This is a genomic window from Rhizobium sp. BR 317, from assembly GCF_047445835.1.
In the GTDB taxonomy this organism is placed as follows: domain Bacteria; phylum Pseudomonadota; class Alphaproteobacteria; order Rhizobiales; family Rhizobiaceae; genus Rhizobium; species Rhizobium paranaense.
In genome coordinates this window covers 168873-222347 of the sequence record NZ_JARWLB010000009.1, presented here as the reverse complement: position 1 = coordinate 222347, position 53475 = coordinate 168873, and the positions used below count along the sequence as shown (strand labels likewise).

Sequence of the window (53475 nt, the reverse complement as noted above, 5' to 3'; positions counted from 1 at the left end):
CGTCAGCCGGTCGCGAGCCACGACGACGGCGGCAAGGCCGATGACGGCGATCAGGAAAATCGCCGCCTCATGCCACTGCATGTCTGGCCATGAGGGCATAACTGGCAGCTCGCCATAGAGCACCAGCGGCATCAGCAGCATGGCGGCAAGGCAGAGGAAGGTGACGGTGACGTAGATCTCCAACCGGCCGGGCTGCAGAAAACGGGAGACGGCATACGATAGGCGCACCAGCCCCGAGATGAGGCCATCGAAACCGCGATCCGGTCCCGGCCCGAGCTTGTGCAGCACCGCCGTCATCAGAAGGCGGGCGCGACCGAACTTCCAATAGACGAAGGTGCCGATCAATATCGTCAAGGTGGACAGCGCCAAAGGTAGGCCAAGGTGCGGAACGACCGAGATCGATATCTCCATGGCCTTGCCGCCGACCGCACTTGCCATAGGCGAGGATATGTAAGCGTGCCAAAAACTCGAGGCTATCGCGGCGGCTATACCCAGAATAGCGAGCAGAACCGGGCCGAGCCAGAGCAGCGGCGGCGCCTCATGGGGATGTTTCGGCGTCTCGACACGCGCGCCGATGAATGGTGTCAGCGCCACGGCGAAGGCGATGGCGAACATCAGGGCGTTACCGGCAATCGTAACAATTGTCAGGGCGATCGGCCAAGAAGAGGATTGGGCCAGTGCATCATAGATCTCCTCTTTCGCGAGGAAGCCGATGGCGGGCGGCAAGCCGCCCATCGAAATTGCTGAGGCCAGCGCCGCTACAAAGGTCAAGGGCATGGCGTGGCGCAGGCCGCCAAGATGAGTGATGTCGCGCGTGCCAGTCTCATGATCGACGATGCCGGCGACCATGAACAGCGCGCCTTTGAACAGTGAATGCGCCACCAGATAGAGCACAGCCGCCTCGACCGCATGATCGGAGTCGAAGCCTATAAGCAACACAAGCAGTCCGAGCGAGGAGACGGTGGTATAGGCAAGCTTCAGCTTCAGATCGGTCTGGCGAATGGCAAGCAGCGTCCCGGCCATCAATGTCATGCCACCGAAGACCGGCAGGATCGTCTCCCAGGCCGCGGTGCCGCCCATTGCCGGGTTGAGCCGCATCAAGAGATAGACGCCGGCCTTCACCATCGTCGCAGAATGCAGATAGGCCGACACGGGCGTCGGCGCCTCCATGGCGTTCGGCAGCCAGAAATGGAAGGGAAATTGCGCGGACTTGGTGAAGGCGCCGCCGAGCACCAGGATCAATACGGCGATATAAAACGGACTTTCGCGCAGCGCGCCGCCGGTCCTCAACAGACCGGACATGTCAGCAGCGCCGGTGATCTGCCAGATCAACAACAGGCCCGCGAGCAGCAGCAGCCCTCCCCCGCCGGTAACGACCAGTGCCTGCAAGGCACCGCGCCGTGCCGCCTCACGCTGATGATCGAACCCGATCAACAGGAAGGAGGTGATAGAGGTCAGCTCCCAAAAGACGAACAGCGTCAGGAAACTGTCCGACACGACGAGCCCGAGCATCGACCCCATGAACAGGAAGATGAAGGAGAAGAAGCGGCCTTGGTCTACATGCCCCTTCAGATAGCCGCCGGCATAAAGCACGATCAGCGCTCCAATGCCGGTGATCAGCAGCGCGAATGTCAGCGACAGCCCGTCGAGCAGCCAGGAGAAGCGCAAACCGAGGCTTGGCACCCAATCCAAGCCTTCCTGGACATTATGACCAGCCGCGATGTCGGGAAGAAAGCTCGCGAAATACAGAAAGGCGAGTGCGGGAAAAACCGCCAGCGGCCAGGCTGCATTATGGCCGAGATAGCGGACAGCGGCGGGCGCGATGATCGCGCCGAGAAAGGGCAGACACAAAGCCAGGAATGTCAGGCCGGTGACACTGGCCATGTCTTCTCCCTGCTGAACAATCGCGGAATCCGGTAAAGCCGAAAGTCTTCATTGGGATAGGCTAAAGGCCGAATTGCCTCAAGCCCCGCGCGAGAAAACCGCGCGGTAAACCACCGGAATCATCTTTGGCAGCACGGCCGGAGAGTTGAAGAAGCGGCGGGGCTGCGCCACATTGCGCCGACGGGGCTCGCCCAATAGATTGGGCGATGGGAAAGGGATGTCACTCATGTCTGCTACGATGACAGGGCCTAAAATCGAGAAGACCGATGCCGAATGGCGGGAACAATTGACGCCGGAGCAATATCGCATCACGCGGCAGCACGGCACGGAACGCGCCTTTACAGGCCCCTATTGGGACTCGTTCGAAACCGGCCTTTATCGCTGCGTTTGTTGCAACACACCGCTTTTCCGCTCCGACACGAAATTCGATGCAGGCTGCGGCTGGCCAAGCTATTTCGAACCGGCTTCACCCACGGCAGTCAAGGAATATCGCGACGAATCTCACGGTATGGTGCGCACCGAAATCCGCTGCGGCGCCTGCGACGCCCATCTCGGCCACGTCTTCCCCGACGGCCCGCCGCCAACCGGACTGCGCTATTGCATCAACGGTCACGCCATGGTGTTCGAGGCGGGGAACTACGCAGCACGTTAGCTGCCGTGAAAAACGCCTACGCTAAATCCCGGCACAAGCGTCGATTGCTGTCGTTCGATGATCTCTTCCATGGCGAGGCGGCCGAGCAACGGCGCCAAGATGACGCCGGGATGAGCGACGGCAATATAGACGCCGTCAACGCCAGGCAAAAAACCAAGTCTCGGAAACCCATCGGCGAAGACCGGGCGATAGCCGACAACCGCCTGCTTCAGCCGGGTCCGGCAACCCTTTTACTCTCCGACTATGGACGCCGGCGGGCGGGCTGAGGTGATCGGATCGGCGTGACGAAGGACGATCCTCCACGCGCCTTCTTCCCGCCGGAATATGGTGGTGACCCGAAGCGCGATCGGCACCAGTTTGTCGCCACCACCGACCTTGGATCGGAACCGCTCGACCTCAATGATGTACCCCAAGTCCGCCGTCGCGTACTCGGAGAGGCGCTCAAAGCCGGTGGCCTCGCCGTCCCGGTAATTGGTTGCAGCCCGTTCCATGGTCGCGGCGGCCTTTTCCCACCCCTTCGCCGGCGGCCCGAACGGATTGGCGATAATGACGTCATCCCGTCGCGAGTAGAGATCTTTCAGAGGTTCAGGATCGCCCTTCACGAAAGCATCTAAAGCCAGATGATCCTGCTCGATAAAATTCGTTAAGTCAGAGGCCAACATCTTAGTGCCCTCAGATGATCGGAAACAGAACTTTATCCGAAAAGTCGGCCCTCCGCTCGCGCTGTCTCACTTCCCAGTCGGCCAACCGTTAATGAGTTCACGCCTTAGACCGTTATGCGCAGTTCCATGCAGGTCAGATCCAGCCAGCGACCGAACTTGGTGCCGACTTCTGAAAACTGACCAACGATGCGGAAGCCAAGCTTTTCATGCAGGCGGATGGAGGTGGCGTTGCCGGTCTCGATGGCGGCGATCATGACGTGGACATTGCCGGTAGCCGCACGGGCGACGAGTTCGCGCAGCAGGCCTTCACCGATCCCGAGGCCGCGATGATCCTTGTCCACATAGATGGAATTTTCGACCGTGTGGCGATAACCGTCAAAGGCACGCCAATCACCATAGGAGGCATAGCCGGCGACCTTGCCGTCCTTCTCCGCAACGACGACCGGAAAGCCCTTCGCCTTGCGCGCCTTGAGCCATTCAATCCGATTGTCGACGTCGACCAGCGTGTCATTCCAGATCGCCGTCGTGTGCAAGACCGCGTCGTTGTAGATCTCACAAATCGCAGGCAGATCAGCCTCGGTGGCATCGCGAAGCAGCACGGCTTGGTCCATAATCACATCGTCCAATTGTTCTAAGATACCGATGCGGCATACTCCGCGATATTGACGAAGTAAATCTGCCATTCCTGCATGGCTCGCAATGAAACCGTAACGAATTGAAGCTATTTTCTAATCATTCCTAGAATCACTATGGAATTTCTGCTGAAAAATGCGCTATTCATAGCTGGTTTGCAGATCCCGCCTCCCGGAAACCGCAATGCTCGCGCGCCTGATCGCCCTCCTGCTCTTTTCCGCCGCGCCGGCGTTGGCCACCGACTGGTGGTCCTACGACAATGCGCGGTTCGGCTATACGATTGAACTGCCGCCGGAATTCCGCCTTTCGGCCCGTTCGGACAATGGCGATGGCATGACCTTGGCGCCGACCGATCAGTCGGCGCGGCTGCTTGTTTTCGGCACCAATATCCTCGATGGCGACTTCTCGACCGAAGCGAATACCCGCATCGCACTCGCCAAGAATGATGGCTGGCAGATCTCCTATACGAAATCGACCTCGCACGGCATCAGCTTCTCAGGCACCAAACAGGGCCGCATCGTCTATGTACGCGGCGTCGCTCTCTGCAATGGCGCCGCGGCCTTCTTCCAGATGGATTATCCCAAGACGGACATGCAGCGCTTTGACGCCGTCGTCATGCGCCTGGTGCGCAGCCTGCATTCGACGATAAAGTGCGCGACAACGACACAGATCGTCAAAAATTTTCCGGTGACAGGCTGAAACAGGTCAGCACCGCCGAATAATGCACGGCGGCGGCGGCAAGCACGAAGCCGTGCCAGATGGCGTTCTGGAAACGCAACTTCTCCCAGACGTGGAAAATCACGCCCAGCGAATAGATGACGCCGCCGATGATGATCAGCAGCATCGACGCGAATGGTATGTGCAGGGCAACGGGTCTCGCCACCAGCACGCCGCTCCAGCCCATGGCGAGATAGAGCAGGATAGCCAGCCGGTCATACCGCCCCGGAAAAACACATTTCAGCATGATGCCGAGTCCGGCGAAAACCCAGATGGCAATCAGCATGGCAAACAGCAAAGGATCGTCGGCGCCACGCTGCAGGAACGGCGTATAGGTGGCGGCGATCAGGACGAAGATGGCGGAATGATCGAAACGTCGCAGGACCCACTTCGTCTGCGACACCGGCCACACATTGTAGGCGAAGGACATCGCCAGGGTCAGAACGAGGCCGACGCCATAGATCCAGGCCGCGGCAATCTCGCCGTAGGAACTCCATACCGTCGCATAGAAGATCAACACGGTCGAGCCGATCAAAGCCAAGACCACGCCGATCCCGTTGACGATGCTGTCAACGATCACTTCATATCGGTCATAGGCCCAACGGATCCCTCTGAATTCGGGCATGCGTGCTCCCATTGGTCGCGCTAACGTTGATCGTCTCACCTCGGGCGGATGGAGACAACTGGGTGGAATGCGCATATAGGTAAATCTTCGTGAATGGCGAGAGGACCATCACGCGGCTGTCAACGGACAGCGAACGCTCAATCCGCAATTTCTGATCTTCTGTGAACAATCAGAATCCGCCATATCTAGCTCAAGTACAGCGGGCCAGAGATTCTGAAGAGGCACATCAACCGGCGAAAGCTCTGAGGCCTGCCATTGGCGGCGTTTTCGTCGCCGCACCGGTTGCTCTCCTGCAAAACATTGAGGTTGGAATACCCGCATGACCGAAACCGCTCCCTCCTATGCACTGACGCGCCCCGCCTATGTCGGCCAGTCGCATCTTGTCGTCACCGACCTGGCGCTGGTGTCGCGCTTTTATCAGAACATGCTGGGCCTGAAGGTCATTGAAAAGACAGCCAGCGGCGAGGTGCTGGGCGTTGCCGGTCAGCCGCTTTTGACTCTGACGACCGATCGCGCGGCTAAACGAGCGCCGCAAACGGCCGCAGGCCTTTTCCATACCGCCTTCCTGATGCCCGATCGCGTCGAGCTTGCCCGTTGGCTGCGCCACGCGGCGCATAATGGCGTCGCCCTCGAAGGCGCCTCCGACCATATCGTCAGCGAGGCAATCTACCTTTCCGATCCCGAGGGCAACGGCATCGAGATCTATGCAGACCGGCCGCACGAGCAGTGGAAATTCCACAGCGACGGCACAGTCGAAATGGCAACGCTGCGCCTCGATTTGCAGAAACTTTACGAAAGCGCACCGCAGGATCGCTGGGACGGGATGGCCGAGGGTTCGGCGATCGGCCATATCCATTTGCAGGTCGGCGACGTCGCGGAAGCGAATGCCTTCTATCGCGATGTGCTGGGAATGCAGGTAATGGCGGCGCGCTATCCCGGCGCGACCTTCCTCGCAACCGGCGGCTATCACCATCATCTCGGCGCCAATACCTGGAACAGCCGCGGCGCCGGCGTCCGGTCCGAAGATATGACCGGCCTTTCCGACTACACGTTGCGTTTCAACGACAAGGACGCGCTCGACAAGGCCGTCGCCGCACTCGATCTGCATCAGATCAAGACGGAAAAGCGTGACGGCGGCGTTTCGCTGCGTGATCCCTGGGGCATCGGGCTGAATTTGATCGCCTGACCCCCTGTCCCGAAGCCTACCGAAAGGCCCGTTCTGGAACCAGGACGGGCCTTTCGCGTTTGCGTATCGAGGCAATGGGTTTCGCGCGACGGGTTCGGGGATGGATATCGCCAACGGCATACGCAAACAGGCGCGCAGACTTGCGGCGGCAAGCGAAGGGCGTTCCAGCGCCTGGGTGGATGCGTTACGGGCGGACACCGAACAGTTGGACAAAGCCTCATCAGAAAGACCCGTTCAGAAGGATGGGCTCGATGTCGCCGCGGCCTGGGCGGTTATCGGCATCTTCCTCGTCTTGGCGCTTGCCGGCGTCTATATGATGTCGATCATCCTCATTCCTGTGACGCTGGCCGTGGTCGTCGGCATGATCCTGGGGCTGGCTGCGGAAAGACTGAGCAAGCTTGGCGTGCCGCGCATCCTTAACGCCGTTCTGCTGTCATCGGCGGTGGCGCTGGTCATCTTCCTGATCATCAATTCGCTCGCCGGGCCTATGGCGACGCTTGCCCAGGAAGGGCCTGACTTTTTCCAACGCACCGTCGATCGGCTGATGCCCTATCTCGAACGGATCAAGTGGTTACACATCACGCCGCAGACCTTTGAAAGCGGGCCGATGTCGATCAATGTGCTGCTCGAAAACAGCGCCAACGTCCTGCACATCCTCGCCAATAGCCTGACGCCCGCCATCGTCCAGGGCCTGCTGTTTTTTGCGGCGCTGCTGCTGTTCCTTGCCGGCCGCATCAGCCTGCGCAAGACGATCATCTTGACCTTCTCCACCAGAACATCGCGGCTGGCGGCAATCCGCATCATCAATGCGGTCGAGCAAGTGCTCGGCTTCTACTTTGCGACGGCCGCGCTGATCTATGCCGGCCTCGGCGTCGTGATGACGATCATTGCCTATGTCGGCGGCATGAGCGCGCCGGTTCTCTGGGGCATCTTCGCCTTTCTCTCCAGCTTCGTCCCGTTCGTCGGCATCACGACGGTAACGATCGCGCTGGCGATCGCCGGCATCATCACCCATGACGATATCATCTTCGGTCTCGCCCCGGCCGTCGCCTTCTTCTCCGTCCATCTCACCGTGGAAAATCTGGTTTTCCCGGCAGTCATGGGTCGGCAATGGGAACTCAATCCATTCATCGTTTTCCTGGCGATTATCTTCTGGACCTGGATGTGGGGTGCTGTCGGCGCGATGCTCGCGCTGCCGCTGTCGCTGATCGTCATGACCGTGGTCAACGAGTTGTTCTTGGACGAAAAGGTGCAGCCGCAATTACCGGAGTGACCGCGTCAGCGATCGGCGCTGAGACCGAACCGCCTCAGTTCGTCGTATCGTCATCCCCCTGCTCGGGAATATCCTGTAGGCGAACGAACTGCACGCCCTTGGCCTTCAGCGCCAGGATGCTCGCGGCGACACCTTCACCGGCGGCATGGGTCGGCTGGTTGATATGCGAGATTATGACGTCGCCGTCCTTGGCAGAGGCATATTGTTTTTCCACCATCTTGGCCGGCAGCAGCGAGCCGCTGTCGCCATTCACGGAATAGCCGGCAATGCGATAGCCCATGCCGCGAATCTGAGCGATGGCCGAGAGGCTATATTTTGCCGTCGCGCCTCGGAACCAATGCGGCTGAGGAATGCCGGCGGCGATCATGGCATCGGCACCGCCTTTGACCTCCTGCGCGACCGCCTGCGGCGAACCGGCAGCGGGAATGCCATAGACCGCCATTGGGATATCGACCGCGGGAATGTGGTTCTGGCCGTGATCTTCAAGTTCGAAAATGTCGGGATGAGCGAGGAAGACGGCAAGCGTTTCGGGGTTGCTGCGCAGCCAGCGAGCGGTAACGAAGATCGTCGCCGGGATATGGTGATCGACCAATGTGCTGAGAATGCGCGGATCGGTCTTGCCCATGCAGGCGTCGAAGGTCAGGGCTATGCGCGGTGCGCCCTTACCGGCGCGATTGACGTGCAGATGGGGCTCGACCAACTTGACGTTCGAAGCCGCTGCCTTCGGCGGAAGTTGCGGCCAGACGACCGGCTTCGCCGTGGGCTCGGCGGCAAAAGCGGCCGGAACAGCGGCGAGCAGGAATGCAGACGTCAGCAGAAAACGGTTCATCAGGCAGCCACCGGTCGGATCGAATGAAATGAAGTCTGTTCGGAAAAGGTGCATGATTGCCACAAGCTCCTTGACGCTGTGCCCGCCATCGTCCGGCAAGGCGACGGAAATATGGCGGCTTGCCCATAACACCGCCCATTCCCCATCACAAATGCGGCAACGGCCATTCTGCCGCAATCGCCGGCACGACATGCCATCATTTATGCTACGATTGATACCACGCCTGCCTATCACTATCTGCGTATTTTCCTGTGCTCCCAAAGGGAAACATTCATGAGCCGTGATCCCTACGATATTCTGGGCGTAAAGCGGGACGCCCCGCAAAAAGACATTCAAAGCGCCTATCGCAAGCTTGCGAAAAAGCTGCATCCCGATCTGAACCCCGGCGACAAACAGGCCGAGGATAAATTCAAGGAAGTCTCCGCGGCCTACGGCATCCTCGGCGACGAGGAGAAGCGCGTGCGCTTCGACCGCGGCGAGATCGACAACACCGGCGCGGAGAAGCCGCCACGCAGCTATTATCGCGACTACGCGGCGAACGAAGGCCAGCGCGGCCCCTATCGCAACACGGGTGGTTTCGCCGATTTCGGGGATACCGACGATATACTTTCCAGCTTCTTCTCACGTCGCAGCCGAGGCCAATCCGGAATGCAGGGTCAGGATCGCCACTATTCCATGGAGGTCGACTTTCTCGACGCCATCAACGGCACGAAAAAGCAGATCAATCTGCCGGACGGACCGGCGCTCGACGTGCAGATACCGGCGGGAACCCGCGACGGGCAGACGCTGCGCCTCCGCGGCAAGGGCGACCCCGGTTTCGGCGGCGGCGCCTCCGGGGATGCGCTGATAGAGGTGCATGTGCGCCCGCACCGCTTCTTCGTTCGGGACGGCAACGATATTAGATTTGAACTGCCGATTTCGCTTGCGGAGGCGGTGCTCGGCGGCAAAGTCCGCGTGCCCACGCCGTCCGGTCCGGTCACTATTACCCTTCAACCGAACTCCAACACCGGCAAGGTTTTGCGGCTGAAGGGCAAAGGCGTGCCGGTGCATGGCAAGGACAACGGCGATGCCTATGTTTCGTTGAAGATCGTCTTGCCGGACGCGCCGGATGCGGAGCTGACGGCTTTTGTTTCCGAATGGCAGGGCGGCAAGACGCATGATCCCAGAAAGACCATGGGAGGCTGAGCTATGAACGAGAGCGAGTTTCGTTTGCGCCTCGAAATAGACAATACGGTGCTGGAGGTCTGGATTGAACAGGGCTGGCTCGTCCCCGAAACGACCGGTGAAGGCCGGCATTTTCGCGAAGCCGATCTGGCGCGGGGGCAGTTGATCCTAGATCTGGTCAACGCGATGGGCGTCAACGAGCCCGGTGTCGATCTGGTCATGGATCTGGTGGATCAGCTCCATGGGCTCAGGGGGACGCTACGCGACCTGACGGACGCCGTCTGTCATCAGAGTCCCGATGTGCAGGAGCATGTTCTCTCCGAACTCTACCGGCTGGAACGCCAAAGACGGCGCTGACGGCATCAATTGTAGAGATAGTATTTTGGCCAGCTCTCGCGCGGCACTTTCTCGCCGATTTCGTAGCTCAGGCCCCGCACATCGATATGCTGCGGGCCGGTCGTGCACTTATAGGAGAGATGATACCAGTCTCCCTTGCTGCGAAAGACCGCGCCAGGAGCATTCATCGAGTCCGGAGACATATCAGGGTCGCTGAACGTATAGGCGATGACCTTGTCGGGCTTGAAGCCGGCCTTCTCTGTGCTGATTCGTTTCATTGCCTCAGCATCGCAGGTCTGCTCCATCCGCTCGGAAGGATCGAGCTTCTCCAATTCCTTCTTCATGGTCGCATCCACGGCAAAAGCGGACGTCGCGATGGCTGCCAACGGGATGAGAATGGCGATGAATTTCAGCATGAAGACCGATCCCTTGCTTAACTGCGGGCTGGGAAGCGTCTGTTCGACCAGAAAAGCGATAAGGCCGCCTTATTATCGACGCAACATACGCGGACTTCGTTAAAGAATGTGGTCACATCAAGGCAGTCTGGGCGAGCTCTTCTGACTCCATCAGCTAGATCCAAGCTTATTGTCATCCGCTTGCTCGAGGCTTGAGCGGGCAATTGCCGCTTGAACCCCGGCCAAGCGCCCTCTATCTCTTCTTCACCTCATATCCGACTTTGATCCCGGAGAAAGCCTGCTCGTGTCTGCATTCAAGAACCTCCCCACCCCGCCCGCCGCTGCAAAAAAACCAGTCACGGATACGCGCCACGGCATCAGCCGCAGCGACGATTACGCCTGGCTGCGCGCCGACAATTGGCAGGCGATGTTCAAGGACACCAAGATTCTCGATCCGGAAATACGCGCGTATCTGGAGGCCGAGAACGCCTATATGAATGCGGCCATGGCGGATACGAAAGAGCTGCAGAAAGCGCTCTTTGCCGAAATGAAAGGCCGTATCAAGGAAGATGACAGCTCCGTGCCGGTCAAGGACGGGCCTTTTGCCTACGGCACGCTCTATGTCACCGGCGGCGAGCAGCCGCATTACTTCCGCGAGGCGCGCAATGGCGGCGAGCGCAAGCTCCTTTTGAACGGCGATAAGGAAAACGAGGGAAAATCCTATTTCCGCCTCTCCGGCATCGACCATTCCACGGATCATAGCCACGGCATCTGGGGCTATGACGACAAGGGCTCGGAATATTTCACGCTGAAGGTCCGCAATCTGGAAACCGGCGAAGATCTCGCCGACGTGATCGAAAACACCGGCGGCGGCGGTGTCTGGGCGCCCGACGGCAAGAGCTTTTTCTATACACTGCAGGACGAGAACCATCGTCCTTCGAAAATCTTCCATCACGTCGTCGGCACACCGCAATCGGAAGACCGGCTGGTCTATGAAGAGGAGGATTCCGGCTTCTTCATGGGTGTCGGTGGCTCGCTGCTGGATGACTATATTTTCATCGACATCCACGATCACGAGACCAGTGAATACCGCATCATTCCGACCTCGGATCTTATGGCCGAGCCGAAGCTGGTGGCCGCGCGCGACACCGGAATCGAGTATGAAATGGCGGAAGGCGGCGATGTCTTCTACATCCTCACCAATGACGGCGATGCCAAGGATTTCAAGATCATGGAAACGCCGGTCGACAAGCCGGCTAAAGAAAACTGGCGCGATGTCGTGGTCCACAAGCCGGGCACGCTGATCCTCAATCACATGGCCTATGCCCGTCATCTCATCTGGCTGGAACGCAAGGATGGCCTGCCGCGGATCATCGTCCGCGATCGCCGCAGCGGCGAAGAACATGCCATCGCCTTCGATGAGGAAGCCTATTCGCTCGGCCTGCAGGGTGCGGCCGAGTACGACACCGACGTCATTCGCTTCTCCTATTCCTCGATGACGACGCCGAGCCAGCTCTACGACTACAACATGGTGACGCGCGAGCGCACCCTGCTGAAGACGCAGGAAGTTCCGTCAGGCCACAATCCGGACGATTACGTCACCCGCCGCGTTTTCGCCCCCGCCTGGGACGGCGAACATGTGCCGGTGACCCTGCTCTATCGCAAGGATACACCGCTCGACGGCTCCGCGCCTTGCCTGCTCTATGGTTATGGCGCCTACGGCATCACCATTCCCGCCGGCTTCAACACCAATTGCCTATCGCTCGCCGACCGCGGTTTCGTCTATGCCATCGCCCATATCCGCGGCGGCAAGGACAAGGGCTTTGCCTGGTACGAAGACGGCAAGATGGACAAGAAGACCAATACCTTCAAGGACTTCATTGCCGCAGCCGACTATTTGAATCAGGAGAAGTTCACCTCCTACGCTAAGATCATCGCCGAGGGCGGCTCGGCCGGTGGCATGCTGATGGGCGCCATCGCCAACATGGCGCCGGAGAAATTCGCTGGCATTATCGCCGCCGTGCCCTTCGTCGATGTGCTCAACACCATGCTGGACGATACGCTGCCGCTGACGCCGCCGGAATGGCCGGAATGGGGCAATCCGATCGACAGCAAGGAAGAATACGAGCAGATCGCCGCCTACAGCCCCTATGACAATGTCGGCGAGAAGCCCTACCCGCCGATTCTGGCGCTCGGCGGCCTGACCGATCCGCGCGTCACCTATTGGGAGCCGGCGAAGTGGGTTGCCAAGCTGCGTGACAAAACCACTGGCGATGCGCCGATCCTTCTGAAAACCAACATGGATGCCGGCCATGGCGGCGCTTCGGGCCGCTTCCAGCGCCTGGAAGAAATCGCCTTCGAATATGGCTTCGCCATCAAGGTCGCCGGTAAGATCTAGCAAAAACCGCGGGAGGAGGAGCCGATGCCGGTCTATGTTGCCCTGCTGCGTGCCGTCAATGTCGGCGGCACCGGCGCACTGCCGATGGCGGAGCTGAAAGCCGTCTGCGAGGAGATCGGCTTTACCGACGTGAAGACCTATATCCAAAGCGGCAATGTGCTCTTCCGCTCGGACAGAGACGAGGCGGCCGTGCAGAAGGATCTGGAAGCGGCGCTGGCGCGGAAAATGGGTACATCGCCGGGCGTGCTCCTGCGCAGCCGTCAGGAGCTACAGGCCATCGCGGATGGCTCGCCCTTCCCGCATGCCAAACCGAACTATCTGCTCGTCAACTTCCTCCCAGAACCTGCACCGGCCGATGCCCTGGAAAAGCTGGTAGCACCCGGCGGAGAAGAGGTGCATGTCGCGGGTAGAGAAATCTACGTCCATTATCCCGATGGCTCCGGTCGCTCGAAACTGAGGCTGCCAGCACTGAAGGCGGGGACGTCCCGGAATCTCAATACGGTGAGGAAATTGGCGGAGATGGCGCGGGAGATGGAGGCGGGTTAACGATCCGACAAAAGCGTTTCGTAGTCCCGGCTACCGGAAAAGATATTGGTGATCCTCACCCGCTCGCCTTCAACCAAATAAAGAATAACGATACTGCGCTCAAAGACGACCATTCGCAGACTCGCGCCTAGATCCGAGCGAGCAACGCCGCCAAGTGGTACATCACCGATTTTTCCACATTTGTCCCGGATACGCTTGATATAAGCGAGCGCTATCTGCTTGTTTTTGCTTTGGTCCAATACGTATTCATATATCGACCGGAGATCAGCTTTAGCCGTTTCACGAAATACGACAGAATATCGCTTCATGCGTTTACTGCTGTTCCGCAGCCAGTGACTCGATCCAATCGTCTATATCTTGCAAACTCAGATCGGGCCTCGGATCATCCAGAGATGCCTTGACCTTCTGCCGGATCGCCGCGATCCGTTCCTGGTATTCCTCTTCCTCCCGCAACCACACGCGGACAGCAGCACGCAGCACCTCGCTGGTCGAGGCGTAAGCTCCGGCATCGACGCGGCTCTTGATGGCGGCGACCATTTCACTGGGGAGCGAGATGCTCAGTTTCTCGTTCATGGCGAACTCCTCGTGCTCGGTAGGATAAAGTAGGATCATTTCCTACTTCAAGCAAGCGCCTTGCGCCGCCTCCCCACCAGCCCTACCTTAGGTGCATGAGCTCTTCTCCCCATGACAATTCGGTGCTTCAGGCACCGTCGGCCCTGTTTGACAACAGCTATGCGCGCCTGCCGCCGCAATTTTTCGCGGAGCAGGCACCGACGCCGGTCGCAGGACCGCGGTTGATCAAGTTCAACGTGGCGCTAGCCGGCGAACTCGGGCTCGATGCCGAGGCGCTGGAACGGGACGGCGCGGCGATCTTCTCGGGCAACAGGCTCCTGCCGGGGTCCGAGCCGATCGCGATGGCCTATGCCGGTCACCAGTTCGGCGGTTTCGTGCCGCAGCTCGGGGATGGCCGGGCGATCCTGCTTGGTGAAGTCATCGACCGTTACGGCAGGCGCCGCGATATCCAGCTCAAGGGCGCGGGACCGACGCGCTTCTCACGGCGCGGCGACGGGCGGGCGGCAATCGGGCCGGTTCTGCGCGAATATATCGTCAGCGAAGCCATGCATGCGCTCGGCATTCCGACGACACGGGCACTGGCGGCGGTTGCCACCGGCGAACCCGTCTATCGTGAGAGAGTGCTGCCCGGTGCGGTCTTCACCCGCGTCGCGGCAAGCCATATCCGCGTCGGCACCTTCCAGTTCTTCGCCGCCCGCGGCGATACCGACAGTGTGCGCATCCTCGCCGACTATGTCATCGACCGGCATTATCCGGAGATCAAGGACCGGCAAAATCGCTATCTGGCGCTGTTGGAGGCCGTTTCCGAACGGCAGGCTGCGTTGATTGCGCGCTGGCTGCATGTCGGCTTCATCCATGGCGTGATGAATACCGACAATATGACCATTTCCGGCGAGACGATCGACTATGGTCCTTGCGCCTTCATGGACAGCTATAATCCGGCAACCGTCTTTTCTTCGATCGATCAGCAGGGCCGTTACGCCTATGCCAACCAGCCCGGCATCGGCCAATGGAACATTGCCCGGCTCGGTGAAACGCTGCTGTCGTTGATCGATCCGTCGGTGGACGCGGCCGTCGATCTGGCAAATGCGGTGCTCAAGGCCTATGGCGAGCGCTTCCAAACCCCTTGGCTTGCTGGGATGTGCGCCAAGATCGGCCTTGCAGCCGAGGAAGAAGGCGATCTCGACCTGATCCAGGCGCTGCTGGCGCTGATGCAACAGCAGGAGGCGGATTTCACCCTGACGTTCCGGCGGCTTGCAGCGCTTGCCGAGAGCGAGGACAACGAAACGGCTTTTGCCGCCAGCTTCAAGGACCCGGAATCGACCCAACCGTGGCTGACGCGCTGGCGCGAGCGGCTGAGCCGCGATCCGCAAGCACCGAACGAACGAGCACGGGCGATGCGGACCGTGAACCCGGCATTCATTCCACGCAACCATCGAATCGAACAGGCGATCGAAGCTGCGATCGAGGACGGGGATTTTTCACTGTTCGAGGCGCTGCTGACGGTGCTTGCAAGGCCCTATGAGGACCAACCGGCCTTCGCGCCCTATGCCGAACCGCCGCAACCGGCAGAGCGGGTGCTGCAAACCTTCTGCGGAACGTAAGAGAGCCTTAGTACACAAGCCCCGGACACGTTTGCCGAGTCATCGTCGCGCCAACCCACAGGGAGACATGACGATGAAAGTTCATCATAGCACCCAGAGCCTTTTCAGCAGCCCGATAAAGAGCCAGCAGGATACGGATTCTGACGACAGCACGCCGTTCATGCTGCCCGACGACAGCGACGAGCAGCAGACGCAGACACCTTCGGTCACATCCAGCGGCGTCCCCTCCTCCATCTCCTCCGGCTTCTGGCTCAACCAAACCGGTCAGACAGCCCCGTCGACATCGGATGTCGACGCCGATAAGAGCGACGGCGCGGCTCCGAGCATCAACGGTTCGGATTCGTCGAGCGATTCTTCCAGTCAGGATATTGCGGACGAGTTCTCCAAGTGGGCCCACATGACGCCTGCGGAAAAGATCCGCGCTCGATATCTGGAACAGCACCATTTGACGGAGGAGTCCCTCCGCGCGTTGCCAGCCGACCAGCAGAAGGCAATCAACGATGAGATCGCCAAACAAGTGAAGCAGCAACTCGGCATCGATAATAAGTCCGGCGGCGACAGCGATGAAACGGATAGTGCCGCTGCAGCCTTATCCATCGCTTGAGCTTCCTCGAAACGACATCAAGGCGATGCGATCCTGATTCACGTCGAGATCGTATCGCCTTGATTTTATTAATCACATTTCAAGATGCGACTATTTTAACCCCACCATGCCCGCAATGATCTTTCCGACTTCGGCGAAGACGGCCTCGATGTCCTTTGCGGGTGCGGTTGCCTCGCCGACATAGGTGGTGACGAGGATCGGACCGCGATCGGTGGGCCAGATGACGGCGACGTCGGCGTAGGAGCCGTTCTGACCGGTACCGGTCTTGTCGCCAACCTTCCATTCCTTCGGCAGGCCGGCGCGCAGGCGGGCATTGCCGGTGGTGTTATTGACCAGCCAATTCGACAATTGATCGCGCGAGGTTTCGGACAGCGTATTGCCGAGCGTCAGAAGTCCGATCGTATCCAGCATGGAATCCGGCGTCGTCGTGTCGCGCGGGTCGTCCTTGATCGCCTGGTTGACGTCAGGCTCCTTGCGGTCGAGTCGGGTTTCCGTGTCGCCGGTCGTACGCAGCCATGCGGTCAGCGCCGCTGGACCGCCGAAACTGTCGAGCAGCAGATTGCCGGCGGTGTTGTCGCTCAACATGATTGCCGCACCGCAGAGTTCGGCGATCGTCATGCCGTCGGTGCCGGCATGCTTTTCTGTCTCGGGCGAATAGGTAACGACAACATCCTTGCCATAAGTGACGCGGCGGTCGAGCTTCTCTACGCCCTGATCGACACGGGCAAGCACGAAACCGACCGCAAGCGCCTTATAGGTGCTGCACAAGGCAAACCGCTCCGCTTCGCGATAGCCGAGCGAAATATTGGTTTCCGTATCCAGCACGGAAACACCGAGGCGACCGCCCGTCTTCTTTTCCAGATCCGCCAACTGCTTGTCGGCATCGTCGGTGAACTGAGAATTGTCGGGACCTTGGTTGTCTTCCATGTCCTGATCGTCGGGTGCCGTGGAATTATCCTGGGTATCGGACGGCGCAGGAGCAGTCGCGTTGGGGCTCTTGTTGGCGCTGGCATCCTGCGCAAACAGGGTTTCAGGCCCCAATGTCAGAACGGGGAAAAGCAGCACCGAGCCTGCCAAGAGGCGGCGACGAGTAAGCGGTGTGGGCATACGGAAGCCTCCAGCGGAATCAGCCGAATTCTGAGCTAAGCGAGGAATATGGCAAGCCTCTGACGCGCCGAGCTTCCATCAGACGTTATGCTGCTTTTTTGACCTTGACTTCAACGGTGACGTGCGACAGTTCGTGGATAGCGGCCAGCCGTGCCTTGTAGAAGGCAGGATCGCGCGGCTCCGGCGTTACCACAGCGACGATCGCCGCATGATGGCCGGGGCCGACCTGCCACACATGCAGATCGGTGATGCGGTCGGCGTCCGTTTCGATGACCTCCCGGATCTCCTCCGGCAGGTCTTCACCCTGCGGGATGAAGTCGAGCAGGACTGCGCCCGAGGAACGCAATAGGCTCAAGGACCATTGCAGGATCACCAGTCCGCCGACAATGCCCATCAGCGGATCGAGGAAAGTCCAGCCGAAGCGGCTGCCGAGCAGGAGGGCGACAATGGCCAGAACCGAGGTCATGGCGTCGGCGATGACGTGGACATAGGCAGAGCGGAGATTGTTGTCCTTGCCGCCATGATCGTGGTCGTGATGATGATCATGGCCATGCGTGTGGGAATGCCCGTGATGGTGGTCGTGATCGTCGCGTAGCAGCCAGGCGCTGACGAGATTGACGAGCAGGCCGACGATGGCAATGGCGATCGCCTCGCGAAAATTGATCGCCACCGGATTCTGCAATCGCACGAGGCTTTCCCAAGCCATCAACAACGCGATCATGGCGAGGACGATGGCGCTGGCGAAGCCGGCGAGATCGCCGAGCTTGCCGGTGCCGAAGGTGAAGCGCGCATTGTGGGCATGGCGACGGGCATAGAGATAGGCCAATGCGGAAATCAGCATGGACTGGCATGCGTCGACATGTGCCAGCCATCGGCAACCAATGCCATCGAGCCGTATAGCGTGCCGGCACCGATTTCGACCACCATCATCACCGTCGTCAGCGCAATGACCAGCCAGATGCGGCGTTCGTTGCGGCGGTGGTCGGAGCCCAGGAATACGTGGCTATGCGTCAACGCATCCGAAGAAGTACTCATGACATCAGTCTCCTGTTGGATTGCCCAAAGCCTCTGATCAGCGCAGATAGGTCTTCAGCACATCGGATATTTCATCGACCGCCTGGCGGCGGGCCGACTCGCTTTCGGCGTGGAGCACATGTTCCTGCAGATGGTCTTCCAATATCTCGCCGGTCAGCCCCGTCAGGGCGCCGCGAATGGATGCCAGGAGCTGCAAAATCTCTCCACAAGGCCGCTCAGCCTCCAACGCCCTCTCCACCGCTTCCAACTGCCCTTTGAGGCGGCGGACGCGGGAAAGAAGTTTGGCTTGCTCTTGGATGGTATGGGACATGACGGCCTCATTTATAGTATAGGGGGGTATACTATATTTATTGCCAGAAGAAAACCCGCCCTCGGCGATGCCCGGGTGCGATAGGCTGACGTGTGCCCATGGTGATCTTGTCGGATAATGCTCCGCAGGAGGGAGAGCATCGACTCACCCCATTGACAAATCCGACATTCCAGCTCATCTATGCGCCCATGATCACGCACGCGCTCCACAATCGCTCGTATTTTTGGCTGTACCTGTAAGGGGCGGCCGGGACAGATCATATTGTCAACAAGCCGCCGTCAGGCGGCTTTGTTGTATCGGCAGCGTCCTGACGGCACATTCAAAAAAGGACGCAGAACCTCATGCTGGACGATAGCGAAATCTCACTTCTCCGCCCGCCTGTCATTACCATCCGCAATGCGCATCCGCGCGATTTGCCGGAATTGAACGATATGATCCGGTTGCTCGCCGCTCATCATGGCGATCCCTCAGCCGCGACCCCGGAACAGCTCGAACGCGATCTCTTCGGTCCGGTGCCATGGATCACGGCGCTGGTGGCGGAAGGCCAGAACGGGCTGATCGGCTACGCCATCCTCGTGCCGCTCTACCGGGCGCAGGAAGGTCAGCGCGGCATGGACCTGCATCATCTCTTCGTGCGCGACGGCCATCGCGGCCATGGCATCGGCCAGCATCTCGTCGATCGCGCTCGCGACATCGCCCGCAAGGCTGGCTGCGGCTATCTCTCCGTCAGCGCCGCGACCGGCAATGTCCAGGCGCACCGCTTCTACGAACAAATGGATTTCAAGCCACGTCCGGTCACCGGCATGCGCTATCTGCAGGCGCTTGCATGAGAACGGTCCGTCGGGATCGCCGTTGACCTTCCTATCGTCAGCGATCGATGGCGATCCCGCGCCCGGCGAAAAACCGGTCGAATGTTTCCAGCGGCATTTCCACGTTTTCCCGGGTTGCAGCCTCGTGACCGGAAGGATTGTGGAAACGGATCGTGTTTGAGTTAGCCACCGTCACCAAGACAAGATGTCCGCCCTTCGATGGCGGCTCGGTGTCCGGCCAGCGGATGGAATGGTGGACGGACGCGATGAAGAATTCGGATTGCTGGAGAATATCGCCGATATCTCCGACAGAAATGCCGGTGACGACCCTGGTGTTCAGGCCGAACCGATCTTTGACAAATGGAATGAAGGGCGCATAGATCAGGCCCTTGATCTTACCATCAGGCTCTTCGACATAGCCGCCATATTCCTTGCATGCCAATGCGAGATCCACGGTTGGCACGATTTTGCCCGTACGCGCGGCAAGAACCATTTTCAGGCAGGCCATACCGCAGAGATTGCCGGCCCAGCGGGCGTAATCCTCGACATTCCCCGCTCCCGAGCCTGCCCAAAGCGGGTCCCTCAGCAATGCCGCCTGCGCCCCTTCCGCCAGCACCGCCAGAGTCATGTCGGGGGTTTCCCATTGGCTGAAATAAGGAATCCTCTGTTCTGCCATTCCATCCATGATCGCCCGCTCCTGCCCTGCAACCGAAATTGGTTGCGCTGTAAAATTCAACTGAAATGCGCTAGAAAGATGGCCTCTCATACTGGATCTCAGAGGGAGATGGACCTTGGAACAGCGGTTCACTTTTGACGGGATGGCAGGCCTCTATGGCGATGCTCGCCCGACCTATCCCGAGTCGATGTTTGATGACATCGCCGCGTTTGCTGGTTTGGGCAGCAAGGATGCGATCCTTGAGATCGGCTGCGGTACAGGACAAGCAACACAGACCTTTGCACGCCGTGGCTTTTCCATCCTTGCGCTTGAACCCGGCAAGGAATTGATGGGCATCGCGCAGCAAAATCTAATGAAATTTCCCCATATACGCTTCGCGGAAACCACCTTTGAGGCGTGGCCGGGTAAGCCTGAAACGTTCAAGCTTGTGATGGCGGCCCAGTCCTTTCACTGGGTTGCACCAGACGTCCGATTTGCCAAGACTGCCGAGCAGCTCGCGCCGGGCGGCACGCTTGCCGTCTTTTGGAAATGTACCCATGCCGCCGGCACCACCGCTCGCCGCGGAATTCGCCCGCCTCTATTCGCGATACGCGCCATCGCTTTCAGGTCCACCCGCGGAAGCGTGGTATCTGCCAGACGGGCCTTTCGTGAAGTTGCTCGGTGAATCCGAACATTTCGAACCGGCAACGCACCGATCCTATCCCTGGAGCCGGATGCATAGTCCTGAAAGCTATACCGACCTGCTGCGCACGTTATCAAGCTACCGGCTTCTGGCGGATGACCGGAGGGAGGCGCTGCTCGCTGCGATTGCGGAGGTTATCGCGGCATACGGCGGAGAGTTCGAGCTTCGCTATGAAACTCACCTCTATATGGCAAAGCGGCTACGGGAGAAGTAGCCAGCCGCCTGCTTCTTACCGCGCCGGCACCGCCTTCAGGTAGGCCGCGATCGCCTCGCGGTCCGAGGCTGGCAGGCGGGCGATGTTTTGCTGGACTTCGGCCATCGAGCCGCCGACGGAGTCGAAGTCGGGGGTGAAACCGGTCTCCAGGTAGCTGGCGATGTCGCCGTCGCTCCAGCTAGCCATTGATTTCGAGCCGGGGGTGATGTCGGGAATGCGGCCCTTGCCTTCCGGGTTCGGGGCGCCGGCCAGCCACTGGTCCCTGACGAAGCCGCCGAGCCCGTCGCGCGGGGTGTGGCACTCGCCGCAATGGCCGGGGCCTTCTACCAGATATTGGCCGCGCTTGATCTTGTCGTCGGCATTGGCGATGACAACGCGTGGCTGATCGTTGAAATAGAGGAATTTCCAGCCACCGAGCGCCAGCCTGATATCGAAGGGGAACGGCAGCTCATGCGGCGGCGCGACGTTGCTGCTCTTCGGCAAGGTCTTCAGGAAACCCCAGAGGTCGTTGATGTCCTTGTCACTCATGCGGGCGTAGGAGCCGTAGGGGAACGCCGGATAAAGGTGCTCGCCGTTCTTGCCGACGCCGCGCTTCATCGCATTGCCGAATTCCGCAAGCGTCCAACCACCAAGGCCGGCCTTTTCATCCGGCGAGATATTGGGGACATGGAAAGTGCCGAAGGGACTGTTCAGCGCCAAGCCACCTGACAGAACCAGTTTGGCATCGCCCTTGGCGCCCGGCGCGGCATGACAACTCGTGCAGCCGCCAGCCCAGAACACCTGTTCGCCATTCTTGATATCGGGATCGCCGAGATTTGCCCAATGGCTCACCGGCAAGGGCGACGGCGCGGTGACGACATAGAACGTGCCGGAGCCGAAGATGGCGAGGCCGATAAGACAGAGCAGCCACCGGACAAATCGCGCAACCATGCCTCGCACTCCCTGTATTCAGCGTGCATCGAGAAATACTAAAATCCGCACCGGCGACCAAGCCGATGCGGATGCTTCAATTAATTTTCGGACAATGCCGGCCGACCGCTTAGTCCTTCTTGATGCGGTAGGCCTGATGACAGGCGCCGCAATCGCTGCCCAAAGTCTTCAGCGTAGCGCCGACGCCAGCCTGGTCGGCCGGGAGCTGCGCAAGTGCGACTTCGGCATTGTCGGAAAGTTTGGCAGCCTTGGCCTTGAAGTCATCGAAGTTATCCCAGATCTTCGGATTGACCTCAGCATCGGTCTTGTCGCTGTTCGGGCCAAAATGCTCTGGGAAAGCCTTGGCATTCTCGGCGATCGTCTGCAGCGCTGCCTTGACGACCTCGGCGTCATAAGGCTTGCTGCCCTTGGCGATGGCACCGAGAGCACCGGCAGCACCGCCGACCTTCTTCATCACGGCTATACGGGAATCATGCGTGCCATCGGCCGCAATAACGGAACCAAAGGCGACGCCGGCAAAAACCGTCGCAGCCACAATCGCTTTCCATTTCATACAATCTCTCCTACGTGATCAGGACCGCAAAAGCGGCCGGCGCGTTGTCACGGCCCACATGTTTGCCGGTTTCTGCGCCGGCAATGAAGTCACAAAGTGGTGAGAGCTGAGCAAAATCAGCGTCATATTTAAGACATGTACCAGATTTTGCGCCAAAAATCACGTCACCTTCCACCCTTCCCAGACGGTAAAGACCGAGACCGCGAACAGCAGCAGCCCGGCGACGCGACCGGCAAAGGCGGTCGCCCCCGGATTGGCGACCAGCAGATCGCGGCTGCGGCCGGCGGTGACTGCAAGCCCGCCATAGACGGCAAACTGCGTGACAATGGTCATCAGCCCCATGATAACAGCCTGTATCCAGATCGGACCGTAATCCGGCTTTAGAAACTGCGGATAGACGGCGAACACGAAGAGGTAGGCCTTGGGATTCATCATGCAGGTCACCGCTCCCTGACGAAAGGCCCGCCAGGTGGAACGGCTGCCGGCCGGTCCGTCGTGGCCGACGGTGATCGAGCTGCGCATCAGCGTGATGCCGATGAAGGCCATATAAGCGGCGCCGGCAACGAGCAGCGGATTGAAGAGGATCGGTACAAAATGCATCAGCAGGCCGACGCCAAGCGCGCCGTTCAGCGAATGCACCACGCCGCCGAGCATGATGCCGCCGGTGGCTGCCAATCCCCTGTTGCGGCCGCCGGTCAGCGCATTGGCGAGTACGAAGAGCATATCCATGCCCGGCACGATGATGATGCCGAAGAGGAGGAGAAAGAAGAGCCAGAGGTTTTCGCTGTAATCCATGTCAGTTGCCCATCGTCGCCTGCGAGCGCATCGCAGACGAACTTGTTGATTTTCAATTCGATAGGCAGTTTTATAGATCGGCCCAACTGACAGGGTGTTGTCAGGAGCCTTCAAATCACGAGGATGAAATGCGCAAGGCGTCGCGCCTGTTCGAGATCATCCAGATCCTGCGGCTGGCGAAAAAGCCGGTGACGGCGGCTGTCATCGCCGAGCGGCTGGAGGTGACGGTGCGCTCCGTCTATCGCGACATCGTGGCGCTGCAGGCGATGCGTGTTCCGATCGAAGGCGGACGCGGCATCGGCTATATCCTGCGCCCCGGCTTCGACCTGCCGCCGCTGATGTTTTCGATCGAGGAGATGGAGGCGATCGTGCTATCGCTGGCGCTGCTGGAGCGCACGGGGGACAACGAGCTGAAGCTCGCGGCCAAGCGCGTCAGTGCCAAGATCGCAGGCGCAGTGCCGCCGCCGCTTCGTCAGACACTCGATGCCAATGCCCTGCACGCCTGGGGCTTTGCCGCTCCTTCGGCCGCTGCCATCGATCTCGCTCTGGTGCGCCGTGCTATCCGCGACGAGGAAAAACTCGACCTCGCCTATCGCGACGAACTCGGCCGCGCCACCGAGCGCGTCATCCGCCCCATCGCCCTCATCTATTATTCCGAGACAGCCAATATCGTCGCCTGGTGCGAGCTGCGCCAAGCCATCCGCAATTTCCGCAGCGACCGCATCGAAGGCTGCGAGGCGACGGGATTGTGGTTCAAGGGCGAAGGCGATGGGCTGAGGCAGATCTGGGTGAACGGGTGGGAAATGAATGCCCAAGTTGCCGGCGGATGATCGCCGGACGGCCTAGCCAGCCCGGCGATCCGAGAATTAGACCATCATGCCCCCAGACACTTCGATGCGCTGGCCATTGACCCAGCGATTGTCGTCCGACAGCAGCGAGGCGATCATCGGGCCGATATCGTCGGGCAGACCGGCGCGGCCGAGCGCGGTCATGGAGGCAACCATCCTGTTGACCTCCGGATTGTCGCGAACGATGCCGCCGCTGAAATCCGTCTGGATCGCGCCTGGCGCCACCGTATTAACGGCGATGCCGCGAGGGCCGAGCTCCTTGGCGAGATACCGCGTCAGAACTTCGACCGCACCCTTCATGACGGCATAGGCCGACGAGCCCGGATTGCTGAAGCGGGCAAGGCCGGAAGAAATGTTGACGATGCGGCCACCGTCCTGAATGAGAGGAAGCAGCTTCTGCGTCAGGAAGTACACGCCCTTGAGATGAACGTTGTAGAGCTTGTCGAACTCGGCTTCGGTCGTTTCCGCGAAGGACGCGTGGTGGGACGTGCCGGCATTGTTGACGAGAAAATCGAAGCGATCGCGGCCCCATTTCTGTCGCAGCGCTTGGCCGACTTCGGAGATGAAAGCGTCGAAAGAACCAACGCCGCCGGCATCGAGTTGCAGCGCTACAGCCTTCGCTCCGAGAGCCTCGATCTCGGCAACCGCGCTTTCCGCTTCTGCCCGATTTGAGTGATAGGTCAGAATAGTATCGACGCCGCGCTGGGCGAGATGGACGGCCGTATTTCGGCCGAGACCGCGGCTGCCGCCGGTAATGATTGCGATCTTTGTCTTTGATCTATCTATATTTTCAGTCGTCATTGCCGTTCTCCAAGGAATGATTGATGACTGAAATTTACGCCCGCTAGGCCATCTCCTTGAATGCCGGAACTCTCGAATTTCTTGCCTATTCCTCCAACCGCCTTGTCGGCCCTTATCCCGCTGCTATGATGATGGAATGGCACTTGTCCGGGAGAATGCCGATGTCGTCAGCCCTTAAAGATGCGATCACGCAATTCATCGAAGCCAATGATAGCGGCGGCGACACCGTATTTTCGACAGGCATCGATGGCCTGCACATCATGCGCTCGACCGAGCCGAAGATGCCGCATGCGATGATCTATCGGCCGGCGCTTTGCGTCATTCTTCAAGGTGCAAAGCAATTGATGCTGAATGACCGAGTGATCGATTATGGCGAGCTACAGGCCCTCATCATCAGCATCGAGCTGCCCGCCGCCGGCAGGGTGCTCCAGGCCAGTGTTGAGAAGCCTTATATTGCCATCTCCCTCGAATTCGATGTCGGCATGATGCGCGAGGTGATGGAGCAGCTCGATAGGCCACCGAAACCGACCGGCGGCGCCCATCTTGGCATCTTTGTCGAAGATCTCAGCGAGCAACTGGCCGATTGCCTCGTGCGATTGACCCGCCTGCTCACAACGCCAAGCGCCATACCGGTGCTTTATCCGGCAATCATGCGGGAAATCTGTTTCTGGATGCTGACCGGCCCGAATGACGGCGAGGTCTGCAAGCTGGTGCTGCCGGACGGTCAGACGCGGCGCATTGCGGATGCGATCCGCCTGTTGCGCGACAATTTCGCCCAGCCGGTGCGCATCGAGCAGCTCGCTGCCGCCGCCCGCATGAGCCCCTCCTCGTTCCATCAGCATTTCAAAACGCTGACGTCGATGACGCCGCTGCAATATCAGAAGCAGATGCGGCTGCTCGAAGCCCGCCGCCTCATGGTCGCCGGCAGCGTCAATGTCGAGAATGCCGCCTATCGAGTCGGCTACGAAAGCGCGTCGCAGTTCAGCCGCGAATATACGCGCATGTTCGGTGCGCCGCCGAAGCGGGATGTGGCGAATATGCGGATAGCAGCGGAATAAGCGCCTGGGTTCGCGGGCCGCTAGAGAGCGACCGCGGTCACCAACAGAATAAAGGCCAGCAATCCCAAAGCGGCGCGTGCGGCATGCGACCATTCCCAGCGGTCGCGGAGCATGGTCCAGTCCGGTTTGGCGGCGGTCTCGCTCCGATGGCCACCAAATGGATCATGGGAGAAGAAACGCTCGCCCAACCCTTTCAGCTCGGCATCTTTGAGCCAGAAATTGTTTACCGGTTGCGTCACCAGCCAAAAGACGGCGTGCATGATGACCATGGCTGCAAAGGCGGCAGCAAACAGCCAGAACGCGATCGTGTTGGCTGGCGTCAGGAACAGAAGAAGCAGAAGCAAGAGAGTGCCGATCGGTTCGGCAACGCCGCCGATCGTAAACCCCGGATAATAAATCCGCTGAACCGTCAGATAATCTTCTTTCGACAGTCGCATCTTGCCCGGCAGCTCCAGCACATGTGCCAATGCCAGCGCCATGGCGACTGCGACGACTAAGATGGTCAGAATTTGCAATGTCGGAAACATCGGCCTCGCCTCACAGCAGCCTCGGTCCCTAAACTTTCATTGGCGCGGATCGTTCCTTATGGGGCCGCTCAAGCACCCTGCAGTGCCAGCACCCTGCTCACCTCACGTCCGAATCCTTCAATTTCCAGCCGATCCTTGTAAACCGAGACGATCGCATAGGCATTGGTATCTTCGGTATCGACCATGCCTTTGAAATTGATGAAATAGGTGCCGTGGACAACGCCGAAATTGCCGTCGTGATTGTGACCGCTGAGATAGGCGACGACATGATCATGTTCGGCCAGCAACGCCAGCATACGGTCGCTGTCGAGCGCGTTATGTGAATTCTCCGGGAAGATCGGGTAGTGGTTCGTGACGACCACCTTCTCGCCGGCGGCTTTCGCCTCGTCCAGTTTGGCGGCGAGCCAGGCATGTTGCGTATCGCTGATGGCAGCGTTCCAGCGGTGCGAGTTCATCGCACCGGCTTTATGCAATGCCTTCATCATCACCTTTGCCTCCGCCCGGCGTGGATCGCCCTCCGGCGGCGCGAAGAGGCTGATCTCGTTGCCGTCAAGCGCGATGAAACGGTAGCCCGCATGGGCGAAGTCATAATACGCCGATGGCATGCCGACGCGACTTGCGACTTCCGTCAGATGCTGCGCTGCGATGGCAAAATCGTGATTGCCGAGAAGAAAATGCCGTGCGTGCCGCAAGGTCTCGTAGACCGGCAAGATCGCATCGAAACTCTCCCAGCCACCATCAATGATATCGCCGAGCGTTACGACGAAGGCGAGATCGCGACGGTTGAATTCCGCAATCGCCTCTGCCAGCTTGGCGAGGCTGTTAGCCGGATAGCGATCCAGCGCAAGGTTAGGCTCCAAGGCGGCATATTGCGGATCGGCGACGACACCGAAACGAAAGAGTGGAGCGGACGGAGACGGCATGCGGCCTCGCTGGGAAGTGGCTGATGGCAATAAGATGCCTGTTAACGGCAGATACGAAAACACCCGACGCTATGGCAGCGCCGGGTGTGAAAGCAAGCCGAGATGGCAAGCCTTACTTCGTGGCGGCTTCGTAGCGCTCCAGGACGTAGTCCCAGTTGATCAGGCTGTCGATGAAGGCCTCGAGATATTTCGGACGCAGATTGCGGTAGTCGATGTAATAGGAGTGTTCCCATACGTCGACGCCGAGGATCGGCGTGGCGCCGTGAACGAGCGGATTTTCGCCGTTCGGGGTCTTGGAGATTTCGAGCTTGCCGTTCTTGACGGAAACCCATGCCCAGCCCGATCCGAACTGAGTGGCGCCGGCAGCGGCGAAATCGGCCTTGAACTTGTCATAGCCGCCGAGATCGGAATTGAAGGCTGCTTCGAGCTTGCCCGGCAGCTTGTTGCCGCCGCCGCCCTTCTTCATCCACTTCCAGAAATGGATGTGGTTGTAGTGCTGGGCAGCATTGTTGAAGAGACCGGCATTGGTGCCGAAGGACTTCTTCACGACCTCTTCGAGAGAGAGATCGGCAAGGCCCGCTTCGGTCGCCAGCTTGTTGCCATTGTCGACATAGGCCTTGTGGTGCTTGTCATGGTGAAACTCGAGGGTTTCACGCGACATGAAGGGGGAAAGCGCTTCGTAATCATAGGGAAGTTCAGGCAATTCGAAAGCCATGGTCTTATCTCCTCTTGGCAAAAAATTGCGTCGGCAGGTGATCGGGAACATAGGAGGGGACGGTGTGAAGGGCAACCGGCGGCATGCCAAAAAATAGCGGACTAAAGGAAAATTTACCCGCTATTTCAACATATATCGCCCGCATCCTCCGCGGGTATTTTTGCGCCTTCTAACGTATGAGGCCAGCGGTCGCGCTCTGCGGTGCGACACGCGTCGACAATCGGATCGCCAAAGGCTAGGTTCGGCGCATCGTCGTCCCTGCGGGCGGCTTCAGCGAGATCGCCTCCGTGAAAATAGCCTGCCTGCACACTGCCGAAAGCAATATCGCCATCTATGACAACGCCGCAAAGACGCTCGGTCTTCCGGCCGGTACTCTGCATCACCATGTCCGCGCCGATCTTCTCTTTGCCGCCGAACGGGCGGGTGGACTGACGCCGGACATCGAGGCGGAAACGGCTGCCGTCCTGCAGCAGCTTGCACAGGACGCGGATGCCGTTGTGCTCAACTGCTCGACCCTTGGCCCTGCAGCATTGCTGGCGGCAGACACCTCCGAGGTCCCTATTATCAGGGCCGACGGCGTGCTCGCGGAAAATGCCGTGAAAGCTGGCGGCAAAGTGACCGTGCTCTGCACCACCGAGACGACCATCGCCCCGACCACTAGGCTGTTCGAAAATGCAGCGAAGACCACAGGCGCAGACATTGATGTCCGCCTGATCGACGGGGCATGGGCGCTGTTCCGGGCCGGTGACCACAAAGCCTATCTGGTAGCGATCGCCGAGGCATCGGAGACAGCCTATCGCGAAGGGGCTGAAACGGTGGTCTTCGCGCAGGCCTCCATGACCGGTGCGGCGGCACTGCTAGGCGATGAATACGCACGGCCGATGAGCGGCCCGACCGCAGCATTGGAAGCCGCAATGACCGCAATAGGCGCAAACTGAACCAAGACATCGCCCGGACTTGCGGCTTCGATAGATTGAAGGCAGGCATTCAGCCATTGACAGCCTACCAACTAGTAGGTTAAGCATCGATCATCTGAGAGCGAGGAAGCGTCCATCGCTCGCCCATCAAGGCTACCTACTAGTCGATATACAAAGGAAACCATTATGCCTGCCCCTCTTTCTTTGCTCGGCGAACTCCACACTGCCATCAGCTTCGTTCCGATCGTTGCAGGGCTCTACAGCTTTGCCAGGCATGGCGGCATCCAGCCCGAGAGGCGATCGGGAAAGATCTATCTCGGTGGATTGGCGCTGTCGGTGGTGACCTCCTTCGGCCTTTCCTCGACAGGCGGGTTCAATCCTGGGCATGCGCTCGGCATCATGGCTCTGCTGGTGGCAGCAGCCGCAATTTTGCAGGAGAGATTGAGCTTTCTCGGCCGGCTGCGGGCATATCTGAAGGCATTCGGCCTGTCCTTCACCTATTTCCTGCTCTGGGTTCCCGGCATCAACGAAACGCTCTCGCGGTTGCCGCCGTCGCATCCGATCGGCAACGGCCCGGATTCGCCGCCCGTACAGATGGCCTTGCTCTCCTGGCTGATCCTGTTCGCCGCCGGCAGCCTCCTGCAAGCCTGGACGATCCATCGCGGCCATGCGCTATCCAAAGCGAGAGTGTGAGTTGAGTGATGGGCCGGCTTTTCGGGCTGGCCCATTATCTCTTAGACGTTACGTCCGAAATAGACATTCACCTCGGCAATCCTGTCGCCGGTAAAACGGATTACCTCCACATTGCGAAAGCTGTCTCCGTCCATCTTTTCGGCGCGGTAACCGACGATCACCTCATCGCGGTCCGGCACGAGATGTTCGATATGAATGGCGCGGAAGACCTTCTCCTTCGGCCAGCAATGTCTAAAATATTGGTCGCGGTCGATGTGATCGTCGCGCGGGCTGGAAAAGGTAAAATCGCTGGTCAACATCGGGCGGACGACATCGGGATGTTGCGCGACATAGGCGGCATAAAGCCGCCGCACGGTGTCGCAGCGGGCAGTATCAAGAGTGCTCATGATGCATCTCCTCCTATCCGGCAGCCGCTTTGGTCATCGATTTGGCCGCCGGCAATCCGATTGCGAAATGCAATCAGTTTATATCATGATGTGACAGAACCGACAAGGCGCTTTGCGGACTTGGCAGCGCCCGTGGCGTGGTCCAGATTATCGTCACAATCGATATCAGCAGGAAGCGGTCGCCATGCCGGAGGCTCATCAAATATTGGAAAAGCTGCGCCGCCTGGCGGGGAAGGACAATCGGCCGGTTACAATGCCGGCTGACGAGAAAAACTATTCCTCGCTCTTCACCTTCGTGACCCGGCAGCGTGAGCGCATTGCCGGCTCGACCTTTTCCCAGGTTTCGATCGTCGTTCTCGTCGAGGGCTGCAAGGATGTGCTGAGCATGGGGCGGCATCTGCGCTTTCCAGCCGGTACAGTGCTGGTCCTGCCCGCCGGCTGGCGCGGCGATGTCGTCAACGATCCCGATCCGCAGAGCGGTGTCTATCGCGCCATCTTCATCAGCTTTCCGGACGAACTCGTGCGCCGCGCCGTCAGGAGCTTTCCAACCAAGCACGTCGCATCGCAGATCGACCTGCCGCTCGATCCGGTGCTCGCCGCAGCAATCCACCATGCCGGTGAAGGTATCGCGTCCGGTGAGCTGCCGACTGCCCTGATCGAGCACCGCCTGATGGAGGTGCTGATGGTTCTCGGCATGCGGGGCACCCTGCCCGCTTCGCCGGAAACAACGGCCGAAGCCGTGCGTGCGCTGGTGCGCTGGCAGCCGGACCGCGCTTGGACTACCGATCTCATCGCCGCCGAGCTCGGCACCAGCAACGCGACGCTGCGGCGCCGTCTCTCGCAGGAAGGTTCGTCGCTGCGCGACGTGATGGCAAGCGAACGCGTCGCTCTGGCGACCACGCTGCTGACCGAAGATGGATTGTCGCTGCGCGAAGCCGCCCTTGCCACCGGCTACCGCTCTCCCCGCCGCTTCGCCGAACGACTGCGGAACAGTTGAGCGTTTTCGGACGAAGTTTGAGCGTTTACGTACGCCGGGGTACTAAGACGATCTGTTAGACCCTGGCGAATAAAAGCTCGAACGAGCTGAAACGCGAAGGGGCATATCCTTGCCTCCGGTCACCAGGAATTATTTTACACGTTGAATGCAAAGGCCAAGAAATGACTGCTGAGACAAGATGGGATGCGGCCGCGCCGGCCGAACCGGAAACCGCCTATTGGATGCGGAATCTGATCATCTGCCTCATCGGCTCCTTCACCACCATCGTGGCGATGACGCTGTTGCTTCCCTTCCTACCGCTCTACGTCGAGGAGCTTGGCGTCGCTGACAAGGCGGCGATCGTGCAATGGTCCGGCATCGCCTATGGTGCCACCTTCTTTGCTGCCGCCTTCGTCGCGCCCCTCTGGGGCCGGCTCGGCGATATCTATGGCCGCAAGCTGATGCTGGTGCGCGCGAGCCTCGGCATGACGGTGGCGATCTCGCTGATGGGAATGGCAGGCAGTGTCTGGGAATTGGTGGCGCTGCGCCTGTTTACCGGGCTCGCCGGTGGTTATGCCTCCGGCTCGATGGTGCTGGTGGCAACCCAGACGCCGAAACATCGCTCGGCCTGGGCGCTCGGCGTCTTGTCCTCCGGCATCATGGCCGGCAATCTGGTCGGACCTCTGATCGGCGGCGCGTTGCCGCCCGTGATCGGCATTCGCGGCACTTTCCTGCTCGCCGGTGGCGTGATCTTCTTCACCTTCCTGGCGACCACCTTCCTGATCAAGGAAGAGAAATCGCCGGCGCGAAAGAAGGCTGCTAAAGCGAGCGGTAGCTGGACTTCCATACCAGACAAACGGCCTGCTATCGCCATGTTGACGATCGGCCTGCTGCTGATGCTCGCCAATATGTCGATCGAGCCGATCATTACCGTCTATGTCGCTCAGTTCGTCGACGGCGCAAATGTCACGATGATTTCGGGCGTGGTCATGGCTGCGGCCGCCCTTGGCAGCATCCTCTCAGCATCATGGCTCGGCAAGCTTGCCGATCGCATTGGCCATTGGACGGTGATCACGGCGGCGCTTGCGGCAGCGGCGCTGATGTTGATCCCGCAGGCTTTCGTCACCTCGGCCTGGCAACTGATTGTGCTGCGCTTCCTAATGGGCATCGCGCTCGGCGGGCTCCTGCCCTGCATCACCGCCGTCATCCGCCTCAACGTACCGGACGCGGCGGCCGGGGGCATCCTCGGTCTTTCGATCTCCTCGCAGTATGTCGGTCAGGTGGCCGGCCCCGTCATGGGCGGCTTCGTCGGCGGCCATGTCGGCATGCGCGCCGTGTTTCTCGGAACCTGCGTGCTGCTGGCGATCGGCGCGATCTATTGCTGGTGGGTCAGCCCGAAGAGAGAAGCGGAATAATTCGCTAGCGAAAATCGTTCGGCGTCAGGATGTATATGCGCCGGCCGCCATAGCTATAGGCCCTTGTGGCCACCTTCTGAATCGCGTCGCGTCCGGCGTCGAAAGCGGCGAGATAGCCTGCTTCTGACTTGGCATTCGGAAAGACATCCACTTCTACCAGAAACGGGACCTCAAACATGCCGTCGTATCCGCTGAAACGGATACGACGCGCCGAGGCGTCATAGCTACGGCTCCGGTTCGGAAAGCTCAGACTCATCGTCGACCTCCTCTGAACAAAGCGTACCCGACGGCTCCATCGGAACCTTCGGCCTCCGTTGCTTCGACATCACCACGTGAACCCGAACAGCATCGAATAGATGACGAACCCCGTCGCCGCGATAACACAGAGCTGTAGGAACAGCCTGTAATAGTCGAAGAGATAGATGGAAGACGGAAGGGAAATTTTCATGTCGGCCTCCTCAATAGCTTTCGCCGGCCGACGTCATTTTACCACAAATGCTATCTTCGCATCGCCTAATTTAATTATTTCCGACTACTCCTCGCTGGCACTGCGCCCGTAAGCCCAGTCCATGTAAAGTTCCAACGCCTTGCGGGCGACCGGACCCTGCTGGAATTCGCGGTCGTCGAGGCGGTTGACCGAAACGACCTTCGAGTAGTTGCCGGTGGTGAAGATCTCGTCGGCGGCCATGAATTGCTCAACCGACAGCGTTTCCTCGCGCACGTCAAATCCTTCCCGGCGCAACAGGCCCATGACGCGGGCGCGGGTGATGCCGGCGAGGAACGTGCGGTTGGCGACCGGCGTGTAGATGATGCCGTCCTTCACCATGAAAACGTTGGAGGAGGCAGTCTCGACGACATTGCCGATCATATCGCGCACCAGCGCATTGTCGAAACCGCGCTTCTTCGCTTCCACGATCATGCGGCCGCTGTTCGGATAGAGCGAGCCGGCTTTGGCGTCGGTCATTGCGGTTTCCGGCGACGGGCGGCGGAAGGGCGAGACCGTCAACGTCACGCCGCCATGACCACCCAACGGCGCTTCGAACAGGCAGAGCGCGAAACGAGTCGATTCCGCATCGACGGCAACGATGCTGCCCGCCGAGCCGTGTTCGCCCCAATACATCGGCTTGATGTAAATTGGCGTGTTGCCGTCGAACCTCTTCACGCCCTCCCAGGCGAGCGCTTCGATTTCTTCAGCCGTCTTCAGCGGCTTCAGCCCCATGGCTAGCGCAGAGCGGTTGATGCGCTGACAATGAAGGTCGAGATCGGGCGCGATACCGTCGAACCAGCGCGCGCCGTCGAACACCGTCGAGCCTAGCCACATGGCATGCGAGGTCGGGCCGATCAGCGGCGGATTGCCGGTGAGCCATTCTCCATCGACATAGGTCCAGGTTGTGGTGCGGGGGGATGTATCGACAGCCATGATCTTTTCCTCCTGAAAGCGGCAAGAAGGAAATCCCCGCACAACCTGGGGGTCAAGGGGAAATTGCGGCCCGAAATCCATTCGCAACAAAGCGCCAGAAGCCGCATTCCCGGCGCAATTTTCATGCGCCGAAACAACAGCTTGACGAATGGATGAATCAGGAAAAATGATGGGCCATACCAAAGGCGGCAGAACGCGTGAGATTCCGATGAAAGCTATGTACTACGAGGCCTTCGAGGCCGTGCCCGAGATTCGTACCCTTCCCGATCCCACTCCAAGCGAGGACGGCGTCGTTATCGCTGTCGGCGCGACAGGGCTTTGCCGCAGCGATTGGCATGGCTGGATGGGCCATGATCCCGACATCAAGCTGCCGCATGTGCCCGGCCATGAGCTTGCCGGCAAGGTGGTCGCGGCAGGCCGGGGCGTCGTCCGTTTCAAGGTCGGCGACCGCGTCACCGTGCCCTTCGTTTCCGGCTGCGGCCATTGCGCCGAATGCCATTCCGGCAACCAGCAGGTCTGCCCGAACCAGTTCCAGCCCGGCTTCACCCATTGGGGCTCCTTCGCCGAATATGTGGCGATCGATTATGCCGACACCAATCTGGTGCGCTTGCCGGAGACGATCGACGACGCGACGGCGGCGAGCCTCGGCTGCCGTTTCGCCACCTCCTTTCGCGCCGTCGCCGACCAGGCCAGAACCCGGCCAGGCGAATGGATCGCGGTGCATGGCTGCGGCGGCGTCGGCCTGTCCGCCATCATGATCGCAAGCGCCCTCGGTGCGAATGCCATCGCCATTGATATTTCCGACGAGAAGCTGGCCTTCGCGCGGGAATGCGGCGCGGTGGCGGCGATCAATGCGGCGGGCGTTGCCGATGTCGCGGAGGCCGTGCGCGAGATCACCAAGGGCGGCGCGCATGTGTCGATCGATGCGCTCGGCCATCCCGTCACCTGCTTCAATTCGATCAAGAATCTCCGCCGCCGCGGCCGGCATGTGCAGGTCGGCCTAATGCTCGGCGAGCATGCCGCGCCGCAGATCCCGATGGCGCAGGTGATCGGGCATGAGCTCGAGATTTACGGCAGCCACGGCATGCAGGCCTGGCGTTACGACGCCATGCTGGACATGCTCGCCGCCGGCAAGATCGCCCCGCAAAAGCTGATCGGCCGCAAAATCAGCCTTGAAGAGGCCGTGCCGGCACTGATGGCACTGGACAAGGCGGAAGGCACGGGGATCAGCGTCATTACACGATTTTAGGCCTCCCTCCCCCCTCGGAAGAGGTAGGCGCGAACCGCTCCGCTTTCATTGAACGACGCCATGCCGCTGCTATCTTTGCCGACGGGCAGATATAGGAGGGGAATTCCATGACGGTGCGATTCATCCTATCCATCGACGGCGGCGGTATTCGCGGCCTTATTTCGGCGCTGGTCGTTGCCGAACTCGCCAAGCGGCTGAGCGGCTTGCCGATGCACAAAGCCTTCGATCTGATCGCCGGCACATCGACCGGCGGCATCATCGCAGCCGGGCTCACCTGCCCGCACCCTTCCGGCAACGGCTATGCGGCCTGCATACCGGATGATCTCGTCACGCTCTATGCCAAGGAGGGGCAAGATATTTTCGGCAAGACGCTACTGTCGAAAATCATCAATCTCGGCGGGCTTGCGGAGGAGCGTTACGATGCGACGCCGTTGGAAACGAAGCTGCAGGCGCGGTTAGGAACCGCCGAAATCACCGCCGGACTGACCAAGGTGCTGATCACCGCTTACGACATCAAGGCGCGCCAGGCGCTGATCATGACCAATTCCGACGATGAAAACAGCCATTTCCGCTATTGGCAGGCTTGCCGCGCTACCTCCGCGGCACCGAGCTATTTCGAGCCGGCGCTGATCGAAAACATCGCCAAACCCGCCGACGATCCGAACCGCCTCGTTCCCCTGGTCGATGGCGGCGTTTTCGCCAACGATCCCGTCCTTGCAGCCTATGTCGAAGCTCGCAAGATGGGCTGGGAAAAGGGCCGCGACTCCGTCGTGGTTCTATCGCTCGGCACCGGCCAGCAGAATCGTCCTATCCCCTATCAACAGGCAAAGAGCTGGGGCGCACTTGGCTGGATCAACCCCGCCAACGGCACGCCGCTGATCTCTATCCTCATGCAAGGCCAGGTATCGACCGCCTCCTACGAGGCCAATTCTCTGCTCAACCCCGCCAAGACGAAGATGGTTGATGGCTCGACGCAGGTCACACCGGCCAATGTCGGCAAGCTTGCCTATTTCCGTATCGACGGCCCGCTCATCGGCGCCAATGACGAAATGGACGATGCCTCTGCCGGTAACATCACGGCGCTTACGAACGTCGCCCAACAGCTCATCGCCCGCAATACGGCAGCGCTGGACGAGGTCGCGAAACGCATCCTAGCGGTGAAGGGAAAATAGCAGGCGGTTGGGCCATTTGCCGCATAGGGGCGAGAACTTCGCCTCTGGCGATCTCGCCTTCGAAGTGATCAAACTCGACCCGCGCAAAGTCGACAAGATGCAATCTGATGAAGAGGATAGGATCATGGCGTGGTCTGCCGGACAATATGTGAAGTTCGAGGATGAACGCACGCGCCCGGCGCGCGACCTGCTGGCGCAGGTGCCGTTGGAGCGCATAGATCGCGCCATCGATCTTGGCTGCGGGCCTGGCAATTCGACGGAGCTCATCGTCGAGCGCTACGGTGCCGCCGGCGTCTCCGGCCTCGATAGTGATGAGAATATGCTGGAAGCGGCCCGCAAACGCATGCCCGGCATGGAGTTTCTCAAGGCCGATCTTGCCACCTGGCGGCCGGAAGAACCTGTCGATCTGCTCTTTGCCAACGCCGTCTTCCAATGGCTGCCTGATCATCTCGATATTTTCGAGCGGCTGATGGATGCGCTCAAGCCGGGAGGTGTGCTCGCCATCCAGATGCCGGACAATCTGACCGAACTCAGCCACCTGATGATGGAAGAGACCGCGAAAAACGGCCCGTGGAGCGATGCTTTTGCAAAGAAGAGCGTGCGCCGCAATCCCCTTCCCCCGGCTGATCGGTAAGTCTGCACGCGTCGACCTCTGGCACATCAACTACAATCACCCATTGGAAAATGCCGCCGCCATCGTCGAATGGGTCAAGGGCACGGGCTTGCGCCCCTATCTCGATCACGCCGGCGCCGAACATCGCGATGCTTTTGCGGTCGACTATCTCGCACGCATCGAAAAGGCCTATCCGCCCTTGGTGGACGGCAAAGTCCTGCTGCGGTTTCCGCGGCTGTTCATGATCGCTGTGAAGAAGTAGCGGCCGCCGATGGGATCGTCCATCGGAGCGCAACGCCTTTCGAAAAGCGATTCCGGTTTTCTCGATCTTGGGTTAGAACATCCTCGCCCAGCATCAGCACAACCGGCTGAAGGAGAAGATTCATGTCGTCCAGAAACCTGATCTCCCTATTCCAGACGGAGGCGCATTCATGACCGGATTTACCGTCCCCCCCGCTCCACCGCTGACACTCGTCATCTTCGGTGCAACCGGCGACCTGACGCGCCGGCTGCTGATGCCGACGCTGATCAACATGACCAAGGCCGGCATGTTGGGCGACGATGTGCATGTGCTCGGCGTCAGCATCGAACCCGGCGGCGACGAGTTCCTGGTCGAGCGTCTTGACACCTTCCTCGCCGCGAACGGAATGGAGCAAGCGCAGCAGAGCGACGCCTGGCAGAGGTTGAAGACGCGCATCTCCTATGTTTCCGGAGACTTCACCCAGGGCGCAATCTATGAGGAAATCACCAGGCGCCTGCGGCAGGCGCCGAGCGCCAATGCCGCTTTCTATTTTGCCGTGCAGCCGCGCTTTTTCGGCGACATCACCAGCCGCCTCGCCGAGCATGGGCTTCTTGATGAAACCGCCGGCGTCTTCCGGCGCATCGCCATCGAGAAACCGTTCGGCCATGACCTCGCTTCCGCGCAGATGCTGAACGCGACGCTTCTGCACAGCGCGGATGAGAGCCAAGTTTATCGCATCGACCATTTCCTTGGTAAGGAAACGGTGCAGAACATCATGACGACGCGCTTTGCCAACATGATGATCGAAGCCCTGTGGAACAACAATTACATCGACCATGTGCAGATCACTGCGGCGGAATTGGTGGATGTCGGTACGCGCGGCAAGTTCTACGACGCGACGGGCGCTCTGCGCGATATGGTGCCGAACCATCTGTTCCAGCTTCTTGCCATGGTGGCCATGGAACCGCCGAACAGCTTCGACGCAGAATCCGTCCGCAACGAAAAGGGCAAGGTGCTGAAGGCGCTGCGCCGCTACTCACCGGACGAGGCGGCGAAAAACGCGGTGCGCGGTGCCTATACCGCCGGGCAGCTCGACGGCAAAGATCTGCCGGCCTACATGGAGACGCAGGATGTCGCGCCAGACAGCAATACCGAAACCTATGTGGCGCTGAAACTTTTCGTCGACACCTGGCGCTGGGCAGGCGTGCCCTTCTATCTGCGCACGGGCAAGGCCTTGAGGGCGCGTGACACTGAAGTCGTCATTACCTTCCGACAGGTGCCTTTCGCGCAATTTCCCCGCGTAGCCGCGCGACCGGACTTGCCGCCGAACAAGCTGATCATTCAGGTGCAGCCGAACGAAGGGCTGCAGATGGGAATCTCCATCAAATCGCCGGGGTTGGCATTGAAGACCTCGCCGATCGAGCTCGACTTCCGCTATGCCGACCATTTCGACATTGGTCATCAGACGGGCTATGAATCACTGCTCTACGAACTCTTCGTCGGCGACCAAACCCTGTTCCAGCGCGCCGACAGCATCGAAGCCGGCTGGGCGGCCGTGCAACCTTTCCTCGATCTCTGGGCCGAGGGCAGCAAACCCGACCCTTACGCGCCGGGCAGCATGGGACCGGCCTGTGCGGACGAGCTCATCGGGCGCGACGGCCGCGTCTGGCACAAGATTGGAGACGATTGAGGCGTAAAGGACAGGGCCGCGGGCGCCTATCCTGCGGCAAAGGCTACCTCCAGCCCCTCACCCATGAAGGCGCGGTCTTCAATGCCGCGCTGACCATGGCCGACGCTCCATTGCGCCGGCCAGACCAAACGTTCGAGGCCGGTAGCGGAAGCTCCGTCGAAAGATGTCCATCTGTCATCGCCAAGCATGCGATAGAGCATGCCGCCCGGCCCCATCCCGGCATGCAAGGCGATATCGACATCGAAGTGCTGGCCGAGGGCGAAATCGGGGCCAAACCAGTAGTGCGGACTGCGACCGGGATCGCGGCCAAGGATAAGGGTCAGAGTTTGCCGCGGACCGCGCAAACCGAGCCAGAATGGTGCGATACTGTCGGTATTGAAGGCGGAAAAGAGGGTCTGAGCGGGCGCATGCGCCGTCGTAGGCATAGAGCCCTTTATCCGCAATTCGATGATGCGATCATTGTTCATCGGGCCGGCAAAGCCGGCCAGATGCATCCCCGGCGGCAGGGTTTGCCAGCTCTCGGGATCGGCCGGCTTGAAAGGCCATTGCAATCGTTCACGAACGGCGCCGTTCGTATCCAGCACCTGATAGCGAAAGCTATCCGCATCGAGCGTCGCCTGGATGCAGTGAAGATATTCCACACCCTCCGGCATTCTATGCGCGGTGCCTGCACCGGCCGTACAAAGCTGTAGGACACCGCGGTGAACCTGAACGTCGAAGGCGAGGATGTGGCTGCAGACATAGGCCAGGACGCCTGCTTCGACCAGAATATCCCAAAATCGCTTGGCGTGGTCCGGGCCGATCTCGCGCTGATACGATCCGGAAAATCCGTTGACAGGGAAAACGGGGTGATGGCCGAGGACGATTTTATGAGCGGCATCGCCATGCTTTTTCAGCGTCGCCTCCAGCCACTCCGTCTCGACATGGCCCTCGCCGCCAAGACCGGTCCATAAGGTATGGACGAAGATCAGAAGGAGATCACCGCGACGCACCCAGTAGGACAGGCCTTTCTGACCCGGCGGGCCGTTGTCCGGAAGCCGCAGGACGCTGCGAAAGACCTGCTCGCTCATCTCGTCATAGGTGGTGTGGTTGCCGGTCGTGTGCCAAAGCGGTGTCTTTTGACGATCGAGCCAGCCCATTTCATGCTCGAACCAATGCCGCCATTGCGCCCTCAAAGCCTCCGAATCGGCGGTCAGGCCGATGATCTCGTCGCCTGGAAACAGGATGAATTCCGGCGGCGGATCGAGCCGGCGTAAAACGGCGTTGACGGCGGCAAAAGTCCCCTCATGCAGCGCACCAGGGACGCCGGAACAGGAATCGCCATAGAGTACGAACTGATGACCAGGCCCGTTCGGGCGAAGGGACGGAATGGAGTTTGCGGACATGGGACAGTTTGCAACTTGCTATATGGTCAAACAACAAAGCCCCGCGATTAGACCGCGGGGCTCCTCGTCACAAATGACAGCATATTACAGGAACTGGCTCAATCCCGGCACGGAGTTGACGACCTCATCGACCACTTCATTGCCGGCATGCTCGCGAGCGGTCGCAATGGTTTCCTTGGCGAGCGACGAAATTTCGCCCATGCTGAGACCGCTGCTCATCAGGGATTGGCCGAGCGCCATGAGACCGCCACCGCCGCCAACGGCGCTGAGGAGGCCGCCGAGCAGACCGCCGCCGGAGGTTTCTTCACCATTGTATTGCGCCACCAGATCGGAAGCGCCAGGGATGGATTCGATCATCTTGGTGACCGGGCCATCCGGGGCTTCGCGCTGCAGGAAGCCAAGCATCATGCCAACGGCCTTCTCCGCAATATCGGGGGAAATGCCGGCTTTCGTTGCGATCTGATCAATAATCTCGTTCATTCTGGCCTCCTGCCTGTTACTTATGACGTGAACGTCAACGTAATTGAATGCGCCGACCGACTCAAGTCGGCCGGGTTGTGCACGACTGTACCGGAAGCATCACCATGAAGCGAACGGTTGTCCCCATTCAAGTCTCTTCTTATAACAGCCTCAGGACAAATCAATGAATGGGCCGCTGGCACCCTCGCCCCTCGCAATTCTCGGGGTTGCCGTGCCGCCGCCCAAAGGGAGACGACGCCTGATGCTGCAGCAGGATGGACAGATTTTCGTCGGCGCGAGCCGCAATCCGGACGAGAGCATCAACAAGGACGAGTATCTGACGCTGAAATTCGGCAATCGCCACGGTCTCGTCACCGGCGCGACCGGCACCGGCAAGACAGTGACCCTGCAGGTGCTGGCGGAGGGTTTTTCCAAGGCCGGCGTGCCGGTCTTCTGCGCCGACATCAAGGGCGACCTCTCCGGCATCGCCGCCAAAGGCGAGCCGAAGGATTTCCTTTTGAAGCGTGCCGAGGAGATCGGCCTGAAGCCCTACGAATTCGATCAGTTCCCGGTGATCTTCTGGGATCTCTACGGCGAAAAGGGTCATCGCGTGCGCACCACCATCGCCGAGATGGGGCCGCTGTTGCTGGCACGGCTGATGGACGCCTCGGAAGCGCAGGAAGGCGTGCTCAACATCGCCTTCAAGATTGCCGATGATAATGGTCTGGCGCTGCTCGACCTCAAGGATTTGCAGGCCTTGCTCAACTATATGGGCGACCATGCCAGCGAGCTTTCTAGCCAGTTCGGCCTCATCTCGAAGTCTTCCGTCGGCTCGATCCAGCGGGCTCTGCTGGTTCTGGAGCAGCAAGGAGCGGAAAACTTCTTCGGCGAACCGGCGCTGAAGATTTCCGACATCATGCGCGTCAGCAATGACGGTTACGGGCAAGTTTCGGTGCTTGCCGCCGACAAGCTGATGATGAACCCGCGCCTCTACGCCACCTTCCTGCTGTGGTTGCTTTCCGAACTCTTCGAGGAACTGCCGGAAGTCGGCGATCCTGAAAAGCCGAGGCTGGTGTTCTTCTTCGACGAAGCCCACCTTCTCTTCAACGATGCGCCAAAGGTGCTGATCGAGCGCGTCGAACAGGTCGTGCGCCTGATCCGCTCCAAGGGCGTCGGGGTCTATTTCGTCACACAGAACCCGCTCGACGTGCCGGAAACCGTGCTCGCCCAGCTTGGCAACCGTGTACAGCATGCGCTGCGCGCCTATTCGCCGCGCGAACAAAAGGCAGTCCAGACGGCCGCCGAAACCTTCCGGCCGAACCCCGCCTTCGATTGTGCCGAAGTCATCACCACGCTCGGCACCGGCGAAGCGCTGGTCTCCATGCTCGAAGGCAAGGGAGCGCCCTCGATCGTCGAACGCACCTTGATCCGGCCGCCGTCGGGCCGCATCGGCCCGGTCACCGACACCGAGCGCCTGGCCATCATCAATGCCAGCCCGGTTGCCGGCCTCTATGACGAGACGGTCGACCGCGAATCCGCCTTCGAAATCCTCACCGCCCGCGCCCGCAAGGCCGCCGAGCAGGATGCTGCAAAACAAAACGACGGAAGCGCCGGCGGCCGCTGGACGCTCCCCGGCTTCGGTGGCGACGACAACAAGCCGGCAAGCCGCGGCCGTGCCGGCTACCAGCGCGAGACGATCATGGAAGCGGCGATGAAGAGCGTCGCGCGCACGGTCGCGACGCAGGTTGGCCGGGCGCTGGTGAGAGGGATTTTGGGAAGCTTGAAGCGGTAGTTAAGACCCCTTCTCCCCGTGGGGAGAAGGGGAAGACCTTACCGCGCCGGTGCAACGAGCGAGAAGAACGCGCCTTGCGGGTCGGTGCATTGGACGATCCAGCTACCGCCGGGGACTTCCATCGGGCCGTTGACGACCTTGCCGCCGGCTTCGTTGACGCGGCCAATGGCAGCATCGATTGCCGAGACATTGAAATAGAAGTTCCAGGCGGCCATCTGCATTTCCGCCGGCTTGGTCATGATGCCGCCGAAGTCGCGGTCACCGATCTTGAAGATCTTGTAGGTGCCCATCGGCCCCATGTCGAAATCGGAGCTCGATTCCCAGCCGAACATGTCGCAATAGAAGTCAAAGGCTTTCGGACCGTCGCCAGAATAGAGTTCGTGCCAGCCGACATAGCCGGGAGCATTGGGTTCCGACGGCTCCCAGCCCTCACTGGGCAGTGGCGTGAAGATGCAGAAGGCGGCGCCATAGGGATCGGCGACGACGGCGAAACGGCCGACACCCGGAATGTCTCCCGGCTCGCGATAGACCTTGCCGCCCTTAGCGGCGATCGTCTTGGCCGCTTCGTCGACGTTCGGCACGCTGATATAGCCGGTCCAGCAGGGCGGCGTGCCCATGGCCTTGGCCTCGTCCGGCAGGATCATCATGCCGGCGATCGGGCCGGCGCCGGCGCTGAACAGAGTATAGGCCATCTCGATATCCGGCATGCCGGCATCCTTGGCGTCCCAGCCGACAACCTTGCGGTAGAAGGCCTCTCCCGCGGCCATATCGGTGGTCATGAGTTCGTACCAGACAAAATATCCCTTCGCAGCCATTTTAGATCTCCCTATTGCTTGCGGCGGTGATTGGCGATCATGAATTCCTTCCAGCTTCAGTCCGGCTGGCACGAGGAAAAGATGCGTTCATTGTCGTCGATAAGTGTGATGCCTTCACGATAGCTGGCCGACTGCAGGAGTGTGCTCTTCCGTCAGTTCCGCCCTCATCGCGTCTCTCCTTGGCGATTGGCCAAGCCCTATACCCCGTAGTGCTCTAAACACGGCACTTCGGATCTTGTTCCCACGCGATTTCCAGGAAAGCCGCGCAGCCTACGCTGTCATGCTCAGTGGCAGCACGATTGCGCCTTTGGGGCCTCCTCATATTCATCGTGGCGGCGCACGAAATCCATGGTTCGGCCTTCGTTGCGGCCCTTGGGCGCGCGGTCGAGGATCATCAATGTCCCGATCAGCTCTTCCGGGCCGCGGGCGTAGCTGGAATAGGTATGGAAGACATTGCCCACCTCGTCCTTATAGAAGGCGCTGAGGCCCGGTAGCTCGTCATGACCCTCGGACCGGTCCATGTCGGTGAAATTGTAGAACACCGTCTCGCCAGCGAGTTGATCTTCGGAAAACGAGACGTGGTAATCGAAATTGAAGTCATTGGCGAAGGAGGAGACCCAGGGAAACTCCCAGCCCATGCGCTTCTTGTAGGCTTCCACCTTCTCGATCGGCGCACGGGACACGGCAACGAGGGTGACGTCGTGGTGATTGAGATGTGGCAGCGCACCGTCGAAATGATCGGCGAGGAACGAACAACCGGGACATCCGGCCTCCCAATTCGGGCCGAGCATGAAGTGATAGACGATGAGTTGACTGCGCCCATCGAAGAGTTCCGCAAGCGATTTCCTGCCCGTGGGCGTGTCGAAAACATAATCCTTGTCGACCTTGACCCAAGGCAGCGCCAAGCGTTCGGCGTTGACATGGTCACGCAGATGCGTCGCTTCCTTTTCCTTGGCTAGCAGCTCGCGGCGGGCCTCCAGCCACACCTCGCGTGAGACGATTTGGTTCATTGCCCGCGCCCTCCTCCGGCGTTCACATCGTACCAAAACTTGACAAATAGATTGATATCAATATTACTAAACCATGTCAAACGTGATTGAGATTCCTTTCGAGACAACACTACTGGTGCGCGATACTTGCCTTTGCCTGCATGTGCAGCGCGCCGCTCGGGCCTTGGCGCGCCGTTTCGACGAGGCACTGAGGCCGCTCGGGCTCACCAACGGCCAGTTTTCTCTGATGATGTCGCTAAACAGGCCGGAGCCTGCGGCCATGGGGCCGGTCGCAACCCTTCTCGCAATAGACCAGACGACACTGACAGCGGCCTTAAAACCGCTGACACGGCGGGGCTGGGTGACCATTCTGCCCAATCCCCGGGATCGCCGAGCCCGGTTGCTCAGCCTGACGCCGACGGGCAAAGCGGTGCTTGCGGCGGCCGTGCCGATCTGGAAGGTGACGCATGCCGAGGTGGAGACAAGATTGCCCGACGGCAATGCTGAGCGGTTGCGGCAGGATCTGCTGGCGCTGTCTTAAGCGCTATTTCGCATACGGGGATCGGCGCCAAAATCGCTGCGCGCAAAACCGATACGGCTTTTCGGGAAATCGCAGAGTGCCTGAACGCCGGCGGGCGACAGCCGGATGCGCCAGGTCTGGCGTTCAACGGGTTCTCGCGCAGCGAAGGCATGGGCCGTTAGAAGCGCAAGATTCTTCCCGCCCTGGGAATCCCTAACGGAGCGGTAGAGGATTGCCTGGATGCCCCCTGCCCGCGCTGCGTCGGCAAGAGACTGGCAAGCTTCGTAGCTGACAGGATCGCTCCAGGCCTCGCGATCCCGATCCAACGGCGAATGGGTGAGATCGATCGCCTGCTCGGTGGCTATTGCGGCGGCGAAGGCGGTATATTCCGCGGCATTGGCGGGCAACGGCGTCTCCGGAGAATCGGCAAAGAAAAGCAGCCTGTAAAAGCTCATTTCAGCCAGCGCCGTTTCGACCCGTTCGGAAGCATAGAAGACGCCTAGAGTACGCCCCGCCCGTCTGAAGCGTGAGCCGTGAGGATAGACCGCTCCATAGCGGAAAGGGGTCGCCAAGAGGTAGTCCAGGCCGATGCATTCTGGCGGTAGCGCCGGCTTGCTCTCCTCCAGCAGATGTTCGAGAAGCGCCTGCTCTTCCAGCGTATCGACCAGTTTCAACGTCGAGACCTGATGCTGCGCCTCCACCAGCCGCCAATAGCGGCCGGAAATCGACCGAGCCTCAGACGAGAGCGCGGCGGGCGTCCAGATAGGCAAGGACATCGGTCAATCCGGAAATGGAGGTGATTTTTTCGAGCGGCGTCGCGCCGAAGGCGAGATTGACATTGCGCAGCCATTGCCGCGCCACGGCCTCATCGCCGCCGACGATGGCATCGAGCGAGCGAAACAGGCGCACGAAAAGAACGGCGAGTTCAAATGGTTTGCTATGCCGCTCCAAAAGATGATCCTGCCGCTTCATGCGCGACACCGTCGCTTCCGAAACGCCGATGACGGCAGCGAGCATGCGCGCGTTCAACCCCAGCCGATCCGCGGCATTAACGACCGCCTTGGTGATGACCAGGGCCTCACCCGGATTTGCATGACTGATCGCTTGAGCATGTATCATGGCGACATCCTTTCCCAAGAAAGTATATAGCAAATTTCTTGCAAAAGAAAAGGAGCGACATGCACCGAAATGCCTATCGCTCCTTTTGTCGCATCCGTTCCGTCAGTTCGGAAGATGGAAAAGCCTATTCTCAGGCAACCGTGACCGGCACTTCCGTGGAGGTGCGCATGGCATGGCTATAGGGGCAGACGATGTGAGCGGCAGCGGCGAGCTTTTCAGCTTCGGCCTTGTCCATGCCGGGAATATGAACCGACAGCGAGACTTCGATGCCGAAGCCGGTGCCATCCGCACGCGGCCCGATGCCGACCGTTGCCGTCACCTTGGCGTCTTCCGGAATCTTGACCTTCTGCTGACCCGCAACAAATTTCAGGGCGCCCAGAAAGCAGGCGGAATAGCCCGCAGCGAAGAGCTGCTCAGGATTGGTGCCGGTAGCGCCGTCACCGCCGAGCTCCTTCGGCACGGTCAGGGTAACGTCAAGAACGCCGTTTTCAGAAACGGCGTGGCCCGCACGGCCGCCGGTGGCAGAAGCCTTGGTGGTGTAGAGGATAGGCATGTCAGATCTCCTTTGCGAGTTGGATGAAGACTGTATATAACGCGATTTAATCGTGCGCAATATATTTTTGTAATTTGATTTTGAAAAATGAACCTGTGACAATGAGATCAACAAGAAACTGGCGGGAGCAGCGATGACGGACGAGGTGCAGGAGCGGGCAATCCCGGATGAGGAAAAGCGGCTGGAACGGCAGCTTTGTTTTGCCGTCTACGCAACTGCCCATGCCTTCAACCGCGCCTACAAACCGATCCTCGATCGTGTCGGCCTGACCTATCCGCAATATCTGGTGATGCTGGTGCTCTGGGAAAAGGGCTGCTTACCGGTCAAGACCATCGGCGAGCAGCTTGACCTCGATTCGGGCACGCTGTCACCGCTGTTGAAACGCCTCGAGCAAGCCGGCCTGATCGGCCGCGTGCGCGACCCAAAGGACGAACGGCAGGTCATCGTTTCATTGACGGAAAAGGGCACCGGCATGAAATGCCAGGTCGCTACGATCATGGCCGCCATCGGCGAAGCCGTCGGCTGCGACATGGATGAAATGGCCAGTCTGCGCGACCGACTGCAGCGGTTGAGAGCGAATTTAACGGCCGAATGAGCCGTTAAATTCCACTCGTCAACAACATGTCCAAAACTTAGGCCTGCGTGACCAGGATCGGCGCGCGTTCCGGCACACGGTCATAGAGATCGATGACGTCCTGATTGAGCAGGCGGACACAGCCCGAGGACACCGCCTTGCCGATGGAGCGCCAATCGGGATTGCCGTGCAGACGGTAGAGCGAATCCTGCTTGTCCTCGAAAATATAAAGCGCGCGCGCCCCGAGCGGATTCTTCAGGCCAGGTTCCATGCCGCCGTTGGCGATGGAATATTTAACGAGTTCCGGCTGGCGGGCGACCATTTCGTCCGGCGGGTTCCAGCGCGGCCACTTCTTGCGCCACTGGATGACACCGCGGCCCTGCCAGGCAAAACCTTCGCGGCCGACGCCGATACCATAGCGCATAGCCGTGCCGCCCGGCTCGGTAACATAAAGGAAGCGCTCGCGCGTGTTGACGACGACAGTACCCGGCGGCTCGCCGGTCGGATCGACAACGCGCTGACGATAATATTTCGGATCGATCTGCTGATAGGGTATCGCCGGAAGATGGAAGCCGCCGTCATCCATAGCCGCATAGATTACGGCCGGGTCCGGCTGCTCGCCATTATAGCTGGAAAGCCAACTGCCGACGGGGCGATAGGTCGAACCGCTGTACTGCACCGGGCTGACGATCGGGTTGCTTTCGACCGTGGAAGCGCAGCCGGCGAGCGTCGAAACGGCGCCGATGCCCGCAAGGGCGAGGAAATTTCGTCGGGAAAGAGAAGAAGGCAGGCTCATGTCGACAGCATCATTCCTGTTGGAAGCGGAAACCCGAACCAACCCGATTCGGTTCCCGGCTAGATTCGCAGAGACAGGAATAAAACTAAAGAGCGCAGTGCAGCCCGGCTATCGCACTTATGCAACATCACGAAAATTTGTTGCAATCTGTCACTACTGAACGACAACTTCCGCCTTTGCCGACACACGATTGAAGAGATCGATCACATCCTGGTTCAGCATGCGTACGCAACCGGATGACGCCTGCTTGCCGATCGACTGCCAATCCGGCGTGCCGTGAATGCGATAGAGCGTATCCCTGCCATTCTGGAAGATATAGAGCGCGCGGGCGCCGAGGGGATTGGTCGGCCCGGGATTCATACCGCCGCGTTGGGCCGAAACCGGCTTGATCTCCGGTTCGCGGGCCACCATTTCGCTTGGCGGCGTCCAGCGCGGCCATTTCTGTTTCCACTGGATGACGCCTCTGCCATGCCAGGCATAACCGGCCGCGCCAAGGCCAACGCCATAACGCATCGCCCTGCCGCCCGGCTCGACGAAATAGAGATAGTGCCCCCTCGTGTCGATGACGATCGTGCCGGGTCTTTCATTGGTCCGGTAGTCCACTTCCTGACGCAGAAAACGCGGGTCTATCCGCTTGTAGGGGATCGCCGGCAGGGTGAAATCGTCTTCACTCTTCTGCGCGTACATGGCCTGATGCACCGGATTGGACGTCGGCAGGCCATAGGTCTGATTGAATTGCGAGCGGAAAAGGTCGCGCGCCTGCGGCACTGGCTGTACCGGAAGGCGCCCCACCTTCTGCGGATCGATGCCTTCAGGCTGATAGAAGATGGGCGCGGTTTCCTGAGCAAATCGATCGGGATCGGTCGCCCCGGTATCGGGAATAATGCTGCAGCCGGAGAGCGCAGCAAGAGCGGCGACAGCGAGCAGGCGACGGGAAGCGGGCAAGAGATCGGCCATCATCGGGAACCAGTTGAATACGGATCGGTCAACCACATGATGACCGGCGCGGCTGGCGCGAACCTGGCGTCGAAGGCGAAGATATTGCGGCATCTGGCCAAACTTCTGTTTTACCTTGCCCTGGCTTGGGTTAGACCATGGGGACGGAGGATAGCATGAATATCGACAGTCTCGACCCGAACGTTTTTGCTCCGGCAAGTCGTGCGGCATGGCTCAAGCTGGTGGACCGGGCGCTGAAGGGCGCAGACTTCCAGGAGGCGCTGGTATCGCGAACGGATGACGGCATCGCGATCGAGCCGCTCTATGCCCGTCGCTCCGATACCACACCATTGGCCCGCCGCCATATCGACCGTCCTTGGATCGTCAGCCAGCGTATGGATGATCCGGATATCGAGCGCGCTTTCACCCAACTCGACGAGGATATCGCCAACGGGGCTAGCGGCGTCAACCTGATCTCAAAAGCCAGCCCTTCGGCCTTTGGTGTCGGCATCGACGCAGACATCGAGGCGTTTGCAGCAAGATTGGCGGCTTCGGTTTCAGGCAACGCCGTCTCGCTGCGCCTTGACGGCCTCTCGCCGGCTTTTGCCGCAGCACTGGCGTCGGCATTCGCGACAAGCCAGCATCTCCCGACCATGCATTTCGGCCTCGACGTTTTCGCCTCCAAAGGCATGGCACAGGAGATGACGGAGAGCTTCCGGCGCCTGCGCGATACCGGTTTTGCTGGAACCCTCGTCAATGCCGACGGTCGTGCCGTGCACAATGCCGGCGGAACGGAGGCCCAGGAACTGGCCGTCATGGCGGCGGCGCTCGTCGGCCATCTGAAACTATTGGATCAGGCGAGCATCGCACCGGAGGCGACCCTGAACGCGGCGAGTCTCTGTCTGTCTGCCGATCAGAACCAATTCGTCACCATGGCGAAAGCGCGCGCCGCACGCATGATCTTTGCCCGCATCGCGGAGGTCTGCGGCATTTCCCACCCGCCGACGGCCCATCTCTACATGGAAACGAGCTACCGCATGCTTACCCGGCTCGACCCGGAAACCAACATCTTGCGCAACACGATAGCCGTCTTCTCTGCCGGCACCGGGGGCGCCGACGAGATTTCCGTGCTGCCGCATAGCTTGACCCATGGCATTCCCGATCCGCTGGCGCGGCGTCTGGCGCGCAATACGCAGACCGTCCTGATTGCCGAAAGCCATCTCGACCACGTCGTCGACCCGGCCGCCGGGGCCGGCGGGATCGAGGCGCTGACCGAGACTTTGGCGGAAAAGGCCTGGGAGATTTTCGTGGGCATCGAGCGGAATGGCGGGCTTGCGGAGATTATCGCCAGTGGCCGCTTGGCGGCGATGGTGGCCGAGGCGAAAACGAACCGTGCGGCGAAGCCGATTGTGGGGACGACATTGTTTGCTGCGAAGGCAGAGCGGTCGGTAGTTATCCTGGGAGAATTAGGGCCCGTGGCGGAGTGCATGGGGTTGGCACCAGTGCGACTGGATGAGGTGGCGGCATGATGGCGGCTGTGGAATTTGCGGGAAGTGCACACACCCCTCTGTCACTTCGTGACATCTCCCCCACAAGGGGGGAGATCGTTTGGAGTTTGACGCGCCGTTCGACGGCACAACAAAACTTTATTTCAACAGATTCGATGTTTGTTTCGGGTAAGAGGGCGCCACGCGCTACCGATCTCCCCCCTTGTGGGGGAGATGTCACGACAGTGACAGAGGCGGGTGGCGCAAGCGCGGCATATGCGGAGGTATCGGCCCCATGACCTCCATCCCCGATTTCGCGACCATCCCTTGGGCAAAACCCCAAGCCACGACGCCGAAAACCGGCGCCCCAGCTTGGCAGACCCCGGAAGACATCGCCGTCAAGCGCATCTACGACACGGCCGACCTTGCCGGCCTGAATTTCCTCGACACCTATCCCGGCGCTGCTCCCTTCGTCCGCGGCCCCTATCCGACCATGTATGTCCAGCAACCCTGGACCATCCGGCAATATGCGGGCTTTTCCACCGCCGAGGAATCGAACGCCTTTTACCGCCGCAATCTCGCGGCCGGCCAGAAGGGCCTTTCCGTCGCCTTCGATCTTGCCACCCATCGCGGCTATGACAGCGACCATCCGCGCGTTGCCGGCGATGTCGGCATGGCGGGCGTGGCGATCGATTCCATTCTCGACATGCGCCAGCTTTTCGATGGCATCCCGCTTGGTGAGATGAGCGTGTCGATGACCATGAACGGCGCGGTGCTGCCGGTGATGGCGCTTTATATCGTCGCCGCCGAGGAGCAAGGCGTTTCCGAGGACAAGCTCTCGGGCACGATCCAGAACGACATCCTCAAGGAGTTCATGGTCCGCAATACCTATATCTATCCGCCGCAGCCCTCGATGCGGATCGTGTCGGACATTTTCAGCTATACCAGCCAGCGGATGCCGAAATTCAATTCGATCTCGATTTCCGGCTACCATATGCAGGAGGCCGGTGCGACGGCGGATCTGGAGCTCGCCTATACGATCGCCGACGGCATCGAATATGCCCGTGCCGGGGTGGCCGCCGGGCTGGATATCGACAGTTTCGCACCGCGCCTCTCCTTCTTCTGGGCGGTCGGCATGAACTTCTTCATGGAAGTCGCCAAGATGCGTGCCGCACGGTTGATCTGGGCCGCGTTGATGCAGAAGAACTTTGCGCCGAAGGGTGGGAAGTCGCTCGCGCTTCGCACCCACAGCCAGACCTCTGGCTGGTCGTTGACGGCGCAGGATCCGATGAACAATATCATCCGCACCATGGTCGAAGCCATGGCGGCGACGCAGGGCCATACCCAGTCCCTGCACACCAATTCCTTCGACGAAGCGCTTGCTCTGCCGACGGATCATTCGGCCCGCATCGCCCGCAACACACAGATCCTGCTGCAGAAGGAATCCGGCACGACCGGGATCATCGATCCCTGGGGCGGCTCGGCTTATGTCGAGCGGCTGACGCATGATCTGGCAGCCCGCGCGCTTACCCATATCGAAGAGGTCGAAGCGCTGGGCGGCATGGCCAAGGCGATCGAAAAGGGCATTCCGAAGCTCCGGATCGAAGAGGCGGCCGCTCGCACGCAGGCGCGTATCGACAGCGGCCACCAGACCGTGGTCGGCGTCAATTTCTCGCGACCTGAACAGGATATCGAAGTCGACGTGCTGAAGGTGGACAATTCCGAAGTCCGCGCCCGCCAGCTTTCGAAACTGCAGCAATTGAAGGGCACGCGTGAGACGGCAGCGGTGGAGACCGCTTTGGAGGCCCTAACCGCAGCCGCGCGCAACGGCACCGGTAATCTCCTGGATTTCGCCGTGAAGGCAGCGCGAGCGAGAGCGACGGTCGGCGAAATCTCGCTGGCGCTGGAAAAGGCCTACGGCCGGCATGTTGCGGAGATCAGAACCATATCCGGCGTCTACCGCAAGGAAGTCGGCAATGCCGATCCTCTGTTCAACAAAGCGATTGCCAAGGTGGAAGCTTTTCGCAAGGCGAAGGGCGAGAAGCCCCGCATCCTCGTCGCCAAGATGGGGCAGGATGGACACGACCGCGGGCAGAAGGTCATCGCCACAGCCTTCGCCGATCTCGGCTTCGATGTCATCGTCGGTGCGATGTTTCAGACGCCGGAGGAAGTGGCAGATCTCGCGGTTCGGGAAGGCGCCGACATCATCGGCGCGTCATCACTTGCCGCCGGTCATCTGACGCTGGTGCCGGAACTCAAGGAAGCGCTGACCCGCCGCCATGCCGGCCGCATCCTCATCGCCGTCGGCGGCGTCATCCCACCCCAGGATTTCGCTGCATTGGAAACCGCCGGAGCGGACGCGATTTTCCCGCCGGGAACGGTGATTGCAGAGGCGGCGGCGGCCTTGGTCGATCGGCTGATGCGCTGATCGTTTAGGCCGCCACACTCTTGAAAAACTGGATGCTCTGTTCGATTTCACCCGGTAGCGACGAGTTGTGATTGCCCTGAACCGTCGCCACTTCCATTTTGACACCGCCAGCAAGAGCGCGCTTAGAAAGCAGCGTCGCCCGGGCCTGCAAAGTGCCCTCTTCGCTGGCTTGCATGACCTTCAAAGGGCATTTGAAGCTGTGGGCATAGCAGATCGGCGAGCGCATCTGGAATTCGCGCGGATTTTTCGCGTTGAAGCGGATATCCTCCGGATAACGATGGAAGAAGGCGAAGGCATCCGGATTGCCTGACATGGGAGTGGCCGCGCGGAAGCGTTTGGCCGACATTGCCGCCAGCATCGCCAGCGTACCGCCGACGCTGTGCCCCGCGAGGAAGAGGCGATGCGGATCAACGCCCGGCAGGTGGCGCAGACGGTCGGATGCGGCGAGAACGTCGGAAACCTCGTCATAGAAACCCGAGAAATTGCCCTTTTGGCCGTTTTCGCCGCGCATCGACGGGATCATGACGACGTAGCCGGCATCGACATAAGGCTTCATCAGCAGCCAATGGCCCTGACCGATGGCGTTGCCACCATGGAGGAAGAGCACGGCGGGCCTCGGCTTCGGCGTGCGCTCATAGCGCGATACCCAGGCAACGAGTTCCAGCTCGCCGCCGAGACCGCTGCGATAGAAAATCTGATCGGCGTCTGATGGCGCGACCAACGGCTCATATTTGTCGGGCGCCGGACCTTTGTTCAGAAGCTCGGTGCGGAACTTGTGGCGCTCCT

At 60.1% G+C, this 53475-nt stretch carries 60 protein-coding genes and 2 pseudogenes (2 of these 62 running past the window's edge); 28 read left to right on the top strand and 34 right to left on the bottom strand.

All coding sequences use genetic code 11. The annotated features are described in order from the left end of the window. Positions 1 to 1884 carry the 5' portion of a putative monovalent cation/H+ antiporter subunit A gene (locus QD357_RS16810; protein WP_183937599.1) on the bottom strand. 492 nt of this gene lie to the left of the window's left edge, so only the first 1884 of its 2376 coding nucleotides appear in the window; the start codon lies at positions 1882 to 1884; its stop codon lies beyond the left edge, outside the window. A gap of 226 nt (positions 1885 to 2110) precedes the next feature. Between QD357_RS16810 and msrB the strand changes: the two genes are divergently transcribed. After that, positions 2111 to 2536 carry a peptide-methionine (R)-S-oxide reductase MsrB gene (gene msrB, locus QD357_RS16805; protein WP_183937597.1) on the top strand — a complete coding sequence of 142 codons (426 nt, stop codon included), beginning with the start codon at positions 2111 to 2113 and terminating at the stop codon, positions 2534 to 2536. Here msrB and QD357_RS16800 read toward each other — a convergent pair. The 3 genes from QD357_RS16800 to QD357_RS16790 form a co-directional block, all read right to left on the bottom strand. Further along, a complete protein-coding gene (locus tag QD357_RS16800) occupies positions 2533 to 2685 on the bottom strand; it encodes a hypothetical protein (RefSeq protein WP_183937595.1) in 153 nt (50 codons plus the stop codon). The genes msrB and QD357_RS16800 overlap by 4 nt on opposite strands. Positions 2686 to 2766: 81 nt before the next feature. Further along, positions 2767 to 3198, bottom strand: coding sequence for a YybH family protein (locus QD357_RS16795; RefSeq protein ID WP_183937593.1), 432 nt, complete (start codon positions 3196 to 3198; stop codon positions 2767 to 2769). A gap of 104 nt (positions 3199 to 3302) precedes the next feature. Then, on the bottom strand, positions 3303 to 3809 hold the full coding sequence (locus QD357_RS16790; RefSeq protein WP_107107489.1) for a GNAT family N-acetyltransferase: 507 nt from the start codon (positions 3807 to 3809) through the stop codon (positions 3303 to 3305). Between the two features lie 205 nt (positions 3810 to 4014). On the opposite strand from QD357_RS16790, the gene QD357_RS16785 reads away from it, so the two are divergent. After that, positions 4015 to 4530, top strand: a complete 516-nt coding sequence (locus QD357_RS16785) for a hypothetical protein (RefSeq protein ID WP_107107488.1) — start codon at positions 4015 to 4017, stop codon at positions 4528 to 4530. On the opposite strand, the gene trhA is transcribed toward QD357_RS16785, so the two are convergent. Then, positions 4505 to 5173, bottom strand: a complete 669-nt coding sequence (gene trhA / locus QD357_RS16780) for a PAQR family membrane homeostasis protein TrhA (protein WP_107107487.1) — start codon at positions 5171 to 5173, stop codon at positions 4505 to 4507. The two genes, QD357_RS16785 and trhA, sit on opposite strands and share 26 nt — an antisense overlap. A 319-nt stretch (positions 5174 to 5492) precedes the next feature. Here trhA and QD357_RS16775 point away from each other — a divergent pair, with 319 nt between their 5' ends. Both QD357_RS16775 and QD357_RS16770 read left to right on the top strand, forming a co-directional pair. After that, positions 5493 to 6359 (top strand): VOC family protein, encoded by an 867-nt coding sequence (locus tag QD357_RS16775; protein WP_107107486.1) that lies wholly within the window; start codon positions 5493 to 5495, stop codon positions 6357 to 6359. Between the two features lie 100 nt (positions 6360 to 6459). Then, positions 6460 to 7632: an AI-2E family transporter gene (locus tag QD357_RS16770; RefSeq protein ID WP_107107485.1), complete on the top strand. Its 1173-nt coding sequence runs from the start codon at positions 6460 to 6462 to the stop codon at positions 7630 to 7632. A 34-nt stretch (positions 7633 to 7666) separates the two neighbouring features. Here the strand turns inward: QD357_RS16770 and QD357_RS16765 are convergent, their stop codons facing one another. Beyond that, a complete protein-coding gene (locus QD357_RS16765) occupies positions 7667 to 8461 on the bottom strand; it encodes a polysaccharide deacetylase family protein (RefSeq protein ID WP_107107507.1) in 795 nt (264 codons plus the stop codon). 273 nt (positions 8462 to 8734) lie between these two features. Here QD357_RS16765 and QD357_RS16760 point away from each other — a divergent pair, with 273 nt between their 5' ends. Together QD357_RS16760 and QD357_RS16755 are read left to right on the top strand one after the other, a co-directional pair. Then, positions 8735 to 9646, top strand: a complete 912-nt coding sequence (locus QD357_RS16760; RefSeq protein WP_107107484.1) for a DnaJ C-terminal domain-containing protein — start codon at positions 8735 to 8737, stop codon at positions 9644 to 9646. 3 nt (positions 9647 to 9649) lie between these two features. Next, positions 9650 to 9982, top strand: a complete 333-nt coding sequence (locus QD357_RS16755) for a chaperone modulator CbpM (RefSeq protein WP_107107483.1) — start codon at positions 9650 to 9652, stop codon at positions 9980 to 9982. A gap of 5 nt (positions 9983 to 9987) precedes the next feature. Here QD357_RS16755 and QD357_RS16750 read toward each other — a convergent pair whose 3' ends face one another. After that, positions 9988 to 10377 carry a DUF930 domain-containing protein gene (locus QD357_RS16750; protein WP_107107482.1) on the bottom strand — a complete coding sequence of 130 codons (390 nt, stop codon included), beginning with the start codon at positions 10375 to 10377 and terminating at the stop codon, positions 9988 to 9990. A 283-nt stretch (positions 10378 to 10660) separates the two neighbouring features. On the opposite strand from QD357_RS16750, the gene QD357_RS16745 reads away from it, so the two are divergent. Together QD357_RS16745 and QD357_RS16740 are read left to right on the top strand one after the other, a co-directional pair. Then, the gene (locus tag QD357_RS16745; RefSeq protein WP_107107481.1) at positions 10661 to 12754 is read left to right on the top strand and encodes a S9 family peptidase; all 2094 of its coding nucleotides are present in this window, start codon (positions 10661 to 10663) and stop codon (positions 12752 to 12754) included. A 24-nt stretch (positions 12755 to 12778) separates the two neighbouring features. Beyond that, positions 12779 to 13300 (top strand): DUF1697 domain-containing protein, encoded by a 522-nt coding sequence (locus QD357_RS16740; protein WP_107107480.1) that lies wholly within the window; start codon positions 12779 to 12781, stop codon positions 13298 to 13300. Here QD357_RS16740 and QD357_RS16735 read toward each other — a convergent pair. Continuing rightward, positions 13297 to 13608 carry a type II toxin-antitoxin system RelE/ParE family toxin gene (locus QD357_RS16735; protein WP_107107479.1) on the bottom strand — a complete coding sequence of 104 codons (312 nt, stop codon included), beginning with the start codon at positions 13606 to 13608 and terminating at the stop codon, positions 13297 to 13299. The two genes, QD357_RS16740 and QD357_RS16735, sit on opposite strands and share 4 nt — an antisense overlap. A 4-nt stretch (positions 13609 to 13612) precedes the next feature. Next, positions 13613 to 13873 (bottom strand): type II toxin-antitoxin system ParD family antitoxin, encoded by a 261-nt coding sequence (locus QD357_RS16730; protein WP_107107506.1) that lies wholly within the window; start codon positions 13871 to 13873, stop codon positions 13613 to 13615. Positions 13874 to 13968: 95 nt separating this feature from the next. On the opposite strand from QD357_RS16730, the gene QD357_RS16725 reads away from it, so the two are divergent. Continuing rightward, positions 13969 to 15477, top strand: a complete 1509-nt coding sequence (locus tag QD357_RS16725; protein WP_107107478.1) for a protein adenylyltransferase SelO — start codon at positions 13969 to 13971, stop codon at positions 15475 to 15477. Between the two features lie 73 nt (positions 15478 to 15550). Beyond that, the gene (locus QD357_RS16720; RefSeq protein WP_107107477.1) at positions 15551 to 16081 is read left to right on the top strand and encodes a hypothetical protein; all 531 of its coding nucleotides are present in this window, start codon (positions 15551 to 15553) and stop codon (positions 16079 to 16081) included. Positions 16082 to 16171: 90 nt separating this feature from the next. On the opposite strand, the gene bla is transcribed toward QD357_RS16720, so the two are convergent. The 3 genes and pseudogenes from bla to dmeR all read right to left on the bottom strand — a co-directional run bounded on the left by bla (position 16172) and on the right by dmeR (position 18533). Further along, on the bottom strand, positions 16172 to 17188 hold the full coding sequence (bla, locus tag QD357_RS16715; RefSeq protein WP_107107476.1) for a class A beta-lactamase: 1017 nt from the start codon (positions 17186 to 17188) through the stop codon (positions 16172 to 16174). Positions 17189 to 17273: 85 nt separating this feature from the next. Next, positions 17274 to 18223 (bottom strand): annotated as a pseudogene (gene dmeF, locus QD357_RS16710) (CDF family Co(II)/Ni(II) efflux transporter DmeF). Between the two features lie 37 nt (positions 18224 to 18260). Continuing rightward, positions 18261 to 18533 carry a Ni(II)/Co(II)-sensing transcriptional repressor DmeR gene (dmeR, locus tag QD357_RS16705; RefSeq protein WP_107107475.1) on the bottom strand — a complete coding sequence of 91 codons (273 nt, stop codon included), beginning with the start codon at positions 18531 to 18533 and terminating at the stop codon, positions 18261 to 18263. A gap of 341 nt (positions 18534 to 18874) precedes the next feature. On the opposite strand from dmeR, the gene QD357_RS16700 reads away from it, so the two are divergent. Next, a complete protein-coding gene (locus QD357_RS16700) occupies positions 18875 to 19363 on the top strand; it encodes a GNAT family N-acetyltransferase (protein WP_107107474.1) in 489 nt (162 codons plus the stop codon). Between the two features lie 37 nt (positions 19364 to 19400). On the opposite strand, the gene QD357_RS16695 is transcribed toward QD357_RS16700, so the two are convergent. Continuing rightward, positions 19401 to 20018: a C39 family peptidase gene (locus QD357_RS16695; protein WP_107107505.1), complete on the bottom strand. Its 618-nt coding sequence runs from the start codon at positions 20016 to 20018 to the stop codon at positions 19401 to 19403. Between the two features lie 115 nt (positions 20019 to 20133). On the opposite strand from QD357_RS16695, the gene QD357_RS16690 reads away from it, so the two are divergent. Together QD357_RS16690 and QD357_RS16685 are read left to right on the top strand one after the other, a co-directional pair. Beyond that, positions 20134 to 20682 carry a class I SAM-dependent methyltransferase gene (locus QD357_RS16690; RefSeq protein WP_245407437.1) on the top strand — a complete coding sequence of 183 codons (549 nt, stop codon included), beginning with the start codon at positions 20134 to 20136 and terminating at the stop codon, positions 20680 to 20682. Positions 20683 to 20731: 49 nt separating this feature from the next. After that, positions 20732 to 20914 (top strand): hypothetical protein, encoded by a 183-nt coding sequence (locus QD357_RS16685; RefSeq protein ID WP_414124620.1) that lies wholly within the window; start codon positions 20732 to 20734, stop codon positions 20912 to 20914. A gap of 15 nt (positions 20915 to 20929) precedes the next feature. Here QD357_RS16685 and QD357_RS16680 read toward each other — a convergent pair whose 3' ends face one another. The 3 genes from QD357_RS16680 to QD357_RS16670 all read right to left on the bottom strand — a co-directional run bounded on the left by QD357_RS16680 (position 20930) and on the right by QD357_RS16670 (position 23192). Continuing rightward, positions 20930 to 21844, bottom strand: coding sequence for a cytochrome c (locus tag QD357_RS16680; protein WP_107107473.1), 915 nt, complete (start codon positions 21842 to 21844; stop codon positions 20930 to 20932). Between the two features lie 109 nt (positions 21845 to 21953). Next, a complete protein-coding gene (locus QD357_RS16675) occupies positions 21954 to 22397 on the bottom strand; it encodes a c-type cytochrome (protein ID WP_107107472.1) in 444 nt (147 codons plus the stop codon). 159 nt (positions 22398 to 22556) lie between these two features. Then, positions 22557 to 23192, bottom strand: a complete 636-nt coding sequence (locus QD357_RS16670) for a LysE family translocator (RefSeq protein ID WP_107107471.1) — start codon at positions 23190 to 23192, stop codon at positions 22557 to 22559. A 128-nt stretch (positions 23193 to 23320) separates the two neighbouring features. Here QD357_RS16670 and QD357_RS16665 point away from each other — a divergent pair, with 128 nt between their 5' ends. Next, positions 23321 to 24022 carry a helix-turn-helix transcriptional regulator gene (locus tag QD357_RS16665; protein WP_107107470.1) on the top strand — a complete coding sequence of 234 codons (702 nt, stop codon included), beginning with the start codon at positions 23321 to 23323 and terminating at the stop codon, positions 24020 to 24022. Between the two features lie 36 nt (positions 24023 to 24058). Here the strand turns inward: QD357_RS16665 and QD357_RS16660 are convergent, their stop codons facing one another. Beyond that, positions 24059 to 24841 carry an SDR family NAD(P)-dependent oxidoreductase gene (locus tag QD357_RS16660; protein WP_107107469.1) on the bottom strand — a complete coding sequence of 261 codons (783 nt, stop codon included), beginning with the start codon at positions 24839 to 24841 and terminating at the stop codon, positions 24059 to 24061. A gap of 161 nt (positions 24842 to 25002) precedes the next feature. Between QD357_RS16660 and QD357_RS16655 the strand changes: the two genes are divergently transcribed. Next, positions 25003 to 25899 carry an AraC family transcriptional regulator gene (locus QD357_RS16655; protein ID WP_107107504.1) on the top strand — a complete coding sequence of 299 codons (897 nt, stop codon included), beginning with the start codon at positions 25003 to 25005 and terminating at the stop codon, positions 25897 to 25899. 20 nt (positions 25900 to 25919) lie between these two features. Here QD357_RS16655 and QD357_RS16650 read toward each other — a convergent pair whose 3' ends face one another. The 3 genes from QD357_RS16650 to QD357_RS16640 all read right to left on the bottom strand — a co-directional run bounded on the left by QD357_RS16650 (position 25920) and on the right by QD357_RS16640 (position 28064). After that, on the bottom strand, positions 25920 to 26426 hold the full coding sequence (locus tag QD357_RS16650) for an anthrone oxygenase family protein (RefSeq protein ID WP_107107468.1): 507 nt from the start codon (positions 26424 to 26426) through the stop codon (positions 25920 to 25922). Between the two features lie 68 nt (positions 26427 to 26494). Then, positions 26495 to 27349 (bottom strand): metallophosphoesterase, encoded by an 855-nt coding sequence (locus tag QD357_RS16645; protein ID WP_107107467.1) that lies wholly within the window; start codon positions 27347 to 27349, stop codon positions 26495 to 26497. Positions 27350 to 27461: 112 nt separating this feature from the next. Further along, a complete protein-coding gene (locus QD357_RS16640; protein WP_107107466.1) occupies positions 27462 to 28064 on the bottom strand; it encodes a superoxide dismutase in 603 nt (200 codons plus the stop codon). A 287-nt stretch (positions 28065 to 28351) separates the two neighbouring features. Between QD357_RS16640 and QD357_RS16635 the strand changes: the two genes are divergently transcribed. Beyond that, on the top strand, positions 28352 to 29002 hold the full coding sequence (locus QD357_RS16635; RefSeq protein ID WP_107107465.1) for an aspartate/glutamate racemase family protein: 651 nt from the start codon (positions 28352 to 28354) through the stop codon (positions 29000 to 29002). 165 nt (positions 29003 to 29167) lie between these two features. Further along, complete coding sequence (locus tag QD357_RS16630) at positions 29168 to 29674, top strand: hypothetical protein (protein WP_107107464.1); 507 nt, start codon at positions 29168 to 29170, stop codon at positions 29672 to 29674. A gap of 41 nt (positions 29675 to 29715) precedes the next feature. Here the strand turns inward: QD357_RS16630 and QD357_RS16625 are convergent, their stop codons facing one another. Next, on the bottom strand, positions 29716 to 30060 hold the full coding sequence (locus tag QD357_RS16625; RefSeq protein WP_107107463.1) for a nuclear transport factor 2 family protein: 345 nt from the start codon (positions 30058 to 30060) through the stop codon (positions 29716 to 29718). Between the two features lie 184 nt (positions 30061 to 30244). Between QD357_RS16625 and QD357_RS16620 the strand changes: the two genes are divergently transcribed. Further along, the gene (locus QD357_RS16620; protein ID WP_414124618.1) at positions 30245 to 31057 is read left to right on the top strand and encodes a helix-turn-helix domain-containing protein; all 813 of its coding nucleotides are present in this window, start codon (positions 30245 to 30247) and stop codon (positions 31055 to 31057) included. Positions 31058 to 31218: 161 nt separating this feature from the next. Beyond that, positions 31219 to 32451, top strand: coding sequence for an MFS transporter (locus QD357_RS16615; RefSeq protein ID WP_414124617.1), 1233 nt, complete (start codon positions 31219 to 31221; stop codon positions 32449 to 32451). 4 nt (positions 32452 to 32455) lie between these two features. Here the strand turns inward: QD357_RS16615 and QD357_RS16610 are convergent, their stop codons facing one another. The 3 genes from QD357_RS16610 to QD357_RS16600 form a co-directional block, all read right to left on the bottom strand. Continuing rightward, positions 32456 to 32707, bottom strand: a complete 252-nt coding sequence (locus QD357_RS16610; RefSeq protein ID WP_107107460.1) for a DUF1488 domain-containing protein — start codon at positions 32705 to 32707, stop codon at positions 32456 to 32458. A 69-nt stretch (positions 32708 to 32776) separates the two neighbouring features. Beyond that, positions 32777 to 32899, bottom strand: coding sequence for a hypothetical protein (locus QD357_RS16605; RefSeq protein ID WP_280951158.1), 123 nt, complete (start codon positions 32897 to 32899; stop codon positions 32777 to 32779). Positions 32900 to 32983: 84 nt separating this feature from the next. Next, a complete protein-coding gene (locus tag QD357_RS16600; protein ID WP_107107459.1) occupies positions 32984 to 33871 on the bottom strand; it encodes a branched-chain amino acid aminotransferase in 888 nt (295 codons plus the stop codon). Between the two features lie 208 nt (positions 33872 to 34079). On the opposite strand from QD357_RS16600, the gene QD357_RS16595 reads away from it, so the two are divergent. The 4 genes and pseudogenes from QD357_RS16595 (at position 34080) to zwf (ending at position 38836) form a co-directional block, all read left to right on the top strand. Then, complete coding sequence (locus tag QD357_RS16595; protein WP_107107503.1) at positions 34080 to 35120, top strand: zinc-dependent alcohol dehydrogenase family protein; 1041 nt, start codon at positions 34080 to 34082, stop codon at positions 35118 to 35120. A 107-nt stretch (positions 35121 to 35227) separates the two neighbouring features. Then, positions 35228 to 36292, top strand: a complete 1065-nt coding sequence (locus QD357_RS16590) for a patatin-like phospholipase family protein (protein WP_414124616.1) — start codon at positions 35228 to 35230, stop codon at positions 36290 to 36292. Between the two features lie 124 nt (positions 36293 to 36416). After that, positions 36417 to 37167: pseudogene (tam, locus tag QD357_RS16585) on the top strand (trans-aconitate 2-methyltransferase). A 169-nt stretch (positions 37168 to 37336) separates the two neighbouring features. Further along, on the top strand, positions 37337 to 38836 hold the full coding sequence (gene zwf / locus QD357_RS16580; protein WP_107107457.1) for a glucose-6-phosphate dehydrogenase: 1500 nt from the start codon (positions 37337 to 37339) through the stop codon (positions 38834 to 38836). Between the two features lie 26 nt (positions 38837 to 38862). Here zwf and QD357_RS16575 read toward each other — a convergent pair whose 3' ends face one another. Together QD357_RS16575 and QD357_RS16570 are read right to left on the bottom strand one after the other, a co-directional pair. Further along, entirely contained in the window at positions 38863 to 40221 is a 1359-nt protein-coding gene (locus tag QD357_RS16575; protein ID WP_107107456.1) for a metallophosphoesterase family protein, read from the bottom strand. Between the two features lie 84 nt (positions 40222 to 40305). Next, the gene (locus tag QD357_RS16570) at positions 40306 to 40701 is read right to left on the bottom strand and encodes a hypothetical protein (RefSeq protein WP_107107455.1); all 396 of its coding nucleotides are present in this window, start codon (positions 40699 to 40701) and stop codon (positions 40306 to 40308) included. Positions 40702 to 40942: 241 nt separating this feature from the next. Here QD357_RS16570 and QD357_RS16565 point away from each other — a divergent pair, with 241 nt between their 5' ends. Continuing rightward, a complete protein-coding gene (locus tag QD357_RS16565; RefSeq protein WP_107107454.1) occupies positions 40943 to 42472 on the top strand; it encodes a helicase HerA-like C-terminal domain-containing protein in 1530 nt (509 codons plus the stop codon). Between the two features lie 38 nt (positions 42473 to 42510). On the opposite strand, the gene QD357_RS16560 is transcribed toward QD357_RS16565, so the two are convergent. Together QD357_RS16560 and QD357_RS16555 are read right to left on the bottom strand one after the other, a co-directional pair. Further along, a complete protein-coding gene (locus QD357_RS16560; protein WP_107107453.1) occupies positions 42511 to 43287 on the bottom strand; it encodes a VOC family protein in 777 nt (258 codons plus the stop codon). Positions 43288 to 43571: 284 nt separating this feature from the next. Next, positions 43572 to 44297: a DUF899 domain-containing protein gene (locus QD357_RS16555; RefSeq protein WP_107107452.1), complete on the bottom strand. Its 726-nt coding sequence runs from the start codon at positions 44295 to 44297 to the stop codon at positions 43572 to 43574. 73 nt (positions 44298 to 44370) lie between these two features. Between QD357_RS16555 and QD357_RS16550 the strand changes: the two genes are divergently transcribed. Further along, a complete protein-coding gene (locus QD357_RS16550; RefSeq protein ID WP_107107451.1) occupies positions 44371 to 44817 on the top strand; it encodes a MarR family winged helix-turn-helix transcriptional regulator in 447 nt (148 codons plus the stop codon). Here the strand turns inward: QD357_RS16550 and QD357_RS16545 are convergent. The 3 genes from QD357_RS16545 to QD357_RS16535 form a co-directional block, all read right to left on the bottom strand. Continuing rightward, positions 44814 to 45572 (bottom strand): RES family NAD+ phosphorylase, encoded by a 759-nt coding sequence (locus tag QD357_RS16545; protein ID WP_107107450.1) that lies wholly within the window; start codon positions 45570 to 45572, stop codon positions 44814 to 44816. The two genes, QD357_RS16550 and QD357_RS16545, sit on opposite strands and share 4 nt — an antisense overlap. After that, positions 45532 to 45915 carry an MbcA/ParS/Xre antitoxin family protein gene (locus QD357_RS16540; RefSeq protein ID WP_107107449.1) on the bottom strand — a complete coding sequence of 128 codons (384 nt, stop codon included), beginning with the start codon at positions 45913 to 45915 and terminating at the stop codon, positions 45532 to 45534. Before QD357_RS16540 ends, QD357_RS16545 begins: the two co-directional genes overlap by 41 nt. 130 nt (positions 45916 to 46045) lie before the next feature. Then, positions 46046 to 46468, bottom strand: coding sequence for an organic hydroperoxide resistance protein (locus QD357_RS16535; protein WP_107107448.1), 423 nt, complete (start codon positions 46466 to 46468; stop codon positions 46046 to 46048). 133 nt (positions 46469 to 46601) lie between these two features. Here QD357_RS16535 and QD357_RS16530 point away from each other — a divergent pair, with 133 nt between their 5' ends. Continuing rightward, positions 46602 to 47063 (top strand): MarR family winged helix-turn-helix transcriptional regulator, encoded by a 462-nt coding sequence (locus QD357_RS16530; protein WP_107107447.1) that lies wholly within the window; start codon positions 46602 to 46604, stop codon positions 47061 to 47063. Positions 47064 to 47100: 37 nt separating this feature from the next. Here the strand turns inward: QD357_RS16530 and QD357_RS16525 are convergent, their stop codons facing one another. Further along, a complete protein-coding gene (locus tag QD357_RS16525) occupies positions 47101 to 47838 on the bottom strand; it encodes a L,D-transpeptidase family protein (RefSeq protein ID WP_107107446.1) in 738 nt (245 codons plus the stop codon). Between the two features lie 153 nt (positions 47839 to 47991). Continuing rightward, a complete protein-coding gene (locus QD357_RS16520; protein WP_107107502.1) occupies positions 47992 to 48795 on the bottom strand; it encodes a L,D-transpeptidase in 804 nt (267 codons plus the stop codon). A gap of 155 nt (positions 48796 to 48950) precedes the next feature. Here QD357_RS16520 and QD357_RS16515 point away from each other — a divergent pair, with 155 nt between their 5' ends. Continuing rightward, the gene (locus QD357_RS16515; protein ID WP_414124615.1) at positions 48951 to 50303 is read left to right on the top strand and encodes a methylmalonyl-CoA mutase family protein; all 1353 of its coding nucleotides are present in this window, start codon (positions 48951 to 48953) and stop codon (positions 50301 to 50303) included. Positions 50304 to 50556: 253 nt separating this feature from the next. Continuing rightward, a complete protein-coding gene (scpA, locus tag QD357_RS16510; RefSeq protein ID WP_107107444.1) occupies positions 50557 to 52689 on the top strand; it encodes a methylmalonyl-CoA mutase in 2133 nt (710 codons plus the stop codon). Positions 52690 to 52693: 4 nt separating this feature from the next. On the opposite strand, the gene QD357_RS16505 is transcribed toward scpA, so the two are convergent. Next, positions 52694 to 53475: the 3' portion of an alpha/beta hydrolase family protein gene (locus tag QD357_RS16505; RefSeq protein WP_107107443.1), read on the bottom strand. Its footprint extends 211 nt past the window's final position; 782 of the gene's 993 nt are visible here — the last part of the coding sequence; its start codon lies beyond the right edge, outside the window — the gene reads right to left on this strand; its stop codon occupies positions 52694 to 52696.

Excerpts from the sequence above, each read along its gene's own strand:
- msrB (WP_183937597.1), top strand. The coding sequence starts at position 2,111 with ATGTCTGCTACGATGACAGGGCCTAAAATCGAGAAGACCGATGCCGAA.
- QD357_RS16795 (WP_183937593.1), bottom strand. The coding sequence starts at position 3,198 with ATGTTGGCCTCTGACTTAACGAATTTTATCGAGCAGGATCATCTGGCT.
- QD357_RS16790 (WP_107107489.1), bottom strand. The coding sequence starts at position 3,809 with ATGGACCAAGCCGTGCTGCTTCGCGATGCCACCGAGGCTGATCTGCCT.
- QD357_RS16785 (WP_107107488.1), top strand. The coding sequence starts at position 4,015 with ATGCTCGCGCGCCTGATCGCCCTCCTGCTCTTTTCCGCCGCGCCGGCG.
- trhA (WP_107107487.1), bottom strand. The coding sequence starts at position 5,173 with ATGCCCGAATTCAGAGGGATCCGTTGGGCCTATGACCGATATGAAGTG.
- QD357_RS16775 (WP_107107486.1), top strand. The coding sequence starts at position 5,493 with ATGACCGAAACCGCTCCCTCCTATGCACTGACGCGCCCCGCCTATGTC.
- QD357_RS16770 (WP_107107485.1), top strand. The coding sequence starts at position 6,460 with ATGGATATCGCCAACGGCATACGCAAACAGGCGCGCAGACTTGCGGCG.
- QD357_RS16765 (WP_107107507.1), bottom strand. The coding sequence starts at position 8,461 with ATGAACCGTTTTCTGCTGACGTCTGCATTCCTGCTCGCCGCTGTTCCG.
- QD357_RS16760 (WP_107107484.1), top strand. The coding sequence starts at position 8,735 with ATGAGCCGTGATCCCTACGATATTCTGGGCGTAAAGCGGGACGCCCCG.
- QD357_RS16755 (WP_107107483.1), top strand. The coding sequence starts at position 9,650 with ATGAACGAGAGCGAGTTTCGTTTGCGCCTCGAAATAGACAATACGGTG.
- QD357_RS16750 (WP_107107482.1), bottom strand. The coding sequence starts at position 10,377 with ATGCTGAAATTCATCGCCATTCTCATCCCGTTGGCAGCCATCGCGACG.
- QD357_RS16740 (WP_107107480.1), top strand. The coding sequence starts at position 12,779 with ATGCCGGTCTATGTTGCCCTGCTGCGTGCCGTCAATGTCGGCGGCACC.
- QD357_RS16735 (WP_107107479.1), bottom strand. The coding sequence starts at position 13,608 with ATGAAGCGATATTCTGTCGTATTTCGTGAAACGGCTAAAGCTGATCTC.
- QD357_RS16730 (WP_107107506.1), bottom strand. The coding sequence starts at position 13,873 with ATGAACGAGAAACTGAGCATCTCGCTCCCCAGTGAAATGGTCGCCGCC.
- QD357_RS16725 (WP_107107478.1), top strand. The coding sequence starts at position 13,969 with ATGAGCTCTTCTCCCCATGACAATTCGGTGCTTCAGGCACCGTCGGCC.
- QD357_RS16720 (WP_107107477.1), top strand. The coding sequence starts at position 15,551 with ATGAAAGTTCATCATAGCACCCAGAGCCTTTTCAGCAGCCCGATAAAG.
- bla (WP_107107476.1), bottom strand. The coding sequence starts at position 17,188 with ATGCCCACACCGCTTACTCGTCGCCGCCTCTTGGCAGGCTCGGTGCTG.
- dmeR (WP_107107475.1), bottom strand. The coding sequence starts at position 18,533 with ATGTCCCATACCATCCAAGAGCAAGCCAAACTTCTTTCCCGCGTCCGC.
- QD357_RS16700 (WP_107107474.1), top strand. The coding sequence starts at position 18,875 with ATGCTGGACGATAGCGAAATCTCACTTCTCCGCCCGCCTGTCATTACC.
- QD357_RS16695 (WP_107107505.1), bottom strand. The coding sequence starts at position 20,018 with ATGGCAGAACAGAGGATTCCTTATTTCAGCCAATGGGAAACCCCCGAC.
- QD357_RS16685 (WP_414124620.1), top strand. The coding sequence starts at position 20,732 with ATGCATAGTCCTGAAAGCTATACCGACCTGCTGCGCACGTTATCAAGC.
- QD357_RS16680 (WP_107107473.1), bottom strand. The coding sequence starts at position 21,844 with ATGGTTGCGCGATTTGTCCGGTGGCTGCTCTGTCTTATCGGCCTCGCC.
- QD357_RS16675 (WP_107107472.1), bottom strand. The coding sequence starts at position 22,397 with ATGAAATGGAAAGCGATTGTGGCTGCGACGGTTTTTGCCGGCGTCGCC.
- QD357_RS16670 (WP_107107471.1), bottom strand. The coding sequence starts at position 23,192 with ATGGATTACAGCGAAAACCTCTGGCTCTTCTTTCTCCTCCTCTTCGGC.
- QD357_RS16665 (WP_107107470.1), top strand. The coding sequence starts at position 23,321 with ATGCGCAAGGCGTCGCGCCTGTTCGAGATCATCCAGATCCTGCGGCTG.
- QD357_RS16660 (WP_107107469.1), bottom strand. The coding sequence starts at position 24,841 with ATGACGACTGAAAATATAGATAGATCAAAGACAAAGATCGCAATCATT.
- QD357_RS16655 (WP_107107504.1), top strand. The coding sequence starts at position 25,003 with ATGTCGTCAGCCCTTAAAGATGCGATCACGCAATTCATCGAAGCCAAT.
- QD357_RS16650 (WP_107107468.1), bottom strand. The coding sequence starts at position 26,426 with ATGTTTCCGACATTGCAAATTCTGACCATCTTAGTCGTCGCAGTCGCC.
- QD357_RS16645 (WP_107107467.1), bottom strand. The coding sequence starts at position 27,349 with ATGCCGTCTCCGTCCGCTCCACTCTTTCGTTTCGGTGTCGTCGCCGAT.
- QD357_RS16640 (WP_107107466.1), bottom strand. The coding sequence starts at position 28,064 with ATGGCTTTCGAATTGCCTGAACTTCCCTATGATTACGAAGCGCTTTCC.
- QD357_RS16630 (WP_107107464.1), top strand. The coding sequence starts at position 29,168 with ATGCCTGCCCCTCTTTCTTTGCTCGGCGAACTCCACACTGCCATCAGC.
- QD357_RS16625 (WP_107107463.1), bottom strand. The coding sequence starts at position 30,060 with ATGAGCACTCTTGATACTGCCCGCTGCGACACCGTGCGGCGGCTTTAT.
- QD357_RS16620 (WP_414124618.1), top strand. The coding sequence starts at position 30,245 with ATGCCGGAGGCTCATCAAATATTGGAAAAGCTGCGCCGCCTGGCGGGG.
- QD357_RS16615 (WP_414124617.1), top strand. The coding sequence starts at position 31,219 with ATGACTGCTGAGACAAGATGGGATGCGGCCGCGCCGGCCGAACCGGAA.
- QD357_RS16610 (WP_107107460.1), bottom strand. The coding sequence starts at position 32,707 with ATGAGTCTGAGCTTTCCGAACCGGAGCCGTAGCTATGACGCCTCGGCG.
- QD357_RS16605 (WP_280951158.1), bottom strand. The coding sequence starts at position 32,899 with ATGAAAATTTCCCTTCCGTCTTCCATCTATCTCTTCGACTATTACAGG.
- QD357_RS16600 (WP_107107459.1), bottom strand. The coding sequence starts at position 33,871 with ATGGCTGTCGATACATCCCCCCGCACCACAACCTGGACCTATGTCGAT.
- QD357_RS16595 (WP_107107503.1), top strand. The coding sequence starts at position 34,080 with ATGAAAGCTATGTACTACGAGGCCTTCGAGGCCGTGCCCGAGATTCGT.
- QD357_RS16590 (WP_414124616.1), top strand. The coding sequence starts at position 35,228 with ATGACGGTGCGATTCATCCTATCCATCGACGGCGGCGGTATTCGCGGC.
- zwf (WP_107107457.1), top strand. The coding sequence starts at position 37,337 with ATGACCGGATTTACCGTCCCCCCCGCTCCACCGCTGACACTCGTCATC.
- QD357_RS16575 (WP_107107456.1), bottom strand. The coding sequence starts at position 40,221 with ATGTCCGCAAACTCCATTCCGTCCCTTCGCCCGAACGGGCCTGGTCAT.
- QD357_RS16570 (WP_107107455.1), bottom strand. The coding sequence starts at position 40,701 with ATGAACGAGATTATTGATCAGATCGCAACGAAAGCCGGCATTTCCCCC.
- QD357_RS16565 (WP_107107454.1), top strand. The coding sequence starts at position 40,943 with ATGCTGCAGCAGGATGGACAGATTTTCGTCGGCGCGAGCCGCAATCCG.
- QD357_RS16560 (WP_107107453.1), bottom strand. The coding sequence starts at position 43,287 with ATGGCTGCGAAGGGATATTTTGTCTGGTACGAACTCATGACCACCGAT.
- QD357_RS16555 (WP_107107452.1), bottom strand. The coding sequence starts at position 44,297 with ATGAACCAAATCGTCTCACGCGAGGTGTGGCTGGAGGCCCGCCGCGAG.
- QD357_RS16550 (WP_107107451.1), top strand. The coding sequence starts at position 44,371 with ATGTCAAACGTGATTGAGATTCCTTTCGAGACAACACTACTGGTGCGC.
- QD357_RS16545 (WP_107107450.1), bottom strand. The coding sequence starts at position 45,572 with ATGTCCTTGCCTATCTGGACGCCCGCCGCGCTCTCGTCTGAGGCTCGG.
- QD357_RS16540 (WP_107107449.1), bottom strand. The coding sequence starts at position 45,915 with ATGATACATGCTCAAGCGATCAGTCATGCAAATCCGGGTGAGGCCCTG.
- QD357_RS16535 (WP_107107448.1), bottom strand. The coding sequence starts at position 46,468 with ATGCCTATCCTCTACACCACCAAGGCTTCTGCCACCGGCGGCCGTGCG.
- QD357_RS16530 (WP_107107447.1), top strand. The coding sequence starts at position 46,602 with ATGACGGACGAGGTGCAGGAGCGGGCAATCCCGGATGAGGAAAAGCGG.
- QD357_RS16525 (WP_107107446.1), bottom strand. The coding sequence starts at position 47,838 with ATGAGCCTGCCTTCTTCTCTTTCCCGACGAAATTTCCTCGCCCTTGCG.
- QD357_RS16520 (WP_107107502.1), bottom strand. The coding sequence starts at position 48,795 with ATGGCCGATCTCTTGCCCGCTTCCCGTCGCCTGCTCGCTGTCGCCGCT.
- QD357_RS16515 (WP_414124615.1), top strand. The coding sequence starts at position 48,951 with ATGAATATCGACAGTCTCGACCCGAACGTTTTTGCTCCGGCAAGTCGT.
- scpA (WP_107107444.1), top strand. The coding sequence starts at position 50,557 with ATGACCTCCATCCCCGATTTCGCGACCATCCCTTGGGCAAAACCCCAA.